At 71.7% G+C, this 56235-nt stretch carries 58 protein-coding genes and 1 riboswitch (1 of these 59 running past the window's edge); of the genes, 32 read left to right on the top strand and 26 right to left on the bottom strand.

Annotation, left to right across the window (positions count from 1 at the left end; translation table 11 throughout):
- Positions 1-167 precede the first annotated feature (167 nt).
- Both QFW96_RS04815 and QFW96_RS04810 read right to left on the bottom strand, forming a co-directional pair.
- Positions 168-542 (bottom strand): NPCBM/NEW2 domain-containing protein, encoded by a 375-nt coding sequence (locus QFW96_RS04815; protein WP_281454295.1) that lies wholly within the window; start codon positions 540-542, stop codon positions 168-170.
- Positions 543-653: 111 nt separating this feature from the next.
- Complete coding sequence (locus QFW96_RS04810; RefSeq protein WP_281454294.1) at positions 654-1448, bottom strand: SAM-dependent methyltransferase; 795 nt, start codon at positions 1446-1448, stop codon at positions 654-656.
- Positions 1449-1619: 171 nt separating this feature from the next.
- Here QFW96_RS04810 and QFW96_RS04805 point away from each other — a divergent pair, with 171 nt between their 5' ends.
- Complete coding sequence (locus tag QFW96_RS04805; protein ID WP_281454293.1) at positions 1620-2270, top strand: hypothetical protein; 651 nt, start codon at positions 1620-1622, stop codon at positions 2268-2270.
- Here the strand turns inward: QFW96_RS04805 and QFW96_RS04800 are convergent.
- Both QFW96_RS04800 and QFW96_RS04795 read right to left on the bottom strand, forming a co-directional pair.
- A complete protein-coding gene (locus QFW96_RS04800; RefSeq protein WP_281454292.1) occupies positions 2254-2568 on the bottom strand; it encodes a DMT family transporter in 315 nt (104 codons plus the stop codon). The two genes, QFW96_RS04805 and QFW96_RS04800, sit on opposite strands and share 17 nt — an antisense overlap.
- Positions 2569-2588: 20 nt before the next feature.
- Positions 2589-2655, bottom strand: a riboswitch (guanidine-III (ykkC-III) riboswitch).
- A 54-nt stretch (positions 2656-2709) separates the two neighbouring features.
- The gene (locus tag QFW96_RS04795) at positions 2710-2871 is read right to left on the bottom strand and encodes a hypothetical protein (protein ID WP_281454291.1); all 162 of its coding nucleotides are present in this window, start codon (positions 2869-2871) and stop codon (positions 2710-2712) included.
- Positions 2872-3047: 176 nt separating this feature from the next.
- Here QFW96_RS04795 and argG point away from each other — a divergent pair, with 176 nt between their 5' ends.
- The 3 genes from argG to QFW96_RS04780 all read left to right on the top strand — a co-directional run bounded on the left by argG (position 3048) and on the right by QFW96_RS04780 (position 6182).
- Positions 3048-4463 (top strand): argininosuccinate synthase, encoded by a 1416-nt coding sequence (gene argG, locus QFW96_RS04790; protein WP_281454290.1) that lies wholly within the window; start codon positions 3048-3050, stop codon positions 4461-4463.
- Between the two features lie 161 nt (positions 4464-4624).
- Positions 4625-5197, top strand: a complete 573-nt coding sequence (gene mug, locus QFW96_RS04785) for a G/U mismatch-specific DNA glycosylase (RefSeq protein ID WP_281454289.1) — start codon at positions 4625-4627, stop codon at positions 5195-5197.
- Between the two features lie 226 nt (positions 5198-5423).
- On the top strand, positions 5424-6182 hold the full coding sequence (locus QFW96_RS04780) for a hypothetical protein (protein ID WP_281454288.1): 759 nt from the start codon (positions 5424-5426) through the stop codon (positions 6180-6182).
- A 100-nt stretch (positions 6183-6282) separates the two neighbouring features.
- Here the strand turns inward: QFW96_RS04780 and QFW96_RS04775 are convergent, their stop codons facing one another.
- The gene (locus QFW96_RS04775; RefSeq protein ID WP_281454287.1) at positions 6283-7089 is read right to left on the bottom strand and encodes an ABC transporter ATP-binding protein; all 807 of its coding nucleotides are present in this window, start codon (positions 7087-7089) and stop codon (positions 6283-6285) included.
- Positions 7090-7291: 202 nt separating this feature from the next.
- On the opposite strand from QFW96_RS04775, the gene QFW96_RS04770 reads away from it, so the two are divergent.
- Entirely contained in the window at positions 7292-8296 is a 1005-nt protein-coding gene (locus QFW96_RS04770) for a translation initiation factor eIF-2B alpha/beta/delta subunit family protein (protein WP_281454286.1), read from the top strand.
- Here QFW96_RS04770 and QFW96_RS04765 read toward each other — a convergent pair.
- The gene (locus QFW96_RS04765) at positions 8284-8739 is read right to left on the bottom strand and encodes a MarR family winged helix-turn-helix transcriptional regulator (protein ID WP_281454285.1); all 456 of its coding nucleotides are present in this window, start codon (positions 8737-8739) and stop codon (positions 8284-8286) included. The two genes, QFW96_RS04770 and QFW96_RS04765, sit on opposite strands and share 13 nt — an antisense overlap.
- Positions 8740-8835: 96 nt before the next feature.
- Here QFW96_RS04765 and QFW96_RS04760 point away from each other — a divergent pair, with 96 nt between their 5' ends.
- A complete protein-coding gene (locus QFW96_RS04760) occupies positions 8836-9756 on the top strand; it encodes a quinone oxidoreductase family protein (protein ID WP_281454284.1) in 921 nt (306 codons plus the stop codon).
- 68 nt (positions 9757-9824) lie between these two features.
- Here QFW96_RS04760 and QFW96_RS04755 read toward each other — a convergent pair whose 3' ends face one another.
- Positions 9825-10550 carry a type I methionyl aminopeptidase gene (locus QFW96_RS04755; RefSeq protein WP_281454283.1) on the bottom strand — a complete coding sequence of 242 codons (726 nt, stop codon included), beginning with the start codon at positions 10548-10550 and terminating at the stop codon, positions 9825-9827.
- Between the two features lie 176 nt (positions 10551-10726).
- Between QFW96_RS04755 and QFW96_RS04750 the strand changes: the two genes are divergently transcribed.
- A complete protein-coding gene (locus QFW96_RS04750) occupies positions 10727-11215 on the top strand; it encodes a hypothetical protein (RefSeq protein ID WP_281454282.1) in 489 nt (162 codons plus the stop codon).
- On the top strand, positions 11200-11817 hold the full coding sequence (locus QFW96_RS04745) for a hypothetical protein (protein ID WP_281454281.1): 618 nt from the start codon (positions 11200-11202) through the stop codon (positions 11815-11817). Before QFW96_RS04750 ends, QFW96_RS04745 begins: the two co-directional genes overlap by 16 nt.
- A 42-nt stretch (positions 11818-11859) precedes the next feature.
- Here the strand turns inward: QFW96_RS04745 and QFW96_RS04740 are convergent, their stop codons facing one another.
- Together QFW96_RS04740 and QFW96_RS04735 are read right to left on the bottom strand one after the other, a co-directional pair.
- Complete coding sequence (locus tag QFW96_RS04740; RefSeq protein ID WP_281454280.1) at positions 11860-12540, bottom strand: histidine phosphatase family protein; 681 nt, start codon at positions 12538-12540, stop codon at positions 11860-11862.
- A 149-nt stretch (positions 12541-12689) separates the two neighbouring features.
- Positions 12690-13502, bottom strand: coding sequence for an undecaprenyl-diphosphate phosphatase (locus tag QFW96_RS04735; RefSeq protein WP_425524721.1), 813 nt, complete (start codon positions 13500-13502; stop codon positions 12690-12692).
- A gap of 280 nt (positions 13503-13782) precedes the next feature.
- Between QFW96_RS04735 and QFW96_RS04730 the strand changes: the two genes are divergently transcribed.
- From QFW96_RS04730 to QFW96_RS04720, 3 genes are all read left to right on the top strand, one after another.
- A complete protein-coding gene (locus tag QFW96_RS04730) occupies positions 13783-14754 on the top strand; it encodes an aldo/keto reductase (RefSeq protein WP_281454278.1) in 972 nt (323 codons plus the stop codon).
- Between the two features lie 153 nt (positions 14755-14907).
- Positions 14908-15888, top strand: a complete 981-nt coding sequence (locus QFW96_RS04725) for a YncE family protein (RefSeq protein WP_281454277.1) — start codon at positions 14908-14910, stop codon at positions 15886-15888.
- Positions 15885-16106 (top strand): DUF5703 family protein, encoded by a 222-nt coding sequence (locus tag QFW96_RS04720; RefSeq protein ID WP_281454276.1) that lies wholly within the window; start codon positions 15885-15887, stop codon positions 16104-16106. The genes QFW96_RS04725 and QFW96_RS04720 overlap by 4 nt, the downstream gene beginning before the upstream one ends.
- Positions 16107-16130: 24 nt before the next feature.
- On the opposite strand, the gene lplB is transcribed toward QFW96_RS04720, so the two are convergent.
- Positions 16131-17180 (bottom strand): lipoate-protein ligase small subunit, encoded by a 1050-nt coding sequence (gene lplB / locus QFW96_RS04715; protein WP_485119553.1) that lies wholly within the window; start codon positions 17178-17180, stop codon positions 16131-16133.
- A 65-nt stretch (positions 17181-17245) separates the two neighbouring features.
- Here lplB and QFW96_RS04710 point away from each other — a divergent pair, with 65 nt between their 5' ends.
- The 7 genes from QFW96_RS04710 (at position 17246) to QFW96_RS04680 (ending at position 24160) form a co-directional block, all read left to right on the top strand.
- Positions 17246-18811, top strand: coding sequence for an N-acyl-D-amino-acid deacylase family protein (locus QFW96_RS04710; RefSeq protein WP_281454274.1), 1566 nt, complete (start codon positions 17246-17248; stop codon positions 18809-18811).
- 211 nt (positions 18812-19022) lie between these two features.
- Positions 19023-19160, top strand: coding sequence for a hypothetical protein (locus tag QFW96_RS04705; RefSeq protein WP_281454273.1), 138 nt, complete (start codon positions 19023-19025; stop codon positions 19158-19160).
- Between the two features lie 213 nt (positions 19161-19373).
- The gene (locus tag QFW96_RS04700) at positions 19374-20324 is read left to right on the top strand and encodes an LLM class F420-dependent oxidoreductase (protein ID WP_281454272.1); all 951 of its coding nucleotides are present in this window, start codon (positions 19374-19376) and stop codon (positions 20322-20324) included.
- Positions 20325-20522: 198 nt separating this feature from the next.
- Positions 20523-21170 (top strand): TetR/AcrR family transcriptional regulator, encoded by a 648-nt coding sequence (locus QFW96_RS04695; protein ID WP_281454271.1) that lies wholly within the window; start codon positions 20523-20525, stop codon positions 21168-21170.
- A complete protein-coding gene (locus QFW96_RS04690; RefSeq protein WP_281454270.1) occupies positions 21167-22105 on the top strand; it encodes an ATP-binding cassette domain-containing protein in 939 nt (312 codons plus the stop codon). The genes QFW96_RS04695 and QFW96_RS04690 overlap by 4 nt, the downstream gene beginning before the upstream one ends.
- 10 nt (positions 22106-22115) lie before the next feature.
- Positions 22116-22955: an ABC transporter permease gene (locus tag QFW96_RS04685; protein ID WP_281454269.1), complete on the top strand. Its 840-nt coding sequence runs from the start codon at positions 22116-22118 to the stop codon at positions 22953-22955.
- A 14-nt stretch (positions 22956-22969) separates the two neighbouring features.
- A complete protein-coding gene (locus QFW96_RS04680; protein ID WP_281454268.1) occupies positions 22970-24160 on the top strand; it encodes a macrolide family glycosyltransferase in 1191 nt (396 codons plus the stop codon).
- A 154-nt stretch (positions 24161-24314) separates the two neighbouring features.
- Here QFW96_RS04680 and QFW96_RS04675 read toward each other — a convergent pair whose 3' ends face one another.
- Positions 24315-25067, bottom strand: a complete 753-nt coding sequence (locus QFW96_RS04675) for a TetR family transcriptional regulator (protein WP_281454267.1) — start codon at positions 25065-25067, stop codon at positions 24315-24317.
- Positions 25068-25202: 135 nt separating this feature from the next.
- Here QFW96_RS04675 and QFW96_RS04670 point away from each other — a divergent pair, with 135 nt between their 5' ends.
- Positions 25203-26357 (top strand): acyl-CoA dehydrogenase, encoded by a 1155-nt coding sequence (locus tag QFW96_RS04670; RefSeq protein WP_281454266.1) that lies wholly within the window; start codon positions 25203-25205, stop codon positions 26355-26357.
- Positions 26358-26499: 142 nt separating this feature from the next.
- Positions 26500-26955, top strand: coding sequence for a DoxX family protein (locus tag QFW96_RS04665; RefSeq protein WP_281454265.1), 456 nt, complete (start codon positions 26500-26502; stop codon positions 26953-26955).
- Here QFW96_RS04665 and QFW96_RS04660 read toward each other — a convergent pair.
- A complete protein-coding gene (locus tag QFW96_RS04660) occupies positions 26949-27425 on the bottom strand; it encodes a YkvA family protein (RefSeq protein ID WP_281454264.1) in 477 nt (158 codons plus the stop codon). The two genes, QFW96_RS04665 and QFW96_RS04660, sit on opposite strands and share 7 nt — an antisense overlap.
- A 114-nt stretch (positions 27426-27539) precedes the next feature.
- Here QFW96_RS04660 and murJ point away from each other — a divergent pair, with 114 nt between their 5' ends.
- Entirely contained in the window at positions 27540-29165 is a 1626-nt protein-coding gene (gene murJ / locus QFW96_RS04655; protein ID WP_281454263.1) for a murein biosynthesis integral membrane protein MurJ, read from the top strand.
- 16 nt (positions 29166-29181) lie between these two features.
- On the opposite strand, the gene QFW96_RS04650 is transcribed toward murJ, so the two are convergent.
- From QFW96_RS04650 to QFW96_RS04615, 8 genes are all read right to left on the bottom strand, one after another.
- On the bottom strand, positions 29182-29907 hold the full coding sequence (locus QFW96_RS04650; protein ID WP_281454262.1) for a type 1 glutamine amidotransferase: 726 nt from the start codon (positions 29905-29907) through the stop codon (positions 29182-29184).
- Positions 29904-31358, bottom strand: a complete 1455-nt coding sequence (locus QFW96_RS04645; protein ID WP_281454261.1) for a Mur ligase family protein — start codon at positions 31356-31358, stop codon at positions 29904-29906. Before QFW96_RS04645 ends, QFW96_RS04650 begins: the two co-directional genes overlap by 4 nt.
- 69 nt (positions 31359-31427) lie before the next feature.
- Entirely contained in the window at positions 31428-31598 is a 171-nt protein-coding gene (locus tag QFW96_RS04640; RefSeq protein WP_281454260.1) for a hypothetical protein, read from the bottom strand.
- Positions 31599-32183: 585 nt separating this feature from the next.
- Complete coding sequence (locus QFW96_RS04635) at positions 32184-32804, bottom strand: LysM peptidoglycan-binding domain-containing protein (RefSeq protein ID WP_281454259.1); 621 nt, start codon at positions 32802-32804, stop codon at positions 32184-32186.
- A 427-nt stretch (positions 32805-33231) separates the two neighbouring features.
- Positions 33232-34122 (bottom strand): NrfD/PsrC family molybdoenzyme membrane anchor subunit, encoded by an 891-nt coding sequence (gene nrfD, locus QFW96_RS04630; protein WP_281454258.1) that lies wholly within the window; start codon positions 34120-34122, stop codon positions 33232-33234.
- The gene (locus QFW96_RS04625) at positions 34119-34982 is read right to left on the bottom strand and encodes a 4Fe-4S dicluster domain-containing protein (protein WP_281454257.1); all 864 of its coding nucleotides are present in this window, start codon (positions 34980-34982) and stop codon (positions 34119-34121) included. The genes nrfD and QFW96_RS04625 overlap by 4 nt, the downstream gene beginning before the upstream one ends.
- A gap of 3 nt (positions 34983-34985) precedes the next feature.
- A complete protein-coding gene (gene fdh, locus QFW96_RS04620) occupies positions 34986-38261 on the bottom strand; it encodes a formate dehydrogenase (RefSeq protein ID WP_281454256.1) in 3276 nt (1091 codons plus the stop codon).
- A 36-nt stretch (positions 38262-38297) separates the two neighbouring features.
- A complete protein-coding gene (locus tag QFW96_RS04615) occupies positions 38298-38708 on the bottom strand; it encodes a DUF2000 family protein (RefSeq protein ID WP_281454255.1) in 411 nt (136 codons plus the stop codon).
- 84 nt (positions 38709-38792) lie between these two features.
- On the opposite strand from QFW96_RS04615, the gene QFW96_RS04610 reads away from it, so the two are divergent.
- Positions 38793-39638, top strand: a complete 846-nt coding sequence (locus tag QFW96_RS04610; RefSeq protein WP_281454254.1) for an AraC family transcriptional regulator — start codon at positions 38793-38795, stop codon at positions 39636-39638.
- On the opposite strand, the gene QFW96_RS04605 is transcribed toward QFW96_RS04610, so the two are convergent.
- From QFW96_RS04605 to QFW96_RS04590, 4 genes are all read right to left on the bottom strand, one after another.
- Positions 39620-40261 (bottom strand): pyridoxamine 5'-phosphate oxidase family protein, encoded by a 642-nt coding sequence (locus QFW96_RS04605; protein WP_281454253.1) that lies wholly within the window; start codon positions 40259-40261, stop codon positions 39620-39622. The two genes, QFW96_RS04610 and QFW96_RS04605, sit on opposite strands and share 19 nt — an antisense overlap.
- Positions 40262-40399: 138 nt before the next feature.
- Positions 40400-41449: a PDR/VanB family oxidoreductase gene (locus QFW96_RS04600; RefSeq protein WP_281454252.1), complete on the bottom strand. Its 1050-nt coding sequence runs from the start codon at positions 41447-41449 to the stop codon at positions 40400-40402.
- A complete protein-coding gene (locus tag QFW96_RS04595) occupies positions 41450-42331 on the bottom strand; it encodes a metal-dependent hydrolase (protein ID WP_281454251.1) in 882 nt (293 codons plus the stop codon). It abuts the gene before it with no gap.
- Positions 42332-42342: 11 nt separating this feature from the next.
- Positions 42343-44094 carry an SDR family oxidoreductase gene (locus QFW96_RS04590; RefSeq protein WP_281454250.1) on the bottom strand — a complete coding sequence of 584 codons (1752 nt, stop codon included), beginning with the start codon at positions 44092-44094 and terminating at the stop codon, positions 42343-42345.
- 210 nt (positions 44095-44304) lie between these two features.
- Here QFW96_RS04590 and selA point away from each other — a divergent pair, with 210 nt between their 5' ends.
- The 5 genes from selA (at position 44305) to QFW96_RS04565 (ending at position 50038) form a co-directional block, all read left to right on the top strand.
- A complete protein-coding gene (gene selA, locus QFW96_RS04585; RefSeq protein WP_281454249.1) occupies positions 44305-45588 on the top strand; it encodes an L-seryl-tRNA(Sec) selenium transferase in 1284 nt (427 codons plus the stop codon).
- A 51-nt stretch (positions 45589-45639) separates the two neighbouring features.
- The gene (gene selB / locus QFW96_RS04580; RefSeq protein WP_281454248.1) at positions 45640-47376 is read left to right on the top strand and encodes a selenocysteine-specific translation elongation factor; all 1737 of its coding nucleotides are present in this window, start codon (positions 45640-45642) and stop codon (positions 47374-47376) included.
- Positions 47377-47452: 76 nt separating this feature from the next.
- The gene (gene ku / locus QFW96_RS04575; RefSeq protein ID WP_281454247.1) at positions 47453-48391 is read left to right on the top strand and encodes a non-homologous end joining protein Ku; all 939 of its coding nucleotides are present in this window, start codon (positions 47453-47455) and stop codon (positions 48389-48391) included.
- 266 nt (positions 48392-48657) lie between these two features.
- Positions 48658-49638: a phytoene/squalene synthase family protein gene (locus tag QFW96_RS04570; RefSeq protein ID WP_281454246.1), complete on the top strand. Its 981-nt coding sequence runs from the start codon at positions 48658-48660 to the stop codon at positions 49636-49638.
- A 67-nt stretch (positions 49639-49705) separates the two neighbouring features.
- Positions 49706-50038 (top strand): hypothetical protein, encoded by a 333-nt coding sequence (locus QFW96_RS04565; protein ID WP_281454245.1) that lies wholly within the window; start codon positions 49706-49708, stop codon positions 50036-50038.
- 22 nt (positions 50039-50060) lie between these two features.
- Here the strand turns inward: QFW96_RS04565 and QFW96_RS04560 are convergent, their stop codons facing one another.
- Entirely contained in the window at positions 50061-51218 is a 1158-nt protein-coding gene (locus QFW96_RS04560) for a S8 family peptidase (RefSeq protein WP_281454244.1), read from the bottom strand.
- A gap of 207 nt (positions 51219-51425) precedes the next feature.
- Here QFW96_RS04560 and QFW96_RS04555 point away from each other — a divergent pair, with 207 nt between their 5' ends.
- A complete protein-coding gene (locus QFW96_RS04555; RefSeq protein WP_281454243.1) occupies positions 51426-51848 on the top strand; it encodes a universal stress protein in 423 nt (140 codons plus the stop codon).
- Positions 51849-51921: 73 nt separating this feature from the next.
- Here QFW96_RS04555 and QFW96_RS04550 read toward each other — a convergent pair whose 3' ends face one another.
- Positions 51922-52683: an IclR family transcriptional regulator gene (locus QFW96_RS04550; protein WP_281454242.1), complete on the bottom strand. Its 762-nt coding sequence runs from the start codon at positions 52681-52683 to the stop codon at positions 51922-51924.
- 163 nt (positions 52684-52846) lie between these two features.
- Between QFW96_RS04550 and QFW96_RS04545 the strand changes: the two genes are divergently transcribed.
- From QFW96_RS04545 to QFW96_RS04530, 4 genes are all read left to right on the top strand, one after another.
- Complete coding sequence (locus tag QFW96_RS04545) at positions 52847-53773, top strand: U32 family peptidase (protein WP_281454241.1); 927 nt, start codon at positions 52847-52849, stop codon at positions 53771-53773.
- A gap of 18 nt (positions 53774-53791) precedes the next feature.
- The gene (locus tag QFW96_RS04540) at positions 53792-55240 is read left to right on the top strand and encodes an MFS transporter (protein ID WP_281454240.1); all 1449 of its coding nucleotides are present in this window, start codon (positions 53792-53794) and stop codon (positions 55238-55240) included.
- Between the two features lie 125 nt (positions 55241-55365).
- Entirely contained in the window at positions 55366-55530 is a 165-nt protein-coding gene (locus tag QFW96_RS04535) for a hypothetical protein (protein ID WP_281454239.1), read from the top strand.
- 28 nt (positions 55531-55558) lie between these two features.
- Positions 55559-56235, top strand: partial view of a pseudouridine synthase gene (locus QFW96_RS04530; RefSeq protein WP_281454238.1) — the 5' portion only. Its footprint extends 229 nt past the window's final position; only the first 677 of its 906 coding nucleotides appear in the window; the start codon lies at positions 55559-55561; its stop codon lies off the right edge, out of view.

Raw genomic sequence — 56235 nt, 5'->3', positions numbered from 1 at the left:
TTCCCTCGTCAGAGTTCCGTTTCGTTGGTTCCATAACGTTAGTGACGTAATTAGTTGGTGGGCGGGTGGAACTGGAGCGGAATCTGCCCGGCGCCTTCACCACGAGCGCGGACACACCACACCCTCGGGGGTGATGAACTGGAGCTGAGGATCGCGGTGGGCGGTGTTCAGCGAAGAACCGCTTCGCCCCAGACCGCTGAGGCGCTGCACTCAGAATCGATGTTGTCCACCTGCAGCAGCAGCCGCTCACCATCGGCCACGGGCACGTCGAGCAGGCCCACTTCCCCTGGCCGCAGTTCCCGACTGGCGAGCTCTCGACCGTCGAGCTCCACGACGAATCGGGTCACGGTGCCGGCGGGCGCACCGTCAGCGATGCCCAGCGTGGCCTGAAAACGCTGAAATCGCCGGTCGAGGGCGAACAGCTCGTGGCCGTCATCGGATTTCGAACAGGTGGAGCCGATGACGCTGTGCGGGTGTACCTGCCCGTCGAAGGTCGCGTCGCCACGTCGCCACTGGCCGTAGCCGCCGTCGATCTCCACCACCTCGGACAGCCACGTCCTGGTCGTCGACGGCACCACAGGAGCCGGCGGTGGCTACTTCCGCGACGCTTCACCGGAATGGCGGCGTCCGGACCTGCCCAGGGGAGGTCCTCTTCACTGCCTCCCGCTGCTCGGGGCCTGCGTTCGGCGTCCGGTGACCTGCGCGAAGGTCAGCAGCTGACCGCGGTCGGCGTCGAGCATGGGGATCGTGGCGCGAGAACCGCTCCTGACGAGCTCGTCGGGGCTGTGTTCGGCGCAGACCTCGCACCACAGTTTCCAATCGAGCCAACCCTCCGGTTGCGCTCGGCTCGCGGTGACCTCGATCAGGCCGGTCTGCTCCCACTGGAAGCGCCACCACTCCGGTGTGTGAAACGGCAGCACCTCCCAGCCCGCGCCGGACCGCAGGTGCGCGGGAACGCCGCCGAGCTCGCGCAACTCGCGGTGCAGGGACGGCACGGCGATCGACAGCCACCCACCCGGTTTGAGGAACTTGCTGATGTAGCCGACGTAGAGGTCGTCAGTGCCGAAGTAGTGGTAGGTGCCCACGGACAGGATCGCGTCGAACTGTTCCGGATCGAAGGGCAGATCATGGGCCTCGGCGCGCACCGCGTGGACCCGATCCGCGACATCCGCCCGGTCGAATCGCGCAGCGTTGTCCTCGGGCGGGACCCACAACTCCGATGCCCACACCTCGACGTCGTACTCGCGCGCCAGGAAGATCGAGGTCATACCCGGTCCGCACCCGAGGTCGAGGACCTTCATCCCCGGTTCGAGGGGGCAGTCCCGAACGAGGTCTTCCAGCAGCCACAGGGGGTTGGGCCCCATGCAGTTGTCGACCATCCACTGCGGGTCGTAGGTGGCCGAACGCGGGTACGTGTCAGCTCTGATGAGCGCTGCCAGCGAAGTCACGGCCCATCACTAGCAGCCGGCCTGAACCCGGGCCAACGGAATTTCTCGACTGCCGTGATCCGCTCCACCTGCGCTAGAGGCAGGTCGCCGAGGCCGTAGAACTCCTTGCGGCAGAACGACGGCCGCGAGAATTCGCGGGTGCGGCGCAGGTGGTGGCGCTAGGGTCCGGGGATGTCTCGAATCGAGGTGAGCGCCGAGGACCTGGCCGGCTCGGTGCGGTTGTCGCTGGCTGTGTTGCGGCAGGTGCCTGCCGAGGCGTGGCGGGAGAAGGCCGGTTCGTTGGAGTGGGATCGGTGGGAGACCGTCGAGCACCTCAGCGACGACCTGTTCTCCTACGCCGTGCAATTGGGCCCCGCGAACCCGCCGCAGGACCGCGAGATGCCGTTCCTCTGGCGGCCGCGCCGCGACGGTGGCCCGTTCAACGCGGTGCACGCCGATCCCGACACCGGCCCGGACGGCTTGTTGCTGACCCTGGAGGCCACGGCCGCCTTGCTGGTGGCGATGGTGCGCACCACCCGCCCTGACCTGCGCTCCTACCACGTCTTCGGTGTCTCCGACGCGGAAGGTTTCGCGGCGATGGGCGTGGTGGAAACGCTCGTGCACACCCACGACGTCACCGACGGTCTGGGCCTTGATTGGGAGCCGCCGGCGGAGCCGTGCGCGAAGGTGCTCGACCGGCTCTTCCCCGACGCTCCCACCGACGCCGAGCCGTGGCCGGCGTTGCTGTGGTGCACCGGCCGCGCCGAAACCCCGGGGCGTGCGCGGCTGACCCGCTGGCGCTGGGACGGCACGCCCCGGGACCGGCTCAGTGGGCGAGTTTGAGGCCGACGACGCAGGTGATCAACCCCAACAGCAGGGCGATCTTGACCGGGGAGATCGATTCGTCGCCGGTCGCCATCGAGTAGCCGATCGTGAGCACGGCACCGATGGCCACCCACACCGCGTACGAGGTCCCGGCGGGAAGGGTGCGCATCGCCAGGGCCAGTCCGCCCATGCTGACGGTCAGACCGGCGAGGAACACCAGTGAGGGGACTAGCCGGGTGAAGCCTTCGGACTTGCTCAGGGCCACGGCCCAGACGGCTTCGAACATGCCGGAGATGATCAGGACGATCCATGCCATGACGTGCGCGCTCCTCCGCGCCTGCACCGTCTTTGCATGTCCAGGTACGGTGCGCCTCGTCCGGATCCTCGTCACCACCGATTCTGCCCAACCCCACCGCACGGGTCAGCTCGGAACCCGGTGAGCTCGCCCACCACGACCTCACCCGATGCCGGGTGCGAGTTCGGCCGGGCGGGGCAGGACGGTGTCGCGCCAGCCGGGCCCCATGCGCTCGCGGGCGGCCCGCTCGCGGTGATCGTCGAGATCGAACCGGTGTGCTGCGGTTCCAGGCGTGTACCACCGGCTTCGGCTCGAAGCCGCCACGTCCACGAGCTCCCCTCCGGCCGAAGTGTCGAGGCGAACCCCAGCGATGCCGACGTTGGGGTGCCCCGGCCCGTGCTCGCGCGGTCGAAGGGCTGGTGGGCCGGGGTGGGGTGAGGTTTCACACCGATGGGCCACCCGGGTGGATAACCATACAGTCCATCGCATAAACTTTCCGCATGTCCAAGGTTCTGACGTCTCTGCCGGTCGGCCAGCGGGTCGGCATCGCCTTCTCCGGGGGTCTCGACACCTCCGTCGCCGTGGCCTGGATGCGCGACAAGGGCGCGGTGCCGTGCGCCTACACCGCCGACATCGGGCAATACGACGAGTCCGACATCGCTTCGATCCCGGGCCGGGCCAAGGACTACGGCGCCGAGATCGCGCGCATGGTCGACTGCCGCGAGCCGCTGGTCGAGGAGGGTTTCACGGCGCTGGCCTGCGGGGCGTTCCACATCCGCTCGGGTGGGCGCACCTACTTCAACACCACTCCCCTGGGCCGCGCGGTGACCGCCACGCTGCTGGTGCGGGCGATGCTGGCCGATGACGTGCAGATCTGGGGCGACGGGTCGACGTTCAAGGGCAACGACATCGAGCGGTTCTACCGCTACGGGCTGATGGCCAACCCGCGGCTGCGGATCTACAAGCCGTGGCTGGACGAGGACTTCGTCCAGGAGCTGGGCGGCCGGCAGGAGATGTCGGAGTGGCTGGTCGAGCACGGTCTTCCCTACCGGGACTCGGCGGAGAAGGCCTACTCCACCGACGCCAACATCTGGGGTGCCACGCACGAGGCGAAGTCGCTGGAGCACCTCGACACCGGCATCGAGATCGTGGACCCGATCATGGGTGTGCGGTTCTGGGACGAGTCGGTGGCCATCGCGCCCGAGGACGTGACGGTGTCGTTCGTGCAGGGCCGGCCGGTGGCCATCAACGGCAAGGAGTTCTCCTCGCCGGTCGACCTGGTCCACGAGGCCAACGCGATCGGCGGCCGGCACGGTCTGGGCATGAGCGACCAGATCGAGAACCGCATCATCGAGGCCAAGAGCCGCGGCATCTACGAGGCCCCGGGCATGGCGCTGCTGTTCACCGCCTACGAGCGGCTGGTCAACGCCATCCACAACGAGGACACCGTGGCCTCCTACCACAACGAGGGCCGCAAGCTGGGCCGGTTGATGTACGAGGGTCGTTGGTTCGATCCGCAGGCGCTGATGCTGCGGGAGTCGCTGCAGCGCTGGGTGGGTTCGGCGATCACCGGTGAGGTGACGTTGCGGCTGCGCCGGGGTGAGGACTACTCGATCCTCGACACCCGCGGCCCGGCGTTCTCCTACCACCCGGACAAGCTGTCGATGGAGCGCACCGAGGACGCCGCGTTCGGCCCGACCGACCGGATCGGCCAGCTGACGATGCGCAACCTCGACATCGCCGATTCGCGGGCGAAGCTGGAGGGTTACGCGCAGCTGGGGCTGGTCGGCAAGGCGCAGACCGAGCTGGTGGGGTCGCTGCAGGCCGGTGGTGCTGAGGCGATCGCGTCGGTGGGTGCCGAGGAGTCCGAGTCGCAGGCGCTGGATCGCGCGGCGATGGAGTCGGGCACCGACTGACCTGGGTTTTCACGTCATGGCCGTTCGCGCGGGTCGCACCGCGCGGGCGGCCATGATCGCATTGGCGCCCGGTGGTGGCGCGTGCGGGGGCGCTGCCTTCGGGGCCCGCGGGTGGTGTGGTTAGGGTCCGTGGAACAACCGGGGACGGGGAGGTAGGTCAGTTGTCGGGTGACCGGCCGAGTGCGCAGGAACTGGAAGCCGCCAGCGGGGCCACGATCGGGGATGTGCTGGCGCCGGATCTGACGGTGCTGTTCTGCGGGATCAACCCGGGTTTGTGGTCGGGTGCCACGGGTTTTCACTTCGCGCGTCCGGGCAACCGGTTCTGGCCGGTGCTGCACGCCAGCGGTTTCACCCCGCGCGAGCTGGCCCCCTCGGAGCAATCGGAGCTGCTGGGGCTGGGTTTGGGCATCACGAACCTGGTCTCGCGGGCGAGCGCGAAGGCCGCCGATCTCTCCGACGACGAACTCGCGGCCGGGGCCGAGGTGCTGGCGCAGAAGGTCGCGCGGTACCGGCCGCAGTGGGTGGCGGTCGTGGGCATCACCGCCTACCGGGCGGCGTTCGGAGCCAAGCGCGCCACGTTCGGTAGGCAAGATCGGACGATCGGTGAGGCCGGGGTGTGGGTGTTGCCCAATCCCAGTGGCCTGAACGCGCATTGGTCGGCGGCGACGCTGGCGGCGGAGTTCGGGCAGCTCAGGCAAGCGGTCATGGCCGATGACGAGTGCCGGTGCGGATGAGGGCCGTGGGTTAGGGAACACGGGGGTGTCCTTTACCGGTCCGTGACCGGTAGGGTCTGCTCCGCCGGAAGGGAAGTCCCCGATCCGGTGACATTGGCCGTTTGCTGACGCAGAGTCGATACGGATGACTATTCAAGACGATCTTGCTCGACCGTGGTTCCAGCCCGTGGTCCCCTCGGAAGCGCAACAGCAGCAACCGGACCCGGGATCCCCGACGACACGCATCATGGGCCAGCTGCCCGTGGACCCCACGGACCAGGTCAACACCGCAGGCCAGGTCGCTCCCGCGGAGTCCGTGAACCCCGTGGGGCAGGTGAGCCCGGTGGACGAGGTTCCCGCCGCGCCGCAGGCGGGCGAGTTCCGCACCGCTGCCCCGCAGCAGCAGTTCGACCGAGCCCCTTTCGACCAGGCCCCGTTCGACGCCCCGCAGTTCGATCAGCCGTCGCAGGGGTCGTTGCCGCCCCGTCCGAGCACGGCGATGTCGCAGGGCACGACCTTCGCCGAGGCCCTCGATCCCGGTGGCTACCCGTCCCGCTCCCCCGAGGCGGGTCAGGACGCGATCGCCGGTGACACGGCCTTCCAGGCCTTCTACGCCGACGAGCCGGCGTCGATGCCCTCGATCCCCCCGTCCCCCCAGCCCCCGATGTCGCAGCCGTCGATGTCGCAGCCCGGGATGCCGCCGCAGCCGCCGATGGGTGGTGGCCCGGAGATGGCGGGCCTGCCGTTGGCTCCGCCGCCGGTGCCCGAGCACGTCGAGGTCACCCAGCCCTACATTCCCGCGATCCGCGATGAGCAGCCGGAGTTCGCCAAGCGCCTCAACCCCGAGGTGTCGGCGGCTTCACCTGCGGCGTTGACGGGTCCGCAGCCCGCGGTGGGCGGCAAGCCGGCGGCGGCTCCGCGCAAGCGCGGTTTGATGCGGCGCGTGGTGCGCCGGATCATCGGACCGGACCTGCTGCGCAAGGACCCGCCGAAGAAGCGCCGCTAGAGCTCTTCTCCACCCGGGTCCGGCGGTGGTCCTGGCACGGGCGCAGACCTGCATCCTGCGCCCGTGCCAGGACCACCGTCCTTTTCGTGCGCAGGGCTTTTCAGGTTCGGGCGCGGACGTGCCAGCGGCCGTGGTCGCGAGCCAGGTGCACGGGGTGGTTGAAGCACTTGCTGACGTGGTCGCTGGTGAGCACCTGATCGACGGGTCCTCGGGCCAGGGTGGTGCCTTCGCGCAGCAGCAGGGCGTGGGTGGTGCCGGTGGGCAGTTCTTCGAGGTGGTGGGTGACCAGCACGGTGGCCAGGTCGGGGTGGTCGTGGCGGAGCTGGTCGAGGCTGGTGAGGAGTTGTTCGCGGGCGGCCAGGTCGAGGCCGGTGGCGGGTTCGTCGAGCAGCAGCAGCCGCGGTTGGGGCATCAGGGCGCGGGCGATGAGGACTCGGCCGCGTTCGCCTTGGGACAGGGTGTCCCAGCGGGCCTGGTCGCGTTCGGCGATGCCCAGGACGCTGATGAGCCGTTCGGCGCGGGTGGTTTCGTCGTCGGTGGGTTGCCAGCGCGGGACGGGTTCGGTGGTGTTGGTCAGCCCGGTGAGCACGACTTGGCGCACGGTCAGGGGGCTTCGGAGCGGGTGGCGGGGGTTGATGTGGCCGACGAGGCTGCGCAGCGCGCGCATGTCCACGGCGCCGAGGCGGTGTCCGAGGACCTCCACGCTGCCTCGGGTGGGGTGGCCGTGGGCGCCCAGCAGGTTGAGCAGGGTGGATTTGCCCGCGCCGTTGGCGCCGAGCAGGGCCCAGTGCTGGCCGGGGTGGACGTCGATCGACACCGAGCGGAGCAGGTGGGTGCCCTCGCGCACGACGTCGACGTCGGTGGCGCGCAGCACGGGGCCGGTGTCGGCGGGGCGGGGGTGGGTCAACTGCGGTGTCCTTCTGGCTGCGCCGGGTGGTGCCGGGTGAGGGGCGCGGGTGTCGCGGGGCCTCGGGTGATCAAGCCTGCGTGTGCGGCGATCAACGCGGTGTCGTGAGCTTAGCAAACGAGTTGGTGGGGGCCGGGGCGTGCGAGGCGGGCTGGTTAGGCTCACCGGTGCCCGTGCCGGTTCTCGCTCGATGAAGGATGCGATGTCGTCTCCAGTCACCCCCGTTCTCGCCGACAGCGTCCGCTTCGATGACGACGGCGTGCACATCCTGGATCGGCGGGTGTTCCCGTTCGAGCGCCGGTGGGTGCACGCCCGCACCGTGGAGGAGGTGGCGCGGGCGATCGAGGAGATGGTGACCCAGTCCTCGGGCCCGTACTTCGCGGTGCTGTGGGGGTTGGCGCTGGCCGCGCGCGACGCGCGGGGGTGTGCGCCTGAGGTGGCGCGGGAGCGGGTGTCGGCCGCGGCGAGCCGGTTGATCGCGACCCGTCCGACCAATGATCAGCCGCGCAAGGCCGCGGCGTTCGTGCTGGATGCCGTGGCCGGGCGCGAGGACGTCGCCGCGGCGGCCGTGGAGGGCGCTCGTGCCGGGGACGCCGATTACCGGGAGCGGTGCCGGCGGATGGGCCGGGCGGGCGCGCAGCTGCTCGGCGAGGGTGCCCGGGTGCTGACCCACTGCTGGGGCGATCTGTACCTGCTGGGGTTGGTGGAGGCGCTGCTGGAGCGGGGTGGGTGTCCGGAGTTCGTGTGCACCGAGACCCGCCCCTACCTGCAGGGCGCGCGGTTGACCGCCGAGTCCCTGGCCGAGATGGGGGTGCCGGTCACGCTGGTCACCGACGGCATGCCCGCGTCGCTGATGCGCGAGGGCCGGGTGGACGCGCTGGTGACGGCCTCGGACCGGGTCAGCATGGACGGCTCGGTGATCAACAAGGTGGGCACGTTGGGCCTGGCGGTGGCCGCGCGCGCCTTCGACGTGCCCTTCCACGCGCTGTGCCACGGCCCGGATCCGGAGACCGCGACGGGGGCGCAGGTGCCGATCGAGTTCCGCGACGGCGACGAGGTCCTGCACACGCTGGGGCGGCGCAGCGCCAGCGACAAGGTCACCGGCCTCTACCCGGCCTTCGACGTCACCGATCCGCACCTGGTGAGCACCGTGGTCACCGACAAGGGCGCGTTCACGCCCGAGCGGCTGCACACCTACTGGCACTGATCACCCGGTTGGTCGGCGCGCTGCAGGCGGGCCAGCAGGGTGATGAGCAGTTCGCGCTCGGTGGCGCTCAGGGGTGCCAGCAGCTGCTGGTTGGCCTGCTCGGCCAGCGCGGCGCAGCGCTGCAGGGTGGCCCTGCCCTCGTCGGTGACCGACACGGCGTTCTTGCGGCCGTCGGCCGGGTCGGGTCTGCGTTGCACGAGGTGGCGGGCTTGGAGGTCGTTGAGCAGGCCGACGACGTCCTTGCGGTCGATCTCCAGGCGCCGCACCAGCTCGGCCTGGGCGGTGGGGCCGTGCTCGGCGACGGCCGCGAGCACGGCGTAGTGGCTCAGCCGCAGTCCTTCGCCTGCCAGGGCGTGGGCGAGGAGTTCGCGGCCGCGGGCGGCGACGCGTCCGGTCAGCCAGCTGGGCAGGGACTGGATGTGCTGCAGGGCGCGGTCGGTCACGCGGGCACCCTAGCGAAAAATCGTTGGACCACCCAACGGTGGTGCTCCTACTCTCCACTTCGTTGGTGAACCCATCGAATTGGAGGAGGCAGCGTCATGCGCCGCGTCAACCACGTCGTCCACGGCGGACCCGAGGTCCTGTTCGTCGAGAACGCCCCCGTCCCCGAACCCGGACCGGGCCAGCTGCTGGTGGCCTGCGAAGCCATCGGCGTCACCCTGCCCACGGTGCGCCGGGTCCGCGAAGGACCCGAACCCGCCCCGCTGGCCGGAGAAATCGCCGGCACCGTCCACGCCCTCGGGCCGGGTGTGCGCGGTTTCCGCCTGGGCCAGCGAGTCACCGGACTGTGCTTCGAGCACGCCTACGCCGAACTGGCCCTGCTCGCCGAACCCCTGGCGTCCCCCATCCCCGACCACGCCGACGCCACCACCGCGATCGCACTGGTGCGCAGCGGTCTCATCGCCCGCCAGGCCTGCGCGACGGGCATGCTCGGCCACGGCGAAACGGTCCTGATCACCGCCGCGGCCGGCGCGGTGGGCACCATGGCCGTCCAGATCGCCCGCGGGTGCGGCGCCCGCGTGGTCGCCGCGGTCAGCAACGCCGCCGACAAACGCGCCCACCTCACCAACCTCGGCGCCGAGCGCGTCGTCGACTACGCCGACCACGACTGGGGCGATCCGGTGGAGGTGGTCCTCGACGCCGTCGGCGGCGACCTGCTGAGCCGCACCGTCCGCGCCCTGGGCCCCGGAGGCAGGCTGGTGACCTTCGCAGGCCAACCCGGCCCGATCTCCTCGCGCGAGCTGGTGCTGCGCGGCGCCTCGGCCACCGGCTTCCGCATGGGCGCACCCCCGAAACCGTCCCTGCACGCCTACTGGCGCGACGAACTCTGGGACCAGCACCGCCAAGGACGTCTGCGCACCCGCGTCCACGACCAGATCCCCCTGACCGAAGCAGCCCGGGCTCACGAAACCCTCGAGTCCGGAACCAACCTCGGCAAAGTCGTCCTCACCGTCGACTAGCGCGGTCGGGGCGGGTTCGGCGGGGACAGCTCATCGAGCCGCTCACCGGCACCCGCCCGCCGCTGCCGTCACGCGGTGAGGACGCGGGGGCCGGTGTGGGTGATGGCCAGGGTGTGGCCGGTGTGGGCCGCTCGGGATTCGTCGGTGGTGCGCAGGAGGGGGTGGTGGTCGGTGTTGAGGTGGTCGAGACCGCCTGCGGTGAAGATCGGTTCGAGGCTGAACACCAGACCCGGGCGCAGCGGGAGCCCCTGGCCGGGGTGGCCGTCGTTGGCGACGGCGGGCTCTTGGCGGGGTTGACGGCCCAGGCCGTGACCGCCCAGGGGTGGGATGCCGTAGCCGTTGCTGCGGGCGACGAGGCCGATCGCGCGGGAGACATCGCCCAGGCGCGCTCCGGGCTTGGCGGCGGCGATGCCGTCGGCCAGGGCTTGGCGGGTGGCGGCGAGCAGCAGCCGGTCGTCCTCCTCGACCGTGCCCACCGGCACGGTGGTGGCCGCGCGGGCGAACCAGCCCTGCTTGTCCAGCGTCGCGGCGACGCTGAGCAGGTCGCCGTCGGCCAGGACGCGAGCGTCGGCGACACCGCCGGTGATCTCGTCGTTGAGCGAGGTGGTGATCACCCGCCCCTGAACCGGCCGCGCGCCGTACCGGTCGGCGGCGTCGCGGGCGATCTCGTCCAGTTCCCCCAAGCTCGTACCGGGAGTGGCGTGCGCACCGACCGCCCGCAGCACGGCGGCGACCACCGATCCGGTCCTGGCCAGCGCCTCGATCTCGCCCCGATCGCGCAGTTCGATCACCATGGTGTCGATGATGCACCCCGCCACCGACACCCCACACACCACAGTGGAGGGTCACGGTACGTGCCGGTAGGTGTCTTCTGCGTCATGGCAACGGTTTTCGCGTCCAAGATCGGAGACGTGTTTCACAGATTTCGGCTAGGGTGCGCGGGACCCCGCTTGAAGGAGACCCCCGAGACGTGCCCGCCCAACCCCCGGCCCCGCTCCGCTTGTGGTGGAAAAGCCCCCTGGCGGTCCGACTGCTGCCCGCCCTTGCCCTGATCACGGCCACCGGAGCGGGTGTGGTCGCCAACCTGCCCGCCACCCCCGACCAGCCCCAGGCGGGCCCACCGGCACCGCAGGTCGTCCACCTCGCCCCGACGACCACACCCCCGCCCCCACCGCCGGAGACCACCGCGGCCGAACCCACCACCAGCCCGTCACCGACCTCGACCACCACGACCACGCGCACCAGCACCCGCACGAGCACGTCCACCACGCCGCCACCCCCTCCGCCGCCGGAAACCACGACGTCACCGACCACGACCAGCCACCCCGGCGCGCAACGCCCGCCCGAGGTCGCCGCCGGCCAGCCGTGCGACGAACCCGGCGACGTGGCGCGCGGCGAGGACGGCGACCGCTACGTCTGCGACTACACCGACGGAGCCTGGAGGTGGCAGGAATGGTGAACCCCGAGCACCAGCGCCACGACATCCCGCTGGCCGACCGCGAAACCCTCGTGCGCGGCGAGCTCACGCCGATCCGCGACGAGGCCCTGCACGGACACGAGACCCTCGTCAAGATCACCCCGGAGCACTCCCAGCGCCGCGGTGTCGGCGAAGACCTCGACTTCCCCGACGAAGCCCCACCCACCCCGCCACGAGGCACCCTGGCCGACGGCACGATCCGCACCACCGGCTGGCTGCAGATCGGTCCCCTGGCGATCTCCTCGGGCCTGTGGGCCGCGCTGAGCGGCTTGGCCGCGGGCCTGGCCCTGACGTGGGTGTGGACGTGGCTGCCGCTGGTGCTCGCGGTGCTGGGCCTGGCCGGGTGGTGGCTGTGGATCCGCCGCCTGCGCCCGGCCTCGCGGGCCACCAACCTGCGGCGCGTGCCCGCCCGACGTCTGCGCCCGGGCACCCCGGTGCGCCTGCACGGCGCGATCGGACCGGTCGGCATCGTCGAGACCATCACCCGCGACGACACCGAGCGCATCACCGTGGGCTTCACCAGCGGCCACCGGCGACACCTGCCCGCCGGACGCCGCTGCCACGTCGTGGAGATCCTCGACTAGACGCCCGTGTCCCGACAGACCGCTGTGTCCGGGTTGCGGCGATCAGGCCTTGCCGGTGCTGCCGCCCACCACCGCATCCGAGCTCGACTGCTCGGGCTCGGCGGGCGGCAGCAGACCGGAGACGTCGCTGCCGGTGTCGTTGACCTTGAGCACGAAAGGCCGGGTCTCGGTGTAGCGGACCACGCTCACCGAACAGGGGTCGACGACGATGCGCTGGAAGGAATCCAGGTGCAGCCCCAGCGCGTCGGCCAGCACCGACTTGATCACGTCCCCGTGGCTGCACAGCAACCACACCTCGTTGTCGGCGACCTGGCGGTCGTGCTCGCGCACCGCGGCCACCGCGCGCGCCTGCACCTCGGCCAGCCCCTCACCACCGGGGAACACCGCGGCTGAGGGGTGCTGCTGCACGACCTTCCACAGCTCCTCACCGGTGAGGTCCTTGATCTTCTGGCCGGTCCAGTCGCCGTAGTCGACCTCGGAGAGCCGCTGCTCGACCACCGGCTCCAGCTCGCGCCCGGCAGCCAGCCCGGCCACCGTCTCCTGGCAGCGCTGCAGCGGCGAGACCACCACCCGCTTCAGCGGCACGCCTTCCAGGCGGGAGGGCAGTGTCGCGGCCTGGCCGCGACCGGTCTCGTCGAGACCGACACCGGGAGCGCGCCCGGCCAGAACACCGGAACCGTTGGCCGAGGAACGCGCATGCCGAACGAGGATGAGAGTCGCCACGTCCGCCGAGGGTAGGCGCCGCGACCACCGAACGGGCGCGAGGGGCCCGGCACGGCGCAAAAACGTCGGGGCGGTCCCGACAGGACCGCCCCGACGTTTTTATGTTCACCTCGCGATCAAAACGCCTCGCGGCCGGGCGATCCACCGCCTCACGGCTGGATGACGCCGAAGCCCAGCAGCGCGAACACCAGCCCGCCCAGCACGATCCGGTACCAGACGAACAGGTAGACGCTGTGGCGCTCCACGAACCGCAGCAGCCACGCGATCACCGCGTAGCCGATCACGCCGGCCACGATGGTGGCCACGATCATCTGCGCCGCCGACGGCTGCAGCCCGTACGGGCTGGGCTCGAACACGTGCGGGATCTCCGACAACCCGGCGGCGAACACCGCCGGGATCGCCAGCAGGAACGAGAACCGCACCGCCGTCGCCCGCGTCAGGCCCAGCGCCAGACCCGCGGTGATCGTCCCGCCGGAACGGGACACACCCGGGATCAGCGCCATCGCCTGCGCGAAACCCATCAGCACACCGTCGCTCAGCCGCAGCCGAGCCTGCTCGCGCAGCTGCTTGCCGTACCGCTCGGCCAGCCCCATCAGCACACCGAAGATCACCAGCGTGGCGCCGGTGATCCAGAGGCTGCGCAGCGTCGAGCGGATGTAGTCCTGGAAGAAGAAGCCCAGGAGTCCGATCGGCAGGCTGCCCACGATCACGTACCAGGCCAGCTTGTAGTCCTGGGTGGAACGCACCTCGGCGTTGAACAGACCGCGGAACCACACGGCGATCAACCGGACGATGTCGCCGATGAAGTAGATCACCACCGCCAGTTCGGTACCGATCTGCGTCACCGCGGTGAACGAGGCACCCGCGTCATCGCCGAAGAACAACTTCGACACGATCGACAGATGCCCGGACGAGGAAATCGGCAGGAACTCGGTGAGTCCCTGGACCACGGCCAGAACCATGGCCTGCAACCACGACACGAAACCCACTCCACACGATCGACAGGGGGAACCCGGGCCCTCTTACGGAACTTCCGGCCCGGTCCTCGAATCTTGCAGCATCGCCCCCTGTCAACCTCCGCCACCCTTGATCACCCCATCAGGGCAGGTCAGCCGCCACACGATCACGCACCGCGCACACGAGGCCGACATACCGCCACGGTGTGATCCACACCACGCCACACCGGACCCGCCGACACCACATCACCAGCCACACCCACCACACCCCCTACCCTCCAACACCGTGGAACAGCGACAACTCGGCAACAGCGGCCTGCGCGTCTCCCGACTCGCCCTCGGCACCATGACCTGGGGCCTCGACGTCGACGCCGACGAAGCAGCCGACCAGCTGACCACCTTCCACGACGCAGGCGGCACCCTCATCGACACCGCCGACGTCTACCAACGCGGCCACGCCGAAGAACTCCTCGGCCACCTGCTCACCCACCACATCCCCCGCGACGAGATCATCCTCGCCACCAAAGCCGCCGCCCGCCGCAAACCCGGCCCCTTCGGCGGCGGCGCCTCCCGCGGCGCCCTCCTCGCCGCCCTCGACGACTCACTCCGCCGCCTGGGCACCGACCACATCGACCTCTGGCAACTCCAGAACTGGGACCCCCACGTCCCCCTCGACGAAACCCTCGCCGCCCTCGACACCGCCGTCACCACCGGCCGCGTCCGCTACACCGGCATCGCCAACTACACCGGCTGGCAAACCGCCACCGCCGCCGCGCACCAGCACCACCACCCCACCCGCACACCCCTCATCTCCACCCAAACCGAGTACTCCCTGCTCGAACGAGGCATCGAACGCGAAGTCATCCCCGCCGCCGCACACCACGGACTCGGCATCCTCGCCTGGGCACCCCTCGGCCGCGGCGTCCTCACCGGCAAATACCGCAACACCACCCCACCCGACTCCCGCGGCGCCACCACCCACCTCTCCGGCTACGTCGAACACCACCGCACCGAACGCGCCGCCCGCATCGTCCAAGCACTGCTCACCGCCGCCGAAGGACTCACCACCACCCCCGCCCAAGTCGCCCTCGCCTGGGTCCGCGACCGCCCCGGCGTCACCGCCCCCGTCCTCGGCGCCCGCACCACCGCCCAACTCAAAACCGCACTCGGCTCCGAAGAACTCACCCTCCCCCCAGCCATCCGCGCCGCCCTCGACGACATCAGCGCACCCCAGCACGGCTACCCCGAAACCCAATAACCCCGAAAACCAGCAGCACTTCCCGCCACCCGCGCGAAATGCCACGCTGAAGGATCCACCCCCACACCACCACCCCTAACCCGATCAGGGATATTGGAGGACACACCCACCACCCAGCGGAAACACCGCAGGTCAACCACAGGAGGGCCTCGCTTGCGTCGTCTGGTCATCACCTGCCTCACCCTCACCCTGCTCACCGGGTGCGGCATGGACGACAACACCGACCCCCTCCAGGTCACCGACAACCTCACCGCCGCCACACCCGCCACAGCACCCCCCGCGAGCACCCCACCCGCAGGCACCGTGCACCCCGCACCACCCACCCAGCACACCGCCTACGACCCCGACACCCGCACCCTCGTGCTCGCCGCAGGCACCAGGCTCCACCTCATCGACACCACCACCGGCGCCCAACGCACCCTCGACCTGCCCGCCGCACCCGCCCGCCTCCGCGCCCAAGCCGGCCAGGTCCTCGCCGCACTCCCCGACGCCGACCAGATCACCCGCATCGACCTGCGCACCACCACCGCACACCCCACCCCCGTGCCCGGCGCACCCGTCGACGCCCTCGACCTCGACCCCCACCGCACCGCCGTCGCCCTCCGCGACACCGCCACCGTCACCATCCTCACCGACGGCACACCCGGCACCACCACCGAGAAGTTCGAAGGCCCCGCCCAACTCCTCACCCAGTCCGGCCAGCTCCACCTCCTCGACACCCTCACCACCGCCATCACCCCCATCAACCCCGACACCGGCGAGAAGGGCGCAGGACTCCGAGCCGGACAAGGCGCCACCAACGCCACCACCGACCGCTACGGCCGCCTGCTCACCATCGACACCCGCGGCCAATCCCTCCTCGCCTTCAGCACCAACCCCCTCGTCCTCAAACAGCGCTACCCCGTCCCCGGCGCCCCCTACGGCCTCGCCTACGACCCCACCACCGACACCGCCTGGATCACCCTCACCGCCACCAACGAACTCGTCGGCTACGACATCGCAGGCGGCGAACCCCGCGAAACCCACCGCATCCCCACCATCACCCAACCCAACTCGGTCACCCTCGACCCCCACACCCACACCCTCTACATCGCCTCCGCCAACGGCGCCGGATACCAGGTGGTGAAGCCGTGACAACCGCTGAAGGACTCGACACCGACCCCGACTGGGAATACCGGCCACTGCGCCTGCCACCCGGCATCACCCGCATCAACGCCGCCACCCAGCTCAGCATCCACGCCGAGTACTCCGGCTGGGAACTCTCCCGCGTCCTGCTCTACTCCGACGGCAGCCGCAAGATCTGGCTCCGCCGCAAACGCAGCACCCCCGGCCTCCCCAACGTCATCACCTGACCACCACGGGCACAGCCACACCGATCACGGAACCCGCCACAACCACCCCTCCGTCGCGAACTTCGACGCCACCAACTCACCGGCCCGCGCCTCCTCCACCGCGCTCACCGGCCCGTCGACCAACCCGAACCGCGACCGGAACCCCGCGATCAACCGATCGATCACCACCTCGCGAGCCAAACCCGTCTGCCGCGCCAGCGGATCCACCCGCCTCGCCGCGCTCGCCACCCCCTTGTCGGACAACTTTTCCCGCCCGACCCGCAACACCTCACCCAACTTCGCGGCATCGATCGAGTACGACATCGTCACGTGATGCAACACCGCCCCCGAACCCATCCGCTTCTGCGCCGCACCACCGATCTTCCCGCCCTCCGACGCGATGTCGTTCAACGGCTGATACCAGACGTTCAGCCCCAAATCCCCCAGCACACCCAACACCCAGTCGTCCAAGAACGGATACGACTCCGCCACCGACAGCCCCGCCACCAACGACGGCGGCGCGTACAGCGAATACGTCACCGTGTTCCCCGGCTCCACGAACATCGCCCCACCACCGGTGATCCGCCGCACCACCTCGATGCCGTGCCGCCCGGCCGCCCCCAGATCCACCTCGTTGCGCACCGACTGGAACCCACCCAAGATCACCGCAGGCGAGGACCACTCCCAGAACCGCAACGTCGGACCACGACGCCCCGGACCCACCTCCTCGGCCAGCACCTCGTCCAACGCCATGTGCGTCAACGGAGAACGCGGCCCCTCCCGCACCAACTCCCACTCGTGATCAGCCCACCCCGACGCCCGCGTCACCGCACGACGCACCGCCGACACCACCGCCTCCACCGAGAACCCCACCAACCGCGCACCCTCCGGCAACCCACCCCGGATCCGACGCGCCCACTCCTCCGGCTCCGCCGACACCGGCGCACCCACCAACGACCCGTTGATCGCCTCCAACGCCTCGTCCGGCTCCAAGAAGAAATCCCCGCTGATCCGCACCCGCGACAACCGACCCTCAGCGACCTCCACATCCGCCGCCACCAACTTGCCGCCCGCAACCTTGAACTCGCCGTGCACGACGCACCCCTTCCGCACAACATCGACAACCCCACCAACACCCAACCCACCAGCAGCATTTCCCGATGAGATCGAGCTCCCAGGAAGACGCACCCATGACCGAGCTGCTCACCGGAGCCCACCTCGCCGACGGCACCGGAACACCCCTCCGCCCCGCCGACGTCCTCATCGACGACACCCGCATCACCGCCGTCGCACCACCCGGGACCCTCACCGGCCACCCGCGCCGCGACCTCCCCGGACTCGTCCTCGCCCCCGGCTTCATCGACGCCCACTCCCACGCCGACAACGCACCCCTGCTCACCGAGCACGACACCACCAAGATCCTCCAAGGCGTCACCACCGAAGTCGTCGGCAACTGCGGCTTCAGCCTCGCCCCGCACACCCCCGCCCGCGCCGACGACCACCGGCACCACCTCGGCCGACTCTTCCCACCCCTACCGGTGACCTGGCAGACCTTCGCCGAACTCCTCCACACCACCGACACCGCGGGCCACGTCACCAACCACTGCCCGCTCGTCGGACACGGAACCCTCCGCGTGGCCGCCACCGGCATGAGCGCCGCAGCTCCCTCCGCGCGACGCATGCAAGCCCTCCTGGACGAAGCCATGAGCGCCGGCGCGTTCGGCCTCTCCAGCGGGCTCATCTACCCACCCGCCCTGTTCGCCACCACCGACGAACTCACCGCCCTCGCCGAGGTCCTCGGCGGCACCGGCCTCTACGTCACCCACATGCGCGACGAAGGCGACCACCTCCTCGACGCCGTCGATGAAGCCCTGCGCATCGGCCGCGTCGCCGGACGCACCCACCTCTCCCACCTCAAGGCCACCCACCCCCGCAACTGGGGCACCGTCCCGGACGCCCTGGACCGACTCCACCTCGCCCGCGCCGACGGCCACGACGTCCGCCAGGACGTCTACCCCTACACCGCCTCCTCGACCACGCTGGCCTCCGTGCTGCCCACCACCTACCTCAGCGGCGGCGACGACCACACCCTGGCCAGGCTCAGCGCCCGCAACGCCCACGCCGAGCTCACCGCCGCCCTGGGCGGTTCGACGCACTTCAACCGCATCCTCATCGCCACCACCCCCAGCCACCGCCACGAGGGCCGCACCCTCGCCGAGATCGCCGAAGCCCAGAGCACCGACCCCGTCCAGGCCCTCATCGACGTCCTGGTCACCGAGGAGCTCCGCGTCGCGATGATCCACTTCTCGATGCACGAGGACGACCTGGAAGCGGCCCTGCGCGACCCGCACACCACGATCGGCTCCGACGGCCTCCCACCCGGCAACGGCGGCCGACCCCACCCGCGCATGACCGGAACGTTCCCCCGCGTGCTCGCCCGCTACACCCGCGACCGCGCGGTCCTGGACCTGCCCGAGGCCGTCCGCCGCATGACCTCGCTGACCGCCGACACCTTCCGCATCCCCGACCGCGGCATCATCGCCCCAGGCCACGTCGCTGACCTCGTCGCATTCGACCCCGCGACCGTCCGCGACGTCGGCGACTACCAAGACCCGATGCGGCCGCCGACCGGTGTCACCTGGGTCTGCCTGGCAGGCCGCACCGTCGTCGAAGACGGCCGATTCCTCGGCCGCAGAGCAGGCCAACGCCTCACCCCGAAGATCTGACCTTCTCTCGTTGGCTGGTTTTCGGCCTCGGGTGGTGGCGTTCGTTGCGGAGCATTCCTTTCAGCTGCCACTGAAGTTATAGAGGCTAATACTTAGGTGAAGCCTGCTCATCCGGGGGATTCCGAACGGTGTGTGGCGCGTCGCACATGCGATCTGTCCAGCGCGAGCGCAGGATCGGCCGGTGAAATCCATTGCCGAGAGGAGCCCCGCCATGACGCTCTCAGATCATCGAGTCGCCCCGCAGGACTCCTTCGACCCGGACGTGGACCTGGACCTTCCCGTCCAGTCCCGCTGGGAGTCCGTCGAGACCGAAGACGACGAGAGCCACGTCATCCGCGGCTACGACTGACCCACGAGCCGGCGCGCCGCCGCAGGTCGCAGCACGACCTCCCAGGACCAGGCGGCGCGCCCCCGCTCTCCTCCGTGCTTCGTGGACGTTCGTGGGCGCGTGTGCTGGAACGAAACTTAGTTTCACTCGGCACTGAAGAAACAAAGACTGATGATGTCTATGCCCGCGGTGAACCTCTCCCCGGCGGACCGCGAGAGCGAGCAGCATCGGGACATGGCTGATTTCCGGTTCTCCTACAACGTCTTCGGAATCCGCTCCCTCGCCGAGTTCACCGACACCTGCCGCCGGGCCGAATCACTCGGCTACGACACCGTCTTCGCCGCGGACCACCTCGGCGCCCCCTCGCCCTTCCCCGTGCTGGTCGCCGCCGCGCAGGCCACCGAGCGACTGCGGGTGGGCACCCTCGTGCTCAACACCGCGTTCTGGAACCCCGCCCTGCTCGCCCGCGACATCGCCACCACCGACCTCCTCACCGAGGGACGCCTCGAGGTGGGACTGGGCGCAGGGCACATGAAGTGGGAGTTCGACGAGGCCGGTCTGCCCTGGCAACCGTTCAGCGAGCGCGCGGAGCGCCTGCGCACGACCATCGCCGAGCTCACCCGCCACTTCTCCGTGGAGGGCTTCGAGCAGCAGCGCGAGCACAACGCCGAGTTCGACGTGCCGGTCCTGAAACCTGCGCAGCGCACGGGCTTCGACGGTTCCGGTCCCCCGCTGCTGATCGGCGGCACCGGCGATCGCGTCCTGCGCATCGCCGCCGAGACCGCCGACATCATCGGCGTCGCCGGCGTGCGCCAACTCCCCGGCCACCCGCCCGGCACGTTCCGCCTGTGCACAGCCGAGGAGGCCGACGAACGCGTCGCCTTCACCCGGCAGGCCGCGGGAGACCGCGCTGATCAGGTCGAGTGGCAGGTCCTCGTCCAAGCCGTCATCCCCACCGACGACCGCCGCGCCGCCGCCACCGAACTCCTCCCCCGCTTCGGCGACACGATGACGCTGGAGCAGATCCTCGACACCCCGTTCCTGCTCATCGGCACCCCCGAGCAGATTGCCGACCAGCTCCACCGCAACCGGACCCGCTACGGCTTCACCTACTACTCGGTCCACGGCCCCTTCATGGAAGCCTTCGCCCCGGTCCTCCCCCACCTCGCAACCACCGCGGACTGACCACGGGACTCGGTGGCGCGGGCGTCGCCAGGGGACGGTTTTTCCACGAACCCTCCGGACAAAACGGACTTCGATCACGGGTGATTCGAGGAAGAACCGTCCCCCTCCAGCACCGACGGGGCAGAGCGGACCCGACGTCGAGACTGAGTGAGTGCTCGCTCATTGACATGAGTGAGCACTCACTCCTATCTTGGTGGGGTGACCGACGAACAACCGCGCCGACGGGCCTCCGCGATGAGTCCCGAGCAGCGCCGTGAGGCGATCGTCGCGGCCGTGCTGCCGCTGGTGCGCGAGCACGGCGCGCACATCACGACCAAGCAGATCGCCCAGGCCGCCGAGATCGCCGAAGGCACCGTGTTCCGGGCCTTCCGCGACAAGACCGAACTCCTGCAGGCCTGCGTGACCGCAGCGCTGCGACCCGACGATCTGTGCTCCCGGGTGCGCGCGGTCCCCCACGACCTCGACGTCGCCGAGCGGCTGACCCGGGCCGGCGAGTTGTTCCTCGATCACTTCACCCGCTTCGGCGAGTTGGTCCACACCCTCGCCGCATCCGGGTTCGACCTGCGCGGCGGCCCCGACCGCAAGCCCGCCGGCCTGCCCGAGGTCCGCGAGCAGTTCCTCCGCGACCTCAACGACGCCCTCGGCTCGCTCATCGAGCCCGGGGAGCTCCGCATCCCGACCGACGACCTCGCGCACTACCTGCAGTCGCTGGTGCTGGGCATCCGGTTCACCGCCACCGCCCTCGACACCGCCGACGTCGACCACTCCGCCGCGATCCGGGCGCGCGTCGACGTCCTGCTGCACGGCGCCCTGGCCACCACCGACCACCCCGGGGAGTCCCGATGAACGATCCGATCATCGAAGCGCACCACATCACCCAGCGCTTCGGCGAGGTCACCGCCCTCGACGACGTCAGCATCTCCGTGCCGCAGGGCAGCGTGCTGGGGCTGCTCGGCCACAACGGCGCGGGCAAGACCACGCTGATCAACGTCCTGAGCACGCTGCTGCCGCCCACCAGCGGCAGCGCCCGCATCGCCGGGCTCGACGTCGTCACCCAGCGCCGCGAGGTCACCGCGCGGATCGGCCTGACCGGCCAGTTCGCCTCCGTCGACGAGCAGCTCTCCGGCTACGACAACCTCGTGCTCATCGCCCGCCTGCTCGGCGCGACCCGCCGCGAGGCCAAGCAGCGCGCCGACGAGCTCCTCACCACGTTCGACCTCACCGAGGCCGCGCACCGCCCGGCCCGCACCTACTCCGGCGGCATGCGGCGCAGGCTCGACATCGCCGCCAGCCTCGTCGGCCACCCCGATGTGATCTTCCTCGACGAGCCCACGACCGGCCTCGACCCCGTCAGCAGGCTCAACCTCTGGCAGATCGTGGAGAACCTCGTCGCCGACGGCACCACCGTCCTGCTCACCACCCAGTACCTCGACGAGGCAGACCGCCTCGCCGACTCCATCACCGTGCTGTCCGCCGGCAAGGTCGTGGCCACCGGCACCGCCGAGCAGCTCAAGGCCCAGGTCGGCCAGCGCACCGTCAACGCCACCCTGACCGATCCGGGACGCACCACCGAGGCGCTGCGCGCCCTGCGCACCGCCGGGTTCGACCCGGTGCACGACGAGGCGCGGCTGACCATCCCGGTCAGCGCCTCCCGCCAGCTCGCCGACGTGGTCCGCGCGCTCGACGACTCCGGCATCGACATCGGCGACCTCGGCCTGGGCGAACCGACCCTGGACGACGTCTACCTGGCCCTGGCCCACCACGCTCCCACCGCCGCCTGAGGGGACCTTCATGACCACCTTCGCCCCCGCTCCGCCGAGCCCGCCCGGCTCCGCGCCCACCGCGCGCCGATGGCGCGGTGCCCCCTACCCCACCCAGGTCCTGGTGCTCACCGGCCGCTCGCTGCGCGCGGTGATCAAGGACCCGCGCGTGGTCGTCTTCAGCCTGCTGCAGCCGCTGATCATGCTGGTGCTGTTCAGCCAGGTCTTCGGCAAGGCCATGATGGGCAACGTCGCCGATCAGGGCGGCAGCTACATCAACTACCTGATGCCGGCCATCCTGGTCACCACCGGCATCGGCGCGGCCGTGCAGTCCGGCGTCGGGCTGGTCAGCGACATGAAGAACGGTGTCATCGCCCGCTTCCGGGCGCTGCCGATCGGCATGAGCGCGGTGCTCATCGCCCGCAGCCTGGCCGACCTGGCGCGCACCGCCGTGCAGCTGATCGTGCTGCTGACGGTGGCCTCGCTGGTGTTCGGCTTCTCCCCCGCCGGCGGTCTCGGCGGCACGCTCGGCGCCTTCGGACTGGCGCTGTTCGTGAGCTGGTCGCTGTCGTGGATCTTCCTCGCGCTCGGTGCCTGGCTGCGCAAGGAGGAGGTCATGCAGAGCGTCGGCTTCCTGGCGATGTTCCCGCTGATGTTCGCCTCCAGCGCGTTCGTGCCGATTCAGGCGCTGCCGTCCTGGCTGGCCCTCGTCGCCCGGATCAACCCGCTGACCTACGCCGTCAACGCCTCCCGCGATCTCTCGCTCGCCCTGCCCACCGGCACCGGAGTGCTGGCCGCGCTGGGCACCAGCGCCGTGCTGTGCGCCCTGGGGATCGCCGCGGCCGTCCGCGGCTTCCGCCGCCCGCTCTAGTCCATCGAGGAATCATGAAGAAGCACTTCCTGTTCACCTGCGTCCCCGCCTCCGGCCACGTCAACCCGACGTTGGCGCTGGTCGGCGAGCTGCTCGACCGCGGCCACCAGGTCACCTACGCCGTCGGTGCGGACTCCGCCGAGACCGTCCGCGCCACCGGCGCGCAGGTCGTCGAGCTGCCGACGCGGATCCCGAACCTGGGTGGGGCGGGCGACCACTTCACCCCCGAGCGGATGCGCACGATGGTCGAGTTCTTCATCGACGACGTCCGCCAGTGCATGCCGATCCTGCTGGAGCGCTTCACCGACGACCCGCCGGACGCGGTGTGCTCCGACGTGATGACCACCTACGGCCGGATGCTCGCCGACCGGCTCGGCATCCCCGCCATCGCGCTGGTGCCCAACTTCGCCAGCAACGAGAAGTTCGACCTGCGCACCGCCGTGATGGCCGAGCACGCCGGCAGCGTGGCCGGTCCCCCGCCCGAAGCGCTGAACCGCCTCCACGAGGAGATGAGCGCGCTCGGCGACGAGTTCGGCGTCGAGGTCTCCCCGTTCATGGGTGGAACCCCGGCCGAGCTGAACCTGGTGTTCCTGCCCCGCGAGTTCCAGCTGGAGCACGAGACCTTCGACGACCGCTTCCGGTTCCTCGGCCCGCAGCTCGGCGACCGGGACAACGAGCCCTACTCCCCCGCCGACCCGCGGCGCCCGCTGCTGTACATCTCGCTGGGCACGGCGTTCAACCAGCGCCCGGACTTCTACCGGCTGTGCCTGGAGGCCTTCGCCGACAGCGACTGGCAGGTCGCGATGTCGGTCGGCTCGCGCATCGACCTGGACGAGCTGGGTGAGATCCCGGCGAACTTCGACGTGCGCCGGTCCTTCCCGCAGCCCGCGGTGCTGCGGCACGCGTCGGCGTTCGTCTCCCACGCCGGGATGAACTCGACGATGGAGTCGCTGCACCACGGCGTTCCGCTGGTGACCGTCCCGCAGATGCCCGAGCAGGCCGCCAACGCCGCGCGGGCGGCCGAACTCGGCCTCGGCATCAAGCTCGACTCCAACTCCGTCACGGCCGCTGAGCTGCGGGAATCGGTCGACCGCATCGCCGCGGACGTCGAGGTCCGCGCCAACCTCGACCGGATGCGCGAGCTCGTCCGCTCCTCCGGTGGTGCCCCCGCGGGCGCCGACGCCCTCGAAGCCTTCCTGGGCTGACCCGCCTCCTCAGCCGTTCTCCGGGTGGGGGAAGTTTTCATGAAAACTTCCCCCACCCGGATATGACGGAATTGATTTCACTCCACACTGAAGGAATAGATGTAATCAACACGTGACCGGTGGAGATCGTTTTCGGCACTGGGTGCCGTGGGGTTCAGCGCTCGATGTCGCGCAGCGCTTCCTGGATCTGCTTCAGGACCACCGCCGACGAGGCCGAGGTGCGCACCGCCGCCACCACGACCTCCTGACCGTCCTGTTCGGACCGATCCGCCTGCCCCGTCGGCCACTGCCCCGCCAGCGCCTCGGCGACCTGGTCGGTGGCGTGCCGCAACGTCGCGCGGGCGTCGAGCTCTCCCCCGCTGCGCAGCCACTGGCGCAGCACGTGGTTGTGCGCGGCGACCACCGCCGCGGCCGCGACCGCGGCGTGCAGCTCGGCGTCGGGCTGATCGGCGAAGCGCGCGCGCAGGTAGCGCGCAAAGACGCGCTGGTAGCGGTCGATGCTCGCGATCTCCTTGTCGCGCAACGACGAGACCTGCCTGGTCAGCTCCGAGCGCTTGAGCGAGACCTCGGGTTCCTCCAGGTACATCCCCAGCACGAACTCGGCCGCCTCCCCCAGCACCAGCAGCGGGTCGGCCGCGGCGTCGGAGGATTCCAGGAGTTCGACGACCTCGGCCAGGCGCTCGTCGTGCCCGGGGAACACGACGTCCTCCTTGGACCGGAAGTACCGGAAGAAGGTCCGCCTGCCGACCCCGGCGGACTCGGCGATCTGGTCCACGGTGGTCGCCTCGAAGCCCTGCTCGGCGAAGAGCTCCAGAGCGGCGACCGCGATCGCGCTGCGCACCTTCCGGCGGCCGTGCGGGGTGCGCCCGGTGCGGGACTTGGGTGCCGCAGCGACTGCCTCGGACATGGCCGGAATATAGCACCGCCGAATTGCTAGTGGCACTCAGTGCCGTTACGATGGCGCGCAGAGAAGGTCCGCCGCGCAACGCGAGCGGCATGCAACGGACCCCGCCGCCACGCGACGGGACTAGGGAGGGACCCGGTGGACCCGAACTTCGGCACCTACCAGCTCGGCGAGGAGCACGAGGCGCTGCGCGAGGCGGTGCGCGCCCTGTCGGAGAAGGAGATCGCGCCCTACGCGACCGAGGTCGACGAGCAGGAGCGCTACCCCAAGGAAGCGCTCGACGCCTTGGTCAAGGCCGGTTTCGCCGCGACGCACATCCCCGAGGAGTACGGCGGCGAGGGCGCCGACTCGGTGGCCACCTGCATCGTCATCGAAGAGGTCGCCCGCGTCTGCGGCTCCTCCTCGCTGATCCCGGCGGTGAACAAGCTCGGCACCATGCCGATCATCCTGTCGGCCTCGGAGGACCTCAAGAAGCAGGTCCTGCCCGCGATCGCCTCCGGTGAGACCACCGCCTCCTACGCGCTGTCCGAGCGCGAGGCCGGCTCCGACGCCGCGTCGATGAAGACCCGCGCGCGCCTCGACGGCGACCACTGGGTGCTCAACGGCAGCAAGTGCTGGATCACCAACGGCGGGGTGTCCAAGTGGTACACGGTCATGGCGGTGACCGACCCCGACAAGGGCGCCAACGGCATCAGCGCCTTCGCGGTGCACGCCGACGACCCGGGCTTCACCGTCGGCCCGAAGGAGAAGAAGCTCGGCATCAAGGGCTCGCCCACCGTCGAGCTGTACTTCGAGGACGCCACGATCCCGGCCGACCGGATCATCGGCGAGCCCGGCACCGGCTTCAAGACCGCGCTCAAGACCCTCGACCACACCCGCCCGACCATCGGCGCGCAGGCCGTGGGCATCGCCCAGGGCGCCCTGGACCAGGCCCTGGCCTACGTCAAGGAGCGCAAGCAGTTCGGCAAGTCCATCTCCGAGTTCCAGGGCGTGCAGTTCATGCTCGCCGACATGGCGATGAAGGTGGAGTCGGCTCGCCAGATGGTCTACGTGGCCGCGGCCCGCGCCGAGCGCGGTGAGCCGAACCTCGGCTTCATCTCGGCCGCCGCCAAGTGCTTCGCCTCCGACGTGGCCATGGAGGTCACCACCGACGCGGTCCAGCTCTTCGGCGGCGCGGGCTACACCCGCGACTTCCCGGTCGAGCGCATGATGCGCGACGCCAAGATCACCCAGATCTACGAGGGCACCAACCAGGTCCAGCGCATGGTCATGGCCCGCAACCTCCTGAAGTGACGTCCTGAGACGAGGTGGGCCCCGGCGGAACCACTCCGCCGGGGCCCACGTTCGCGTTCGTGGCCGCCCGCTCCGAGATGCGGGGGTGTGGATCTCCACCACACTGGGTGGATCGGTCGCACCGCTGAGGACGGGAGTTGCCATGACCGCGCTTCGGAGCCTGCTCACCTTCATCGGCCGCATCGGCGTCGGCGTCATCCTCATCGCCCACGGCTGGCAGAAGCTCATGACCTGGGGGATCCCGAACACCGCGCAGAACTTCGGGAAGATGGGCATCCCGTTCCCCGAGGTCTCCGCCTGGTACGCCGCCATCGTCGAGCTGGCCGGGGGAATCCTGCTGATCCTCGGCATCGCCCTGCCGCTGGTGGGCCTGGCCGTGGCCATCGACATGATCGGGGCGATCGTGTTCGTGCACCTGCCGCACGGGCTGTTCGCCCCCGACGGCTTCGAGCTCCCGCTCGCGATCGGTGCCGCCGTGCTGGCGATGGGCTTCAACGCGGGCACCTGGTCGATCGACCACCTGCTGTTCGGCCGCCGCAGGAACCGCCGCCGCGAAGAGGCCGCGACCGAGTACTACGAGCAGGGCGAGACCTACTGAGCCTCCCCCGGCTCGATCCCGGTCCGCTCCTCCTGGCGGGCCAGGTAGTTGCCGGACTCGGCGTAGAGGCTGGTGAGCAGCCAGCTGCCGACCCCGATGTCGTCGCCGATGCCCAGCAGCGGCAGGAATTCCGGGATGAAGTCGATCGGCGAGACCAGGTAGACCACGGCGATCAGCCAGAGCAGCAGCTGGTAGCGCGGCAGCTGCGGGTTCCGGCCCCGGGCCGTCGATCCGAGCATCGCCGGGACCGCGCGCAGCCTCGCCAGCGGTGAGCCCGCGGCCCCGGCGCGGTGCGCGCGCACGGCGGCTCGCACCGGGGAGCGGCGCAGCCGAGCGACCCCGCCCGCGACCACGATCCCCAGACCCGCGGCCATCAACCCCACCGGCAGCAGCCAGCCACCCGCGTCGCCGCCGAACGCGATGGCCACCACCGCCCCGGCGATCAGCAGCACGACACCGAACACGATCACCCGCGCGCCCCTTCCGCAGCCGTCGCCGATCAGCCTGCCACGGCACCGCTCCGCCCGGCGAGTGCGGGTGTTTCGTGGCACCTTCAACATCGAACGCGCTGATGGGAGGGCCACGTGGTCGATCAGGCCGACGCCGACGTCCGACGACCTTCGCTGGCCCGCGCGAGCGCGGCGATGGCGGTCGCGACCGCCACCAGCCGGGTCAGCGGCCTGCTCGCCAAGGTGCTGCTGGTCGTGGTGCTCGGGCTCGGCGTGGTCAACGACTCCTACACCGTGGCCAACACCCTGCCGACCGTGGTCAACGAACTGCTGCTCGGCGGCGTGCTCACCAGCATCGCGGTGCCGCTGCTGGTCCGCGCCCAGCAGGAGGGCCCCCGGCAGGGCGAGTCCTACGCGCAGTGGATGATCACCATGGGCGGGGTGCTGCTGGTGGTGGCCACCGCGGTCGCGGTCGCCTGCGCCGGGCTGCTCACCGCCCTGTACCTGGGGGCCGACACCCGCGCCAACGCGGAGCTGACCACCGCCTTCGCCTACCTGCTGCTGCCGGGCATCGTCTGCTACGGGATGTCGGCGCTGCTGCAGGCGATCCTCAACGTGCGCGGGGTGTTCGGCGTGCCGGCGTGGGCGCCGGTGTGCAACAACCTCGTCGTCATCGCCACCGTCGTGGTCTACGCGCTGGTGCCCGGGGAGATCTCCACCGACCCGGTGCGCATCGGCGAGCCGAAGCTGCTGATCCTCGGGCTGGGCACCCTCGCGGGCATCACCACGCAGCTGCTGGTGATGGTGATCTCGCTGCGCCGCAGCGGTTTTCGCTACCGGTGGCGGTGGGGCTGGGACCGCAGGCTCACCGAGTTCGGCGGGCTCGCCGGGTGGGTGGTGCTCTACACGCTGATCAGCCAGGCCGGCATGGTGGTGATCACGCGGGTGACCGCGCAGGGCACGCCGGGCAGCGTGGCCACGTTCAACTACGCGTGGCTGCTGTCCCAGGTCCCCTACGGCGTGCTGGGGGTGTCGCTGCTGACGGCGCTGATGCCGCGGATCAGCGATGCCGCCGCGGCCGGGCGCACCCGGGAGTTCGTCGACGACGTCGCCTGGGGCACGCGGATGACCGCGGTGCTGCTGATGCCGGTCAGCGCGCTGCTGGTGGTGGCCGGAGGACCGCTGTCGGTGGCGTTCTTCTCGCTGGGCGCCAGCGACGTCGCCGCCGCCGGACGACTCGGGTGGGCGCTGGCGGCGGCTGCGGCCGGGGTCGTGCCGTTCGGCATCACGATGCTGCAGCTGCGGGCCTTCTACGCGATGCACGACGCGCGCACGCCCACCTGGATCAACGTGATCATGGTCGTGGTGCGCAGCGCGCTGTGCTACCTGGTGCTGGCCACCGTGCGGCCCGAGGACCTGGTGCTCGGGGTGACCGCGGCGATGTCGGCGAGCTTCCTGCTGGGCGCGGTGGTCGGGCAGGTGTGGCTGCGCGCCCGCGTCGGATCGCTGAGCACGGGCGCGACCGTCGTGGGATGCCTGCGGGCCCTGGTGGCCGGGGCCGCCGGGGCGGTGTGCTCGCTGGCGGTGGTGGGCGGGGTGCGGGCGCTGACCGGTTCGCTGGGTCCGATGCTCGACGCGTGGCTGGCGCTGGTGCTGCACGGCGTTCTCGTGCCCGCGGTGGCCGTGGCCGTGCTGGCGCTGCTGCGGGCGCCCGAGTTGAAGCCGGCCCTGCGGAAGCTGGGCCGGCTCGCTCGCCGCTGACCGCGCGCGGGGACGACTACTTGCGGTTGCGCACGTGCACGCGGGTGCGCTCGGTGCGCAGCGCCTTGAGCTCCGGCGGATCGGGCAGCGGAGCCAGGGGCTCGCCGATCGCCCACTCCAGCAGCAGGTCGGCGAGCTTGGGGTTGCGGGCCAGGACCGGGCCGTGCATGTAGGTGCAGACCACGTGCCCGGAGACCGCGCCTTCGGCTTCCTCGACGCCGTTGCCGGTCCCGCGCACGACCCGTCCCAGCGCGTGCGAGCCGGGGCCGAGGGTGGTGCGGCCGAGGTGGTTCTCGAACCCGGTGAGCATGCCGACCCCGCCCAGCGTGGACTGGGTGGTGACCTCGCCGATGGCGCGGCCGCGTCCCGGTTCGGTCGAGGCGTCGACCAGGCCGAGGCCCTCGTGGCGCTGCCCGTCGCCGGTGACGAAGCTGGTGCCCAGCACCTGCAGACCGCCGCAGATGCCCAGCACCGGCACCCCGTGCTCGACGGCGCGGGTCAGTCCCGCGCCGCGGCGCAGGAAGCGGACGGCGGCGACCTGGGCCACGTCCTCGCCGCCGCCGATCAGGTAGAGGTCGCAGTCCTCCGGCACGGCGTCGTCGGAGGACAGGACGGTGACGAGCCGACTGCCGATGCCGCGCCAGCGCAGCCGTTGTGCCAGCACGATCGCGTTGCCGCGGTCGCCGTAGGTGCCCAGCAGGTCGGGCAGCACGAGGGCGATGCGGACTCGGTCCCCGGTCATCTGCGGCTCCTGGTCAGCACGTCGCGGAAGGCGGTGTAGTTGGCGATCACGTCCGGGACGCCGCCGTGCGAGCCGCCGAGGGCGACCTCGACGGTGGAGGCGACGGTGGCGGGCACCTGGGCGTAGCGCAGGCGGACCGCCAGGTCCAGGGCCCGGTCCCCGGCTACCTGGACGGGACGGCCGCGCAACATCTCGAAGTCGACGTCCCACAACCAGGAGACGTCGTAGCCGTCGGCCTCGCGGCTGTTGACCACCAGCACCAGCGGTTCGTCGTTGCCGGAGACCAGGTCGAGCATCTCCAGCCAGCTGGCGGGGTTCTTGGCCAGCAGCAGCCGGACCTTGCGGCCGCCGACGCGGACGGTGTCGTAGCGACCGGCGGCCTGCGAGATGCGGCGGATGCGGGCCAGCGCGGCGGCCTCCTCGCCGCCGAGTTCCAGGGCTGCGGCCAGCGCGAAGGTGGCGTTGACGCGGTTGACGTGCCCGGGCAGGGCCAGGGCGAGCTCGTGGTGGGTGCCCTCGGCGTCGAGGACGCCGGTGTCGGTGACCGTCCAGTCGGCGGCCGGGCGGGCCAGCCCGCACTGGCAGCGCCAGTCGCGGTCCACGTCGCCGATGAAGGAGCCGCAGCGCGGGCAGTTCAGGGCGTCGTCGCGCCACCGCACGCCACCGGAGACCCAGGTGACGTTCGGGTGGTCGGAGGCGGCGAAGACGATGTTGGGGTCGTCGCGGTTGGCGATGACCTGCGCGCCGGGGGCCTGGGCCAGGGCGCGCTGCAGGCTGGCGGCCACGGTGCGGACCTCGCCGACGCGATCGAGCTGGTCGCGGCTGAGGTTGAGCAGCAGCATCGCGGCCGGTTCGAAGCGCTCGGTGACCTGCGCCAGGTGCAGCTCGTCGACCTCCAGCGCGGCGAACGGGGCGTCGAGCCGGGTCAGCAGGGCGGCGACGTGGCCGTCGAGCATGTTGGCGCCGGTGGCGTTGCTGACCGCCGGGGCCTGGGCGCGCATCGCTTCGGCGACCATCTGGGTCGTGGTGGTCTTGCCGTTCGTTCCGGTGACCATGACGACACGCCGACCGGCCGCCAGCCGCTGCAGCAGGTCGGGTTGTAGCGTCAGCGCCACGCGGCCACCGATCATCCCGCCGGATCCGAGACCGAGGCGCTGCGACAGCGACGCGGCCATCCGGCCGATGTTGATGGCCAGGTTGGTGCGCAGATCCCGGCCGCGCGGTCGCTCGGTCTCGCGCTCGGTCGCGGGAACGACCTTCCAGTGCTGGTCAGCGCCCCGCTCGTCGGGTCCGGGTGGCCGGTGGCGTCCGGTGCTCGGTGGTTGTTCGGGTGACCGCCGTTGGCCCGGTGTTCGGTGCTGATCCGCTGTTCGGTGCTGATCGGGTGTCTGGCGCTGGGCCGGTGTCTGGTCGACCGATGGCTCGTCGGTCTCCCGCGTGGTGTCGGTCATGCGTCCCCTCCCCCCTCGGGCGGCCGTCGCACGCGGCACGCCGGGTCGGCTCAGGGCTGCGCGACACCGCTAATCGGCCGCACTCGGGCGCGCCGCCCCTCGCTTCCTGGCCAGTGTGGCCCGGCTGCGCCGAAACAGCGCGACGATCAGCAGGAGGAGGCCGGCGGTGATCGCGGCGGGGCCGACCCAACCGTCGATGCCGGAGGCGGTGGCGGCATCGAGTTGAGCAGCGATGAACATCGGGGATCCCCTTTCCGAAGGTCGGGGCCGGGGGAACGCGGGTGAGTGCGGTCACGTCCATGGTCCGGCGGCACCGGGGGCGCTCGCCGTGCCGACATGCCGGGATGTCCCGCTATCGAGGAGGTTTCACTCGTGGTGATTTCACGCGGGGACGCTGCGTGATCGCGTGACCGGTGGTTGGGTTCAGAAAGCGATTCGCACCCTGCGCACTTTTCTTGCAGCTGCGGAATTTTGGGGCCGAACGGCGGAGTGACCACACCGCGGCGCTCACCCGTTGGGGTCTATTGCGGCGATACGCTCGGCGATCAACGAACGTGCAATTACGCTCGGATTTGATCCCGACGGTGTCCGTCAAGATCCGAAGGGAGCCGAGAAGTGACCGAACTCGTCCTGTTGCTGGGTTTCTTCGCCTTCGCCGGAATCAGCTGGACCGCGTGGGACATCCGCGCCGATCTGCGCCGCCGCAAGCTCAAGTGACCGCCGTCCGCGAGCGACCCGCGTCGGATTCGCAGTCGAGGGACCCCGCCGGAGAGAGGCAGGCGGGGTCCCTCGTTCATGCGCACCCGGGTCCGCGGACCGGGTGGGTCACTTGATGGCGAGCTGCTGACCCGGGAAGATCACGTTCGCGTCGTCGACGACCGAGCGGTTCTTCTCGAAGATCGACTGCCAGCTCACGCCGCTCTTCTCGGCGATCGTGCTCAGGGTGTCACCGGTCTGCACGGTGTAGGTGCCCTCGACCTGGACGGTCTTCTTGACCGTGCTCTTCTTCTTGGTCGTGGACTTCTTCTCGGTGCTCTTCTTGCTGGTGCTGCCCGAGGCGACGTCCTGGTGCTCGGCGCTGCCACCCGCGGTCAGACCGGCCTTCTTCGAGCACACCGGCCAGGCACCCGGACCCTGCGCCTGCAGCACGCGCTCGGCCACGGCGATCTGCTGCGACTTGCTGGCCTGCGCGGCGTTCGAGGCGTAGCTGGTGCCGCCGTAGGCGGACCAGGTGGACTGGTTGAACTGCAGGCCACCGTAGTACCCGTTGCCGGTGTTGATGCTCCAGTCGCCACCGCTCTCGCACTGCGCGACGGCGTCCCAGGTGGACTCCGAGGCGGCGTTGGCCGGGATCGTCATCGCGAACGGCGCGGCGACGATGGCACCCGCGACGGCCACGCGGGTCGCGGTGCGGCGGGAGGTGGTGGACTTGCGGTGCTTGCCCATGCTGTCTTCGTCTCCAGCGACGCCTGCGCGACACCGTCGTCCCGGACTCCCCCGCTGGCACCGGCCGGGTTTGCCCCCAACGGTCGGTGCCGGGGTCTCCGGCGGTCGTCACGTCCCTGCCCGCGATGCGTCTCGGGGTTTCGGAAGGTCCGCCGGGCAGGGTTCGGCGCTGCGGACTTCCTGGCTTGCCGTCGGCTCGGGGGCGCCGACGCCGGGCAACGCTACGTAGCTGAAAAGCGTGAACAAAACCATGAGCGGGTGTCGCTCGTCATAGAAACGTAATCAAGATCGCGACGATGCCGAGGTTTTCGCAGGTCATTTCTTGATCAGAAACGCGTTATTCACCTGAAATCTAACTACGCCCCGTGAGACCTGGGCCACTGGCCACCCTTGTGGGGGGCTACCGAACGTCAACATCCGGATTCGATCAGTGCACTTCGCCACGGCCCGAAGTCCCTGGTTCGCTCACCCGTTCCCGCTGCGGCTCCACCACGAACCGGGGGTCGCGGGCCGTGACCCGGCCGGCCTCGAAGACCCCGTAGCGGGTCGCGATCGCGCCCAGCGTGAGCAGGGCTCCGGCCGTCAGGCCCGCCGGGCGGCGACGCGACAGCGCCAGCGCGGCACCGGCCGCGGTGGCCACGCGAGCCGCGCGCAGCACCCCACCGGCGCGACCCGTGCGGTAGGCCTCGGCGGCCAGCCCCATCCGCGACTCCATGCGCCTGCTCGCGGCCAGTTCCAGCACCGCACCGGCCACCGCCATCCGCCGCGCGGGTCTCGCCTCGGCGGGCGCGCCGACCATCCCGACGGCACCGGCGCTGGTCAGGGCGCTGCCGGCGAAGACGAACGGCAGCTCCCGGTAGCCCTCGTGCCAGCCGGGCACGGCCGTGTCGGCCAGCAGGACCGCGGTGTAGGTCGTCATCGCCGGGGCGATCGCGCCCGCCACCACCCCGGCCGCGCGACTCGGCCCCGGCAGCAGCCCCGTCACGTCACCGGCCGCGGCGGCCCCGGCCAAGCCGGAGAACGGGGCGAGGATCCACGAGCCGACGCTCAGCGGCGAGGTCGGCTTGAACACCCGCAGCATGTTCAGGAACCGCATCGGCCGGTGCAGGTCGTGCATCAGCGCCGCGACGCTGGTGGTGGCGCCCACCGCCGCCGCGAGCCGTCCCGCTCGGGCCAGCCGCTCGCGGCCGGTGAGCCCGGCCAGCAGCGCCATCGTCGACGACGCCCCGGCCATGCCGCCGAGGTAGAGGTAGGCGGGCACGTCGGGGACCTTCCAGACCGGTTCCTTGAGCACCGGTCGCCCGTAGTAGGACCTCACCGCTTCCTCCCGAGGAACGATCCGGCGATCACGGCCGCGGCGGTGATCGCGGCGGCCGCCGCGTGCCGCCACATCGAGGGCAGGTCGCGGGTGGTCACCACCGGGTCCGGCGGCAGGCCGTAGACCTCGGGGTCATCGAGCAGCAGGAAGAACGCGCCGTCTCCCCCGACGCCGTCGGTCGGTTCGTGGCCGTAGAGGCGGGCGCTGGTCACGCCCCGCTCGTGCAGCTCCTCGACGCGCAGCGCGGCGCGTTCCCGCAGCTCGTCCAGGGGCCCGTACTGTATCGACTCGGTCGGGCAGGCCGTGGCGCAGGCCGGCATCAGCCCGGCGCCCAGGCGGTCCTGGCACAGCGTGCACTTGGCCGCTCCCCCGGTGTCGGGCCGGACGTCGATGACGCCGTAGGGGCAGGCCGGGACGCAGTAGCCGCAGCCGTTGCACACGTCGTCCTGCACCAGCACCGTGCCGTGCTCGGTGCGGATCAGCGCACCGGTCGGGCACACGTCGAGGCACGCGGCGTGGGTGCAGTGCTTGCAGACGTCGGAGGACATCAGCCAGCGCACCTGCTGCTCGTCGGGCGCGCCGAAGGACGGCATCCCCAGCTCGGCCGGGGTGCCGGACTGCTCGACGAAGGCGACGTGGCGCCACGTGGTGCCGCTGAGCGCGCCGGTGTTGTCGAAGGAGGTGGCGGTCAGGTCCAGGCCGTCCTCGGGCAGCAGGTTCCACTCCTTGCAGGCGACCTCGCAGGCCTTGCAGCCGATGCACACGCTGGTGTCGGTGAAGAACCCGGCGCGGGGTTGCGGCGGGTAGCCGGTCTCCGCGGCCGGGTCGGCCAGCGGTCCGGACAGGTGGTGGGCGCTCACCGGTCAGCCTCCTTCGAGTCGGGGATCGTCGGCGTGCTCGGTGCCGGTGCGCTCGGTGATGCCCGCGCGGTCGCGGTACTCGGCGACCAGGCGCTGCAGCGCGGCATCACGCGGACGGCGGCCCGGCCGGATGTCGCAGGTCCCGGCCTTGGTCTCCATGATGTGCACGTTGGGGTCCAGCGCCACGCCGATGAGCTCGTTGGCGGCGTCGCCGGTGGTCAGGCCGTTGGGTCCCCAGTGCCAGGGGACGCCGATCTGGTGCAGGGCGCGCCCGCCGATGCGCAGCGGCCGGAGCCGCTCGGTCACCAGGACGCGGCCCTCGATGGCGCTGCGGGCGGTGATCACGGTGGCCCAGTCGCCGTGGGTCAGGCCCGCTTCGGCGGCCAGCTGCGGGGAGACCTCCAGGAACATCGCCGGGGCGAGCTCGGAGAGGTGCCGCAGCCATCGGCTCATGCCGCCCGCGGTGTGGTGCTCGGTGAGCCGGAACGTGGTGAACACGTGCGGGAACACGTCGCTGCCGGGTTCGGTGCCGCTGGGCTGGTAGCGGTTCTCCGGGCGGGAGTGGATCTGGCGCGCGGGGTTGCGCTGCTGGTGCGGGTGCAGGCGGTTGGCGACCGGGGATTCCTGCGGTTCGTAGTGCGCGGGGAACGGGCCGTCGACCAGCCCGGCGGGCACGTAGAGCCAACCGCGCCCGTCGCTCTGCATGATGAACGGCTCGGTGCCGGCGATGCCCTCCGGTCCGACCGAGTCGGCGGCGGGCCGGTGGTCGGGGCGCTTGGTGCGGTCGAAGTCGGGGACGTCGTGGCCGGTCCACTCGCCGCGCTCGGCGTCCCACCACACGTAGGCCTTGCGCTCGCTCCACGGGTGGCCGTCCGGGTCGGCGGAGGCGCGGTTGTAGAGGATGCGGCGGTTGGCCGGCCACGCCCATCCCCACTCGGGCGCCACCCGGCTCTGCTGGTCGCGGGGTTTCCTGCGGGCGGACTGGTTCACGCCGTCGGCGGTGACGCCGCAGTAGATCCAGCAGCCGCAGGAGGTGCTGCCGTCGGCGCGCAGCTGCGGGTAGGCCGACAGCGGCCGGCCGTCGGCGTCGAAGCCGTTGATCTCGGCGAGCACGGCCTCGGCGCTGGGTTCGCCGATCTCGCCGTGGGTCGGGTAGTCCCAGGTCAGCTCCAGCACCGCGCGGTCGCGTTCGCTGTCGGCGGTGAGCTTGTCCCGGATGCGGCGGCCCAGGTGGTAGAAGAACCACAGGTCGCTGCGCTGGTCACCGGTGGGTTCGACGGCCTTGTGGTGCCACTGCAGGAGCCGCTGGGTGTTGGTGAAGGTGCCGTCCTTCTCGGTGTGGGCGGCGGCGGGCAGGAAGAACACCTCGGTGCCGATGTCGGCGGTGCGCCTCTCGCCGGTTTCGATCTCGGGGCCGTCCTTCCAGAAGGTGGCGGTCTCGATCATGTTGAGGTCGCGCACCACCAGCCAGTCGAGGTTGGCCAGCCCCATCCGCTGCTGGCGGGCGTTGGCGGTGCCGACCGCGGGGTTCTCGCCGATGACGAAGTAGCCCCGGCAGCGGCCCTCGATCTGGTCGAGGACGGTCTGGAAGGTGCCGTGGTCGCCGGTGAGCCGAGGCAGCCGGTCGAAGCAGAAGTCGTTGTCGGCCGTGGCGTGCTCGCCCCACCAGGCCTTGAGCATGCTGACCAGGTAGGAGCGGATGTTGGCCCAGTAGCCGCAGGCGCGCTCGTCGTCGGCGACGAACGCTTCCAGATCCGTGTCGGCGTGGGCGTGCGGCATCGGGAGGTAGCCGGGCAGCAGGTTGAACAGGGTCGGGATGTCGGTGGAGCCCTGGATGCTGGCGTGGCCGCGCAGCGCGAGGATGCCGCCGCCGGGGCGTCCGACGTTGCCCAGCAGCAGCTGCAGGATCGAGGCCGCGCGGATGTACTGCGCGCCGACGGTGTGGTGTGTCCAGCCCACGGCGTAGGCGATGGCCGAGGTGCGCTCGCGGCCGGAGTGGGCGATGAGCTGGTCGGCGACCCAGGTGAACTCCTCCTGCGTGATGCCGCAGATCTCCTCCACCACATCCGGGGTGTAGCGGGCGTAGTGGCGCTTGAGCAGCTGGAACACGCAGCGCGGGTGCTGCAGCGTCGGGTCGGTGTCGGGGCGCCCGTGGTAGACGGGCCCGCCGGATCCGGTGCGCTCGGGGCGGCTGCTCTGGCGCTCCCGGCCGTGCGCGGTGCTGGGCGCTTCCTCGGTGCCGTGCCCGCCGACGGGCGGGACGGCGTGGCTGCCCCGGTACTGCCAGGTGGTGGTGTCGTAGCTGCCCGCCTCCGGGTCGAAGCCGGAGAACACGCCGTCGAGGTCCTCGGTGTCGCGGAAGTCCTCGCCGACGATCATCGCCGCGTTGGTGTAGTGCACGACGTAGTCGTGGAAGTGGGCCTCGCGGGTCAGCACCTGGTTGATCAGACCGCCGAGGAAGGCGATGTCGCTCCCGGCGCGCAGCGCGAGGTGGCGGTCGGCCAGCGCCGAGGTGCGGGTGTAGCGCGGGTCGACGTGGATGATCGTGGCGCCGCGCGCCTTGGCCTCCACGACCCACTGGAACCCGACGGGGTGGGCTTCGGCCATGTTGGAGCCCTGGATGAGGACGCAGTCCGATTCGGCGAGGTCCTGCTGGAAGGTGGTGGCGCCGCCGCGCCCGAAGGAGGCGCCCAGACCGGGCACCGTGGAGGAGTGTCAAATGCGCGCCTGGTTCTCGACCTGGATCGCGCCGAGGGCGGTGTAGAGCTTCTTCATGAGGTAGTTCTCCTCGTTGTCGAGGGTCGCTCCTCCGAGGCTCGCGATGCCCATGGTGCGCCGCAGCGGTCTGCCGTCGGCGTCGGCGTCCTCCCAGGTCTGCCGGCGGGTGGCCAGCACCCGGTCGGCGATCATGTCCAGCGCGGTGTCCAGGTCGAGGTCCTCCCACTCGGTGCCGTGCGGGCGCCGGTAGCGGACCCGGGTCTCGCGCAGCGGTGAGGTGACCAGCTCGCGGCTGGCCGAGCCCTTGGGGCACAGCCGGCCGCGGCTGATCGGCGAGTCCGGGTCGCCCTCGATCTGGGTGACGTGGCCGCCGGAGCTGTAGATCCGCTGGCCGCAGCCGACCGCGCAGTACGGGCACACCGAGCGGGTGACGTGCTCGGCGTCGCTGGTGCGCGCCCGCATCTCGTCGGTGCGCCGGGACCGGGCGGCGGGGCCTCGGGCCAGCCGGTCGGGGCCGGTGAGCTGTCGCAGCACCGGCCAGTTCAGCCACGTGGCGGCCATGCCGAGCGATTACCCGGCCTGTGGATCTCGCAAACCTCAGGGGTGCAGGGACAGTCCCTTGCAGATCTTGTCCACGGCGTTGCGGGGTCCGTGGACGGCGAATCCGACGAGGTCGAGCTCGTCGGTGGGGCGTTCGACGACCACGGCGCGGTTGTCGGCGTCGTTGCCGGTCTTGAACATGCCCTCGGAGTAGATCGCGGTGGGCATCTCGCGGCCGACGGCGCGGGAGTGGCTGCGGGCGAGGTCCGCGGCCGGGGCCGCGTAGACGAGCACGGGCAGTCCCAGCAGCGGCAGGTAGCCGCGGCCGTCGGCGTCGCGGTACTCCTCGCCCATGAGCTCGGGGCGGGCGGCGGTGATGCCGCTGGCCAGGAACGCGGTGACGTTGACCCGCTGCCACCCGGCCAGGTCGTCGCGCAGCACCACGGCGATCTTCGTCTGTTGTGCCATGGGCCCATCCCAGACCGGGCGGGCGCGCGCGGTCTTGAACGCTGGTGCGCTCTCGGCTGCCGGCCGGCGGGAAGAATGGCGGGCATGGGTCAGGAGTGGGTGTCCTACCGGCGCTCGGCGCGGATGCCGGTGGAGGTGATGCGCGCGCACTTCGAGCACCACCGCTACGACCTGCACGCCCACGAGGCCTACTCGTTCGGGTGCACCGAGGTCGGGGCGCAGACCTTCCGCTGCCGGGGCGCCCAGCGCACCAGCGCGCAGGGCATGGTGATGGCGTTCAACCCGGAGGACCCGCACGACGGGCACGCCGTGCACGACGGCGGGTTCACCTACCAGATCGTGCACATCTCCCCCGAGCTCATCGGTGACGTGCTCGCCGACACCGCCGGGAAGCCGGTGGGGCTGCCGCTGTTCGCCGAGCCGGTCCTGCACGAGCCCGCGCTGGCCTCGGCGCTGCGGGGCGTGCACGACGCGCTGACCGGTGGGGAGAGCGCGCTCGCGCAGGACGAGGCGCTGCACGCGGCGGTGCGGGCGATGGTGCGGCTCGGTGCGGTCACCGCCGCTCCCCCGGGCTGGGCGCCGGAGACGCGGCAGGAGGACGACGGGCTGCGGCAGGTGCGGGAGCTGCTGCACGAGCACTTCGCCGAGGACGTCGGCACCGCGCGGCTGGCGGAGATCAGCGGGCGCAGCCGGTTCGCGCTCCACCGCGCGTTCCGCGACCTGCACGGGCTCACGCCGAGCGAGTACCAGCGGCAGCTGCGGGTGCGCCACGCGCGCCGGTTGCTGGCGTCCGGGCGCACCCCGGCCGAGGCGGCGGTGGAGTCGGGCTTCGCCGACCAGAGCCACCTGACCCGCTGGTTCCGCCGCTACTACGCGATCACCCCGGCCCGCTTCCGCGACGCGGCGCGGGATCAGGCCTCGGCGTCGTAGAGGATCGACCGGAAGCGCTCGTCGGAGTAGTACCGCTCCAGCTCGTCGATCGGGTCGTTCGGGCGGGTGAGGTTCTTGGCGAGGCGGGCGGAGGACGGCACGGCCTCGGGGTTCCAGGTCTCGGCGTTCCAGAGCCCGGAGCGCAGGAACGCCTTGGAGCAGTGGTGGAAGACCTCCTCGATCTCCACCAGCAGCACCACGCTCGGCCGGTGGCCCCGGACGACCATCCGGTCGAAGAACGGGGCGTCGCGCAGCAGCCGCGCCCGGCCGTTGATCCGCAGCGTGTCACCGCGGCCGGGGATGAGGTATACGAGGCCGACGTGCGGGTTGGCCAGCACGTTGCGGAACCCGTCGACCCGGCGGTTGCCCGGCCGTTCGGGGATCGCGATGGTGCGCTCGTCGAGCACCAGGGTGAACCCGGCCGGGTCGCCCTTCGGTGACACGTCGCAGCGGCCCTGCTCGTCGGAGGTGGCCACGAGGCAGAACGGCGAGGCCGCCAGCCAGTCGACGTCCAGCTGGTGCAGCGCCGGGCGCTGCTTGTCCAGGACCCGCTGCAGCGGTCGGCCGACGACCTCCTCCAGCTCGTCGGTCGAGGTGATCTCCTGCGCGCCTTCGAGTTCCACCGCTTCCTCCCAGATCGCTCCCGCCCGACACTACGGCGCGACCTGCGGTGGCGGGAAGCGGTTTTCGCGGTGCGGCCCGGTCACACCCCGCAACCGGGCCGCACCGCCTCCCCTCCGGTTCCCCCGAACCGGGGTCCTTCACAGATCGACGGTGAGGTGCCCTCGCCCTCGATCCACGCACAGGGCCAGGTCGTCGCCGCGCGCCCGGCTCCGGCGGAGCACGTCGCCGGAGAGCAGCGGGACGTGGCAGGTGCCGCAGAATCCCTGGCGGCACGAGTAGGCCACGTCCGGCAGCACCTCGCCGACGGCCTCCAGCGCGGTGCGGTCCGCCGGGACCTCGACGGTGCGGCCGCTGCGGGCCAGCTCGACGGTGAACTCCCGGCCGTCGACGATCGGAGGTGCCGAGAACCGTTCCCAGTGCAGGCCTTTCGCGGCGCTGACCGGCAGCGCCAGGCGCACCGCGGTGATCATCGGGACCGGGCCGCAGGCGTAGACCGCCGCGCCCTCCGCCGCGTGGGCGAGCAGTTCGGTGCCCGCAGCGGGGATGCCGAACTCGGTGTCGGGGCGGATCCAGACCCGCTCGGCGGGGAGTTCGGCGAGTTCCCGCAGGAACGGCATCGAGGCCCTGGACCGTCCCGTGTAGACCAGGCGCCAGTCGGCGCCGCGGGCCATCGCGGTGCGCACCATCGGCAGGATCGGGGTGATGCCGATGCCGCCCGCCACGAACAGGTACGAGCGCCCGCCGATGAACGGGAAGGCGTTGCGCGGTCCGCGCGCGACGACCCGGTCCCCCTCGGCGAGCTCGTCGTGGATCTCGCGGGAGCCGCCCGCGCCGTCGGCCAGGCGCCGCACCGCGATCCGGTAGTGCGACCGCTCGCCGGGCCGCCCGCACAGCGAGTACTGGCGCTTGCGGCCCGACGGCAGCAGCAGGTCCAGGTGCGCGCCCGGCTGCCACGCGGGCAGCGGACCGCCGCCCGGCCGGGTCAGCCGCAGGCTGCGGACCCCGTCGGCCTCGTCGCGGGTCTCGGAGATCACCAGCGGGATGTCGCGGTCGACCGGGCTCGGCGGGGCCGTGCGGCGGCGGCTGTTGCGGTGCAGCCACTCCACGCCGCCGACCAGCCGGTGCACCACGCTCATCAGCCGATCCGGTCCGGTGCCGTCGAGGGACCTCGGCAGTTCCGTGGTCATCTACTGCCCCGCCGCCAGCGCCGCCGGTGAGGTCGCCAGGTAGTCCACGGCCCGCGCGGTCGAACCGTGCTCCGAGGGGTCGTAGCCGGGCCGGAAGAACGCCGGCAGGGCGCCCAGCAGCTGCCGGTAGCTCGGGGTCAGGCCGAGTCGGCCGGTGCGGATCAGGTCGCGCCAGCGGGGCTTGCGCCTGCCGCGCAGCACCGGGTCGGAGGCCATCAGGAACCGCAGCCCCCGCACCCACAGCACGGTCAGCACCGCCGTGGCCAGCACCATCGCGAGGCAGCGCTGCGGGTAGCGGCCGTGGACGTGCTGGTAGACCTCGTAGGCCACCGAGCGGTGCTCGACCTCCTCGGCGCCGTGCCAGCGCAGCAGGTCCAGCATCGTCGGGTCGGCCCCGGCCCCGTCGAGCTCCTCCGCGTCGAGGATCCACTGGCCGAGGAACGCGGTGATGTGCTCGATGGCGGCGATCAGCGCGAGCCGCTGCACCAGCCAGGACTCGGCGCGCTTGCCGCGCAGCGGGCGGTCGCCGAGCGTCGTGCGGAACATCCAGCGGACCTGATCGACGAACGGGCGGGTGTCCAGGCCGTGGGCGTCGAAGTGGTCGATGACGCCCTGGTGGGACTCGGCGTGCATGGCCTCCTGGCCGACGAACCCGCGCACGTCCTCGGCCAGCCGGTCGTCGCTGATCAGCGGCAGGGCCTGCTTGAACACCTCGACGAACCAGCGCTCCCCCTCGGGCAGCACCAGGTGCAGGAAGTTGATCCAGTGGGTGGCGAAGGGTTCGCCGGGGATCCAGTGCATCGGCAGTTGGGACCAGTCGAACTCCACGTCGCGGGCGTGCAGCGCCACGCGGTCCGGGTCGCCGGGGTCGTCGGGGTTCACGCAACGCCTCCTTACTTCGGCATGAGGTCGGCTCGGGCGGCGGCGCGCAGCAGCTTCGGGGTCAGCCGGGACAGCACGAGCCCCGCTCTGGCCTCCGGGGTGACCGGCGCCAGCGCGGGGGCGCGGCGGGTGGCGCGCAGGATCTGCTCGGCGGCGCGCTGCGCGCTGTAGTCTCGGCGCTGGTAGAGCTCGGTGGCGGCGCGGCGGCGCTTGGCCTGCTCGGCCTCGCCGAGCCCGGCGAAGCGGCTGCGGGTGGTGATGCCGGTGTTGACCAGGCCCGGGCACACGGCGGTGACCTTGACGCCGTCCCCGGCGAGCTCCACGCGCAGGCATTCGCTGAGCCGCAGCACCGCGGCCTTGGTGGTGCTGTAGGCGGGCAGCACGGCCGAGGGCAGGTAGGCCGCTGCGGAGGCGACGTTGATGATCCGGCCGCCTTCGCCGCGCTCGACCATCTGGCGGCCGAACAGGCGGCAGCCGTGGATGACGCCCCACAGGTTGACGTCGATGACGTCCTCCCAGTCGGCCGCGGTGGTGTCCAGGAACGCCCCGGCGAGGCCGATCCCGGCGTTGTTGATCACCACGTCCGGCGTGCCGAGCTCGGTCTGCACGTCCAACGCGAAGTCGGTCATCGCGGCCCGGTCGGACACGTCGACCTGGTAGGTGGTGACGGCCTCGCCGAGCTCCTCGGCGGTGGCGTCCAGGGCCTTGCGGTCGACGTCGGCGGCGACCACGTGCGCACCGGCACGGGCGAAAGCGCTCGCGGTGGCCCGGCCGATGCCGTTTCCGGCGCCGGTGATGACGACGAGCTGGTCGGCGAACTCACCGCGCCCGGGCCGGACGCGGGCGCGGCGCAGCCCTCGGGTCTGCTCACCACCTTCGACGTGGTCGACGAGCTCGGCGGCGCAGCGCGCGACGAGCTCCGGGCGGCTGCGGGGCAACCAGTGCCCGCCGGGCAGGTGCCGCACCCGCAGGTCCTCGGCGAGCGCTTCGACCTCGGTCTGCAGCGGTGCCGACACGAACGGGTCGCCGGTGGGCGCCAGGACCTGGACCGGGACCGAGGTGCGGCGCTGGGCGGGCTCGCGGAGGCGTCCGGCGTTGGCGCGGTAGAGCTCCAGGCCGTGCACGCCGTCGGCGACGACCGGGCGGGTCGGCGCGGCCGCGGCCTTGGGGTCGAGGCGTTCGAGGTTGGCGATGAGCTTGGGCATGATGCCGCTGCGCCACGCCAGTTCGGGCAGCGCGGGCAGCTGGAAGAACGCGATGTAGGCGGAGAAGGCCAGCTGGGTGGTCAGCTCCCGCAGATCGCGCAGGTCGGGGCGCAGCTTCGCGCGCAGCCACTGGCCGTAGTGGTCCAGGCAGGGACCGGAGATCGAGGTGTAGGAGGCGATGCGGCCTGCGGCGCGCGAGTCGGTGACGGCGTGCCAGGACTGCACCGATCCCCAGTCGTGGGCCAGCAGGTGCACGGGACGGTCCGGGCTGACGGCCTCGGCGACGGTGAACAGGTCGTCGGCGAGCCGGTCGACGAGGTAGCCGTCGGTGCTGCTCGGGCGGGCGGACTCGCCGGCGCCGCGCACGTCGTAGGTGACGACCCGGTAGCGCTCCGACAGGGCGGCGGCGACGCCGTCCCAGACGGTGTGGTTGTCCGGGTATCCGTGCACGGCCAGCACGGTGGGCGCGTCTTCGGGGCCGCGCACCTGCACGGCCAAGCGCAGCCCGTCGTCGGTTTCGAGCCACCCGGATCCCGCCTGCCACGCTGCGCCAGCCATGCGCGAAAGCCTAACCACGTTGTCAATGGGCGTTGTAAGAATCCACTCGATCGTCACCCAGAATCCCCCGAGTTCGCCTTCGTGTCACCAGTTCCGGCGGCCTCCGAACGTCCGATTTCCGGGGAAACACCCGGTCCCGAGCCCCCTTGCCCCGGTGAACTCCACTCCCTAAGACAGGCGAGGACCGCGGTGGGTTCCTACGGTTGGGGCATGGGTGATCGTCGGCGTGAGGTTCCGGGAACCGATCGGGTGCTGGCCGATCCGCGGGTCGCCGCCGCCGTTGGGCGACTCGGGCACGAACGGGTGGTGCAGGTCGTCCGGGAGGTGGCGCAGCGGGCGCGGGACGGACTCCTTCCGCCGACCGAGGTCGTGGCGGAAACCGTTGCCGCGCTGCCCGATTCGGCGTGCGGGATGCGGCGGGTGCTCAACGCGACCGGAGTGCTGCTGCACACCAACCTCGGGCGCGCACCGCTGTCGGCCGCCGCCCGGAAGGCCCTGGACATCGCGGCCGGGACCACCGATGTGGAGCTCGACCTCGACACCGGGGATCGCGGTCCGCGCGGCGCTTCGGCTCTGGCGGCGCTGCGGGAGGCGGTACCCGCCGCCGAGGACGCGCACGTGGTCAACAACGGGGCCGCGGCGCTCGCCCTGGCCGCGACGGCGCTCGCCGCCGGGCGCGAGATCGTGCTGGCGCGCGGCGAGATGGTCGAGATCGGCGACGGCTTCCGCATCCCCGACCTGCTCACCTCCACCGGGGCGCGGCTGCACGAGGTCGGCACCACCAACCGGGTCCGCCTCGACGACTACCGCCGAGCCCTCGGCCCGGACACCGGGTTCGCGCTCAAGATCCACCCGTCGAACTTCGTGATCAGCGGTTTCACCGCCGAGGTCCCGGTCGCCGAGCTGCGCGAACTCGGCGTCCCGGTCGTCGCCGACATCGGTTCCGGCCTGCTGCGCCCCGACCCCGCGCTGCCCGGCGAACCCGACGCCACCACGACCCTGACCGACGGCGCCGACCTGGTGATCGCCAGCGGCGACAAGCTCCTCGGCGGACCCCAGTGCGGCCTGCTGCTGGGCCGCGCCGAACTCGTGCACCGGCTCCGCCGCCACCCGCTGGCGCGAGCGCTGCGCGTCGACAAGCTCACCCTGGCCGCCCTGGAGGCGACCGTGCGCGGCCCCAGGCCCCCGGTCGCCGAAGCCCTGCACCGCGACGGGCTTCCGGAACGCGCTGCGGCCCTGGCGGATTCGCTGGCCGCCGCCGGAATCCCCGCCGAAGACGTGGACACCCGCGCCACCGTCGGCGGAGGCGGCGCACCCGGCGTGGACCTGCCCAGCGCCGCCGTCGCCCTGCCGGTCCGCTTCGCCAAGCAGCTGCGGCTCGGGACTCCCCCGGTGATGGCGCGGGTGGAGCGGCAGCGCTGCCTGCTGGACCTGCGCGCCCTCGACCCCGCCGACGACGACGCGCTGCGCCGCGCGGTGCTCGGCGCCCAATAGGACTCGCAGCAGCAGGACTCGCAGCAGGAGGAATCACGGCAGGAGGTGCCGATGCGGGTGGTGGCCACGGCCGGGCACGTCGACCACGGCAAGTCCACGCTGATCCGGCGGCTGACCGGCATGGAACCCGACCGGTGGGCGGAGGAACGCCGCCGGGGCCTGACGATCGACCTCGGCTTCGCCTGGACCGAGCTGGCCGACGGGTGCTCGGTGGCGTTCGTCGACGTGCCCGGGCACGAGCGGTTCGTGCCCAACATGCTGGCCGGGGTCGGGCCCGTCCCGGCCGTGCTGTTCGTGGTGGCCGCCGACGAGGGCTGGATGCCGCAGTCCGCCGAGCACCTCGACGCCCTGGACGCGCTGGGCGTGTCCGACGGGCTGCTGGTCATCACCCGCAGCGACCTCGCCGATCCCGAGCCCGCGCTGGAGCAGGCGCGGGCCCGACTGCGCGGCACGAGCCTCGCCGAGGTCCCGCCGGTGCTGGTCAGCGGCCGGACCGGGCAGGGCTGGGACGAACTGACCGAGGCGCTGGACGCGATGCTGCACCGGCTCGCCCCGGCCGATCCCGACGCCGACGTGCGGCTGTGGATCGACCGCGCGTTCGCCGTCAGAGGCGCGGGCACGGTCGTCACCGGCACCCTGCAGGGCGGCGCTCTCCGGGTCGGCGACCGGCTGCGGCTGACCCCGTCGGGGCTGGACGCCCCGATCCGGGCGCTGCACGCCCTGGGCTCGGCCGAGGAGTCGCTGTCGGCCCCCGCGCGGGTGGCGGTGAACCTGCGAGGCGTCGACCTCGACCAGGTGCGGCGCGGCCACGCCCTGATCACTCCCGGGCGCTGGCTGAGCACCGACGTGGTCGACGTGCGCGTGCACCCGGCCGCCGATCTGCCGCAGCAGCTCACCCTGCACATCGGTTCGGCGGCCGTGCCCGCCCGCGTCCGGCCGCTGGGCGCCGACACCGCGCGGCTCGCGCTCCGGCAGCCGCTGCCGCTGCGGATCGGCGACCGGGCGCTGCTGCGCGACCCCGGCGGTCACGCGGTGCGCGCGGGCGTCACGGTCCTCGACGTCCGCCCGCCCGAGCTGCGACGGCGAGGCGCCGCCCGGGCGCGGGCCGAGCAGCTGGACCGGATCGACGGCGTCCCCGACGGGGTTGCCGAGCTCCGGCGACGGGGCCTGGTGCGCGCCGACGAGCTCGCCGCGATGGGCGCCGTCCCGCCCGGCAAAGGCCCGTGGCTGCTGTCCCCGCAGCACCGAGCGCACCTCGCCGCCCGGCTGCGCGACGTGCTCGCCGAGCACCGGCGGGACCACCCGCTCGACGACGGGATGCCCACCGGTGCCGCGCTGCGCGCCCTGGACTTGCCCGATCCGGAGCTGTTGCCCGGCATCGCCGCCGAAGCCGGACTCCCCGTCCAGCGCGGTCGCCTCGGCGGCGGCTCGGACCTGCCGGAGCCGGTGACGCGGGCCGTGGAGGTGCTGCTCGGCAGGCTGCGGGAACACCCGTTCCAGGCGCCCACGGCCGACGAGCTGGCCGAACTCGGCCTCGGCGACCGCGAGCTGGCCGCCGCCGAGCGCACCGGGGCGCTGCTGCGGCTCGCGCCCGGGCTCGTGCTGCTGCCCGATGCCGAGGACCTCGCGCTGCCCCGGCTGGCCGAGCTCGACGAGCCCTTCACGCTCAGCGAGGCCAAGCGGGCACTGGACACCTCGCGCCGGGTCGCGGTTCCCTTGCTTGAGCTGCTGGCCCGCCGCGGCCGCACCCGCCGGCTGCCCGACGGCACGCACAGAACCTGCTGCTGAGCGGGTCTGCGATCTTGCGGGGCTCACCGCATGGTGGGTGGTGGCGACGCCGGCGCTCGGGCGAGGGGAGCACGCCATGCCGCGCAAGATCTGGACCGGGTCGATCAACTTCGGCCTGGTGACCATCCCGGTCGGGCTCTACGCCGCGACCGAGGACCACACGATCCAGTTCCACCAGTACCAGCGCGGGACCACCGACCGGATCCGCTACAAGCGCGTCAACGAGACCACCGGGGACGAGGTCGGCTACAACGACATCGTCAAGGGCCGCGAGCACGGCGACGGCATCATCACCGTGGAGCAGTCCGAACTGGACGAGATCGCTCCCGGCCGCTCGCGCACCATCGACATCTCCACCTTCGTCGACCTCACCGAGATCGATCCGGTGCACTTCCAGAAGACCTACTGGCTGGCGCCCAATTCCAAGGAGCACTTCCGGCCCTACAACCTGCTGCGCCGCGCCATGCAGGAGACCGGGCAGGCCGGCATCGCCACGTTCGTGCTGCGCGGCAAGCAGTACCTCACCGCGGTGCGCGCCGACACCGACGTGCTGGCGCTGAACACGCTGTTCTTCGCCGACGAGATCCGCGATCCGGCCGACCTCGTCGGCGACCAGCCCGAGCAGGCCGATCCCTCCGACAAGGAGCTGCGGATGGCCACCACGATCATCGAGTCGATGAGCGGCGAGTGGAATCCCGAGGAGTACTCCGACACCTACACCGAGCGGGTCGAGGAGCTGCTGGCGGAGAAGGCGCGCGGCGGCGAGGTGCAGGCGGCCGAAGCGCCGCCGCAGCCCACCGACGTCATCGACCTCACCGAGGCGCTGCGGCGCAGCGTCGACGAGGCCCGCAAGGGCCGGGCGCCCCAGCCCTCCGAGGACCTCTCGGAGCTGACCAAGGCCGAGCTCGACGACCGCGCGCGGGAGCTGGGCGTCAAGGGCCGCTCGAAGATGAAGCGGGCCGAGCTGGAGCGGGCCGTGGCCGAGGCCGGGCGCGGCTCCCGCAAGGCGTCCTGAGCCGGCGGGCCGACCGGTCAGGAAGTCGTTCGAAAAAGTTCCGCGATCTTGCGTCATGGCCGCGCCCCAGGTGGGTCCCGATCGTGTGGGCGGGCCTGGAGCCGCTCACGGGCGCGCGGAACGCAGAGGGGATTCCGCGTGTGAAGAACCGCCGGGGGCGGCTGCTGTGGATGCGGTCTCCCCCGGCGGTCCCCGCACGTGACCGGGTTCACCGGGCGGCGACTCCGGCGGCGCCGAGCCGGTCGCGATGTGCTGAGATTCGTGTCATGGACGCGGGTGCCTGGTCGGTGGTGGGAGCACGCCGTGAACTCGACGCCGCCGGTGTCGCGCCCGCCCTCCGCCCCGCCTACCTGCGGTCCCGGGCGCTCAACGCCGAGCACGGCCGCACCTACTTCCTGGCGACCCGGCTGCTGCCGCCGCACCGGCGGCCCGCCGTGCACGCCCTCTACGGCTTCGCCCGCTGGGTCGACGACATCGTCGACGACGTCGGCCCCGACTCCCCCGCGCTGCGCGCCGAACGCCTCGACGAGCTGGAGGACCTGCTGCGGCTCGCGCTGAAGTCGGGCACCAGCGAGCACCCGGTGCTGGCGGCGCTTGCCGACACGGTGGAGCGCCACCAGGTCGATCCGGTGCTGTTCGAGGACTTCCTGGCCTCGATGCGGATGGACCTCACCGTCACCGACTACCCCACCCGCCCCGACCTGGAGCGCTACGTCCACGGTTCGGCGGCGGTCATCGGGTTGCAGCTGCTGCCGGTGCTGGGCACCGTCGGCAGCCCGGACGAGGCGCGGGCGGCGGCCTCGGCGCTGGGCGTGGCCTTCCAGCTCACCAACTTCCTGCGCGACGTCGGCGAGGACCTCGACCGGGGCCGGGTGTACCTGCCCGCCGACGAGCTGGCGGTGTTCGGGGTGGACCGGCAGCGGCTCGCGTGGTGCCGCCGTCGCGGCCGGGCCGACGGGCCGGTGCGGCGGGCGCTGGCCGACCAGGTCGCGCGCACGCGCGCGCACTACCGCGCCGCCGAGCCCGGAATCCGTCTGCTGGCGCCGGATTCGCGTCCGTGCGTGCGCACCGCGGCGGTGCTCTACGGCGAGATCCTCGACCACATCGTCGGATCGGGTTACGACGTGTTCGCCCGACGCGTCGCCGTGCCGGTCTCGCGCAGGCTGGCGGTCGCCGCTCGCGCGGCGGGTGTGGTCCTCGTCTCGCGCGCGGTGCGTTCAGGCTTGGCGGCCCGTCCTCGCGGGTAGTACCAGGGCAGCCCGCCACACACCGGGCCTCGCAAAGCCTGCGTGTTCGAAACCGGGGAGCCCGCCGATGAGCGCACAACCGACGAGCTGGCAGAACGTCAGCGCGACCGCCGACATGATCACCGTCGCCGGTCATCGCCTGAACGAGGGCGCCCGCGCCATCACCGACAGCCCTGCCGAGGCCGTCCGGGCGCGGGACGCGCTGCTGGACCTCAGCGCCGCGAGCGCGAGACTGGCGCGCCAACTCGACCTGCTCGCCGCCGACAGCGGCGGCGCCGGTTCCGAACCGCCCGAGGTGCACGTGGCGCTCGACCAGGCCGCCGCGGCGGCCGAGGACCTGGGCAACTGCACGCGGGTCGCGGCCAAGGCCATCGAGGACGAGCTGGGCGGCGAGCGCTGAGCCCGCCGCCCGGTCGCACCCGTCAGGGAGCCTGGACGAGCCCCGCGCCCACGTCGGTGCCCGGCAGCGGCAGCCGCTTGGCCGACTGGGTCAGCCGCGTCCACAGCGCCCGCGAGCGGTCCGGCGACTGCTGGGCGTGCAGCGCCGCCACGCCGGAGACGTGCGGCGTCGCCATGCTGGTGCCGTCGAGCTTGCGGTAGCGCTCGGCGCCCGGCCAGGACGAGTAGACGTCGACACCGGGCGCGGCCACGTCGACCTGCCCGATGTTGTCGACGGTGCCGCAGGAGAAGTCGGCGACCTGCATCTGCGAGTCGACCGCACCGACCGCCATCACCGACGGGCAGTTCGCCGGGTGGCCGACCGGGGCGATCACGCCCGCGGAGCGCTGACTCTCGTTTCCGGCGGCGGCGATGATCAGCGTGCCGCGCTCCAGGGCGCGGCGGGCCACCCGTTCGAACGCCTCCGAGTAGGGCGCGCCGGGTTCGGTGGCCGAGCCCAGCGACATCGACACGATCGAGCAGCTGTTGGACAGCGCCCACTCGATGCCCGACAGGATGCCGCTGTCCGAGCCCGATCCGTCGTCGCCGAGGACCTTCCCGGCGTAGATGCTGGCCTGGTTCGCGACGCCGTAGCCCGGCCCGGCCTGCGAGGTGCGCGGGCCGCAGGCGGTGCCGATGACGTGGGTGCCGTGGCCGTGGCCGTCGTGGGCGCTCTGCCCCTCGACGAAGGCGCCGGTGACGATGTCGCGCCCGGCGAAGTCGGGGTGCTGCTCGTCGAGGCCGGTGTCGAGCACGGCCACCCGCACCCCTGCTCCGGTCGCGGCGGAGGCGTCGGCCCGCACCGCCTGCAGTCCCCAGGTGAACTCGCCTTCCGCGGGCGGGGCCGGTTCGCCGATGGCGAAGACCCGGCGCTCGGCCTCGACGCCGGCGATCGGGCCGGTCTCGCCGACGGCGCGCTGCAGGTTGGCGAACTGCTCCTCGTCGGCGTCGATGAGCGCGATGCCGAGCTGGTGCAGCACGATTCCGCCCGCGCCGCTGAACAGCTCGCCGGGCGCGGCACCGGCCGCGTCGGCGGTGTTGGCGGGGCGGATGCCGGTTAAGCGGGTCACCTCGCGGGTGCCGATGATGGTCGAGTCGTCTTCGAGCAGGACCAGGTAACGCCCGGTCAGACTGGATGTCATGTCACTCCTCGTCGATCGGTGGCGCGCGGATGTGCCTCATCGGTAGCGGACCGAGATCGACGATCACAACGAAACGACCTCCGCTGAACCCGTTCGTGTTACGGGGAGGGGGACGGCGGTCTCCGACACGCCGAAGGCTGGACGGGATCAGCTCCGCGTACTTCCATTGGGGGGAGGCCCCAGTGAGAGCCAACGCGGGAGGTCGTCATGACGGAGCACGGCAGGATCGTCGTCGGCGTGGACGGATCGGAACCCTCGAAGTGCGCGATGCGCTGGGCCCTCAAGCAGGCCGAGCTCACCGGGTCGACGGTGCGCGCGATCGGCGCCTGGGAGTTCCCCGCGTTCTACTCCTGGGAAGGCGGCCCGATGCCACCGGACGACTTCGAGGACTCGGCCCGGCAGTGCCTGGACGACACCGTCGAGGAGTTCGAGGGCTCCACCGAGGTGACCATCGAGCGCGAGCTGGTGCACGGCCACGCCGCCCAGGCCCTCATCGACGCCTCCGCCGAGGCCGACCTGCTGGTGGTCGGCAGCAGGGGCCACGGCAGCTTCTACGGCGCGCTCCTCGGCTCCGTCAGCCAGCGCTCAGCCCTGCACTCGAAGTGCCCGGTGGTGATCGTCCGCCACTAGGGAACGGTCGAGTGATCGCTTCGCTCGGCGGTGCCGCTGAGTCCCGAACCCGACGCAGCGGCACCGCCGCACCTCACGACGTGTGGCCGAGCCTCTCGGACAGGGCGGTGGCGCCTTCGCGGACCAGGTCGCGCAGGGCTGCCTCGGTCTCGTCGTTCCAGCGCAGGATCGGCACCGAGATGCTCATCGCGGCCACGACCGCACCGCTGGTGTCGCGCACCGGGGCGGCCACGCAGGCCACCGACTCGTTGGACTCGCAGTACTCGCGGGCCACGCCGTCCTCGGCGATCTCGTCGAGCTCTTTGCGCAGCGTCTTGCGGTTGGTGATGCTGTGCTCGGTCATGCCGTCGAGCTTCTGCCCGCTGTAGAGCTCGTCGACCTCGGCGCGCGGCAGGGCCGCCAGCAGCGTCTTGCCCAGCGCGGTGCAGTGCGCCGGGAGCCTGCGGCCGACCGCGGAGACCATCCGCACCGGGTGGGAGCTGTCGACCTTGGAGACGTAAAGCACGTCCGAGCCGTCGCGGACACCCACGTGCACGGTCTCCTGGCAGCGCTCGGCGATCTCCTCGGCGACCAGCTGGCCCTCGCGGGCCAGGTCGAGCCGTTCGGCGTAGGCCGACCCCAGTTGGAAGCTGCGCACGCCCAACCGGTACTTGTTGGTGGCGCGCCCGGTGGGCATCAGGTAGCCGCGCTCGTTGAGGGTGCCGACCAGTTCGTGCACCGTGGTGCGCGGCAGCCCGAGCTGCGCGGTGATCTCCGGAGCGCTGAGCTCATCGGCCTCCAGGAACAGTTCGAGGACGTCGAAGGCCCGCTCCACCGCCGGTACCGCTCGTGCCAACGCCGCTACTCCTTCCGCTTCGGGCCAACCGGAGAGGTTGACCGATATTTCGAACATCGTACCTGATATCGATCGAGGTGGAAGCGTTGTCTTGACCCCGGCTCGATCCCGATCATACGATTCCACGAACGTTGTTCGGAATGTCGAACGGAGTGTGTTCAAGGTGCGCCAGACGCGCGACTTCCTGCGATCCCTGGGTCTGCCCACCGACGACACGGCGGCCACCAGCGACAAGAGATTTCCCGACGGCGCCCAGTACCGCGTGGAGATCCCCAGCACCGAAGGCCCGGAGGTCCTCGACGCGGTGCTGGCCGAGGCCGACGAGCGCGGCGTCCTGGTGCACCGCATCTCCCAGGGCAGCGGCGGGATGCTGCTCACCGACGACGAGCTGGCCGCCATGTCCACCACCGCCGCCGCGCGCTCGGTGGAGCTGAGCCTGTTCGCCCGGCCGCTGGCCGGGTGGGACACCAGCGCGATGGCGGTCTCCTCCGGCGGCGCCCCGGTGGCCGCGCAGGCGCGCGGGACCGACCAGCTGGTGCACGTGCTGGAGGACATCCGCCGCACCGCCGAGTCCGGCATCCGCAGCGTGCTCATCACCGACCTCGGCGTGCTCAAGGTCGCCTCGGCGATGCGCGAGGCCGGGGACCTGCCCGGCGACCTGCAGTTCAAGATCAGCGTGCAGATGGGCCTGGCCAACCCGGCCTCGGTGCGCATCGCCGAGGACCTGGGCGCCGACACCTACAACGTGCCCACCGACCTGAGCCTCGGGCAGCTGGCGGCGATCCGGGCGGCCACCGACCTGCCGCTGGACGTCTACGTCGAGTCGCCCGACGACATGGGCGGGTTCGTCCGGCACTTCGAGATCGCCGAGATCGTGCGGGTCGCCGCCCCGGTCTACGTCAAGTTCGGCCTGCGCAACGCGCCCAACATCTACCCCAGCGGCAGCCACCTCACCGACACCGCCGTGCGGCTCGGCCGCGAGCGCGTGCGCCGGGCGCAGATCGGACTCGGCCTGCTGCGCCGCTACGCGCCGGAGGCCGTCGCATCGGCGCTCCCGGCCGAGGGGCTTGCCGTGCCCGTGTCGGGGTAGCGGCCTATCGTCGGCGCCGTGCCCACCGCCGTCGCGCTCCGCTCCCGCTCCGGCCGCTGGATCCTGGTGGCCACCATCCTCGGCTCGGGGGTGGCGTTCCTGGACGGGTCCGTGGTCAACGTGGCGCTGCCGGCCATCGGCCGCGACGTCGGCGGCGGGATGCGGGTGCTGCAGTGGGTGCTCGACGCCTACCTGCTCACGCTGAGCGCGTTGCTGCTGCTCGGCGGCGCGCTGGGCGACCGCTACGGGCGTCGGCGGATCTTCACCGCCGGGCTGGTCGTGTTCACGATCGCCTCGCTGGGCTGCGGGCTGGCGCCGACCGGGGAAGCCCTGATCGCGGCGCGGCTGGCCCAGGGCGTCGGCGGTGCGCTGCTGGTGCCGGGCAGCCTGGCGCTGATCAACGCCTCCATCGATCCCGACGACCGCGGTGAGGCCGTGGGGCGCTGGGCGGGGCTGACCGGGGTGTCCTCGGCGGTCGGGCCGTTCGTGGGCGGCTGGCTGGTCGACGCCGCGTCGTGGCGGTGGGTGTTCTTCATCAACGTGCCCATCGCCGCCGCCGCTCTGCTGGCGCTGCGGCACGTCCCCGAGACGCGGGATCCGAACGCGAGCGGGCGGCTCGACGTCGGCGGCGCGGTGGCGGTCACGCTCGGGCTGGCCGGGACCGTGTTCGCGCTCATCGAGATCCCGACGATCGGCTGGGACCCGGTTTCCACCACGGCTGCGGTGGTCGGGGTCACCGCGCTCGTGGTGTTCCCGCTGCTGGAAGCCCGCCACCCGGCTCCGCTGCTGCCGCTGTCGCTGCTGCGGTCCTCGCAGTTCACCGGCGCGAACCTGGTCACGCTGGCGGTGTACTCGGCGTTGAGCGGGGCGTTGTTCCTGCTCTCGCTGCAGCTGCAGCAGACGATGGGCTACACGGCGATGGAAGCGGGCATCGCGACGCTGCCGATCACGATCATCATGCTGCTGCTGTCCGGCCGGATCGGCGCGCTGGCGCAGCGGACCGGGCCGCGGATCCCGATGACGGTGGGGCCGTTCGGCTGCGCGGCCGGGCTCCTGCTGCTCACCCGCGCCGAGGCCGGGGCGAGCTACGCCGGCGGGGTGCTGCCGGGGGTGCTGGTGTTCGGGCTGGGCCTGTCGATCACGGTGGCGCCGCTGACGGCGGCGGTGCTGGGTTCGGTCCGGCCCGAGCGCGGCGGGGTGGCCTCAGGCGTGAACAACGCCGTGTCGCGGCTGGCCGGGCTGCTGGCGGTGGCGGTGCTGCCGGTGGTCGCCGGGCTGTCGGGCACCGGCGACGGCGCGCCGCTGGGACCGGGTTTCGCGACCGCGCTGCAGATCTCGGCAGCGCTGTGCGCGGCGGGCGGGCTGCTGGCGGCGCTGACCATCGGTCGCGGGGACCGGGTCGAGACGCCTCCGCTGCCGGGTCTCAACCACGCGTGCCAGGACCCGGCCTGCGAGTGCCGCGACTGATCCGAACTCCTCTAGCCATGCGGGCGAGGCTATGGATCCCCCAGCACGCTCGGTAAGGCCGAAAGTCACCGATTCCGATGATCGGTTCACCACCTCGCGCAGCCCGGATGTGGTGGGATCGGGTCATGAGACGAGGTCGGCGCGGTCATCCGTGCGAGGTTCCCCTCCAGATCGGGTTGTGGCGCTGCCCGGACTGCGGGCAGCAGTGGGAGGTCCACGGCATCGAGGGCAACCCCCGCATCCGCAAGGTCAGCCGGGTCGGTTGGTTCCTCGCCAAGCTGCTGGGGTGACCTGACCACCGGTTACGCTGGGCGGACCATGCGTCGCAAGCTCCGCTCACCCCTGCCGCAGCGCGACGGGCTGGACCCGGTCCGGGTGCACCTGCCCACCGACGGGCGGTGGGCGACCGTGCGGGACTTCCTCGTCGAGCGCCTGCCCAAGCTCTCCCCCGCGCTCGTCGACGAGATGCTGGCGGCGGGGCGGTTCGTCACCCACGACGGGCCGGTGGCCGCGGACGAGGCGTTCCGGCCCGGCGGGTTCGTGTGGTTCCACCGCGACGTGGCACCGGAGACGCCGGTGCCGTTCGAGCTGGAGGTCCTGCACCGCGACGAGGAGATCCTCGTCGTCGACAAGCCGCACTTCCTGGCCACCACCCCGCGCGGCGGGCACGTCACCGAGACCGCCCTGATCCGCCTGCGCAGGCAGCTCGACCTGCCGGACCTGTCCCCCGCGCACCGGCTGGACCGCGCCACGGCGGGTCTCGTGCTGTTCGTCGTCGATCCCGCGCTGCGCGGCGCGTACCAGACCCTGTTCCACGACCGCCGGGTCGACAAGACCTACGAGGCCATCGCTCCCCACGACCCGGGTCTGACGTTCCCCCGCACGATCCACAGCCGCATCGTCAAGCACCGGGGCGTGCTGGCGGCGTTCGAGGAAGCCGGCGAGCCCAACGCCGAAACCCGCGTCGAACTCCTCGAATCCCGCGGCGCCCTGGC

Origin of the sequence: Saccharopolyspora ipomoeae, from assembly GCF_029952525.1 — a bacterium.
GTDB classification, from domain to species: domain Bacteria; phylum Actinomycetota; class Actinomycetes; order Mycobacteriales; family Pseudonocardiaceae; genus Saccharopolyspora; species Saccharopolyspora ipomoeae.
Note: the sequence above shows the minus strand (reverse complement) of the source record. Positions and strands in the feature narration are given on the sequence as shown.

Coding starts and splice junctions, on each gene's coding strand:
- QFW96_RS04770 (WP_281454286.1), top strand. CDS start 7,292: ATGTCGTCTCCAGTCACCCCCGTTCTCGCCGACAGCGTCCGCTTCGAT.
- QFW96_RS04675 (WP_281454267.1), bottom strand. CDS start 25,067: ATGTCCGAGGCAGTCGCTGCGGCACCCAAGTCCCGCACCGGGCGCACC.
- QFW96_RS04665 (WP_281454265.1), top strand. CDS start 26,500: ATGACCGCGCTTCGGAGCCTGCTCACCTTCATCGGCCGCATCGGCGTC.
- QFW96_RS04700 (WP_281454272.1), top strand. CDS start 19,374: ATGGCTGATTTCCGGTTCTCCTACAACGTCTTCGGAATCCGCTCCCTC.
- ku (WP_281454247.1), top strand. CDS start 47,453: ATGCCGCGCAAGATCTGGACCGGGTCGATCAACTTCGGCCTGGTGACC.
- QFW96_RS04705 (WP_281454273.1), top strand. CDS start 19,023: ATGACGCTCTCAGATCATCGAGTCGCCCCGCAGGACTCCTTCGACCCG.
- selA (WP_281454249.1), top strand. CDS start 44,305: ATGGGTGATCGTCGGCGTGAGGTTCCGGGAACCGATCGGGTGCTGGCC.
- QFW96_RS04735 (WP_425524721.1), bottom strand. CDS start 13,502: ATGGTTCTGGCCGTGGTCCAGGGACTCACCGAGTTCCTGCCGATTTCC.
- QFW96_RS04615 (WP_281454255.1), bottom strand. CDS start 38,708: ATGGCACAACAGACGAAGATCGCCGTGGTGCTGCGCGACGACCTGGCC.
- QFW96_RS04535 (WP_281454239.1), top strand. CDS start 55,366: ATGAGACGAGGTCGGCGCGGTCATCCGTGCGAGGTTCCCCTCCAGATC.
- QFW96_RS04685 (WP_281454269.1), top strand. CDS start 22,116: ATGACCACCTTCGCCCCCGCTCCGCCGAGCCCGCCCGGCTCCGCGCCC.
- QFW96_RS04565 (WP_281454245.1), top strand. CDS start 49,706: ATGAGCGCACAACCGACGAGCTGGCAGAACGTCAGCGCGACCGCCGAC.
- selB (WP_281454248.1), top strand. CDS start 45,640: ATGCGGGTGGTGGCCACGGCCGGGCACGTCGACCACGGCAAGTCCACG.
- QFW96_RS04690 (WP_281454270.1), top strand. CDS start 21,167: ATGAACGATCCGATCATCGAAGCGCACCACATCACCCAGCGCTTCGGC.
- QFW96_RS04650 (WP_281454262.1), bottom strand. CDS start 29,907: ATGACCGGGGACCGAGTCCGCATCGCCCTCGTGCTGCCCGACCTGCTG.
- QFW96_RS04635 (WP_281454259.1), bottom strand. CDS start 32,804: ATGGGCAAGCACCGCAAGTCCACCACCTCCCGCCGCACCGCGACCCGC.
- QFW96_RS04780 (WP_281454288.1), top strand. CDS start 5,424: ATGGGCCAGCTGCCCGTGGACCCCACGGACCAGGTCAACACCGCAGGC.
- QFW96_RS04760 (WP_281454284.1), top strand. CDS start 8,836: ATGCGCCGCGTCAACCACGTCGTCCACGGCGGACCCGAGGTCCTGTTC.
- QFW96_RS04805 (WP_281454293.1), top strand. CDS start 1,620: ATGTCTCGAATCGAGGTGAGCGCCGAGGACCTGGCCGGCTCGGTGCGG.
- QFW96_RS04560 (WP_281454244.1), bottom strand. CDS start 51,218: ATGACATCCAGTCTGACCGGGCGTTACCTGGTCCTGCTCGAAGACGAC.
- QFW96_RS04755 (WP_281454283.1), bottom strand. CDS start 10,550: ATGGTGATCGAACTGCGCGATCGGGGCGAGATCGAGGCGCTGGCCAGG.
- QFW96_RS04645 (WP_281454261.1), bottom strand. CDS start 31,358: ATGACCGACACCACGCGGGAGACCGACGAGCCATCGGTCGACCAGACA.
- QFW96_RS04555 (WP_281454243.1), top strand. CDS start 51,426: ATGACGGAGCACGGCAGGATCGTCGTCGGCGTGGACGGATCGGAACCC.
- QFW96_RS04600 (WP_281454252.1), bottom strand. CDS start 41,449: ATGACCACGGAACTGCCGAGGTCCCTCGACGGCACCGGACCGGATCGG.
- QFW96_RS04710 (WP_281454274.1), top strand. CDS start 17,246: ATGAGATCGAGCTCCCAGGAAGACGCACCCATGACCGAGCTGCTCACC.
- QFW96_RS04680 (WP_281454268.1), top strand. CDS start 22,970: ATGAAGAAGCACTTCCTGTTCACCTGCGTCCCCGCCTCCGGCCACGTC.
- QFW96_RS04610 (WP_281454254.1), top strand. CDS start 38,793: ATGGGTCAGGAGTGGGTGTCCTACCGGCGCTCGGCGCGGATGCCGGTG.
- QFW96_RS04640 (WP_281454260.1), bottom strand. CDS start 31,598: ATGTTCATCGCTGCTCAACTCGATGCCGCCACCGCCTCCGGCATCGAC.
- QFW96_RS04590 (WP_281454250.1), bottom strand. CDS start 44,094: ATGGCTGGCGCAGCGTGGCAGGCGGGATCCGGGTGGCTCGAAACCGAC.
- argG (WP_281454290.1), top strand. CDS start 3,048: ATGTCCAAGGTTCTGACGTCTCTGCCGGTCGGCCAGCGGGTCGGCATC.
- QFW96_RS04800 (WP_281454292.1), bottom strand. CDS start 2,568: ATGGCATGGATCGTCCTGATCATCTCCGGCATGTTCGAAGCCGTCTGG.
- QFW96_RS04570 (WP_281454246.1), top strand. CDS start 48,658: ATGGACGCGGGTGCCTGGTCGGTGGTGGGAGCACGCCGTGAACTCGAC.